Raw genomic sequence first — 57,671 nt, 5'->3', positions numbered from 1 at the left:
AGACGATTAGCCATCTGCAGAAAACCAAGGAGGCGTTGCTGTCTTCCGAGAACAACCTGCGCCTAGCCAACAAGAAGGCCGACGATCTTACCATTCGCAAGCTCACGTGGGGCAACAAGACCATGAAGGCGGCGTTTGACGAGGCGCGCGGGGCTGCGCCAGAGACAAACGATGAGCCCGCCGAAGCGGATTCGTATGAGGTCGAGGATGCCGAGTAGAGGATAGCGTATCGCGCAAAAAGCGGGGCCGCTGGCGATGTTGCCAGCGGCCCCGCTTCGTTTCGTTCCATTGCGCCCGGCTAGTCCTCGAGCAGGTCCTCGATAAAGCCGACACGGTAGTTCTTGAAGATGACCTCGCCGCCGTCTTGCGTGGCGTCCAGGTCGACATCGCCCATGATGCCAAAGTCGTGGTCGCCATCCTCGTCGGCAAAAATCTGGTGCACATGCCACACGCGCTGCGTCTTCTCGTCGCTCTCGTCGATGGAAAACATCGCGGAGCTGCGGGCATCTCCGTCGGTGAGAATTACCTCGTGTTGCTCGTGATAGGCGTCGAGCGCTTTTTGCCAGCGGATTTCGCTCATGCCCCAGTCTTCGTCGAGCTCGCCTAGGTCGCGCACGTGCCCGCGGGCGGCAAGGGTCACGCGGCGGAAGAGCGCGTTGCGCACCAGCAGCGTGCAGCCGCGGCGGTCCGCCACGACCTCGTCGATGCCCTGCGGCGGTGCGGCATCGAGGGCTGCCGGGTTGCCGGCGTTTTCCCACTCGTCCACCAGGCTCGAGTCCACCGAGCGCACCACAAAGCCCAGCCACGAGATAATGTCGCGCAGGCGCTCGTCGCGCTTCTCGATGGGCACGGTGCGGTCGAGCGAACGGTAAGCCTCTGCCAGGTAGCGCAGTAAAATGCCCTCGGAGCGGGCGATGCCGAGCTTTTGAATGTAACCCTTAAAATCGCTCGCGCTTTCCAGCATATCGCGCAGGACGCTCTTGGGAGAGAGCTGGTAGTCGTTTGCCCAGGGTACTTCCTGGCAGTACTTGTCAAAGGCGGCATCGAGCAAATCCTCGAGCGGCTTTTCGTACGTGACGTCTTGAATGCGCTCCAAGCGCTCCTCATATTCGATGCCGTCGGCCTTCATCTCGGCCATCGCGCGATCGCGTGCGGCGCGCTCCTGTGCGCGCAACACCTGCTTGGGATCCTCGAGCGTTGCCTCGACCATTGAGATTAGATCCATGGTATAGGTCTCGCTCTCGGGATCGAGCAACTCCAGCGCGGCAAGCAAAAACGGCGAGAGCGGCTGGTCGAGCGCAAAGTCCTCGGGCAGGTCGACCGTCAGCGCGTAGTCGATGTCCGGCGCGGCGTCAGCCGGTGCATCGGGTGCGGGCGGCACCTCGGTGCGCACGACGACGCCGGAGTCGATGAGCGTGGCGAAAATCTCGTCGGCACGAACCTCGAGCTTGGCCTTTTCCTCGGGGGTCTGCAGGCTTGTCTCGATGAGGTCGTGTACGCGGGCTCGGGCATCGCCGCCCTGCTCGACCACGCTAATCACCATGGAATGTGTGATGCGAAGGCGCGGCTTGAGCGTTTCGGGCTGCGTCTCGATCAGGCGCTCAAAGGTCTGCTTGTTCCAGGTGACAAAGCCCTCGGGGGCCTTTTTCTTTTTAATCTTACGGAGCTTTTTGGGGTCGTCGCCCGCTTTGGCCATAAGCTTGGCGTTTTCGATCTCGTGTTCGGGTGCCTCGGCGATGACCATGCCCTCGGTATCGAAGCCCGAGCGGCCGGCACGACCGGCAATCTGATGGAACTCGCGGGCGCGCAGACGACGCATCTTGTAGCCGTCGAACTTGGTGAGCGCGGTGAGTACCACGGTGTGGATGGGTACGTTGATGCCGACGCCGAGCGTATCGGTGCCGCAGATGACGGGCAGCAGGCCCTGCTGCGCCAGGCGCTCGACCAGTAGACGATAGCGCGGCAGCATACCGGCGTGGTGCACGCCGACGCCGCAGCCGAGCAAGCGCTTGAGGATCTTGCCGAAGGCCGTCGAGAAGCTCGTTCCCTTTGCCGCTTCTTTGATGGCTTCGCGCTGCTCCTTGCTGGCGATGCCAAAATTGGCGAGCGACTGTGCCGTCGCAAGGGCGGCATCCTGGCTAAAGTGCACGATATAGAGCGGGGCCTCGCCGCGGCGCATGGCGAGCTCGACCGTGCCCTCGAGGGAGGTCGTCACGTAGTCGTAGCTCAGCGGAACAGGACGCGGGGCGTCGACAACCAAGTCGCAAGCAGCGCCGGTGTGCTCCTCGAGTGAGGCGGCGATGGCAGTGACATCGCCGAGCGTGGCGCTCATGAGCATGAATTGCGTGTGAGGCAGGGTGAGCAGCGGCACCTGCCAGGCCCAACCGCGATCGGGGTCGGCAAAGTAGTGGAACTCGTCCATGGCGACGCAGCCAACATCGGCATCTTCGCCCTCGCGCAGCGCGTCGTTGGCAAGGATCTCTGCCGTGCAGCAGATGACGGGAGCCTTGGTGTTGATATGCGTGTCGCCGGTGATCATACCGACGTTATCGCGGCCGAGCACCTGCACAAGATCGAAAAACTTCTCACTGACCAGAGCCTTGATAGGAGCCGTGTAGTAGCAGCGCTTGCCCTGCGCCATGCCCATAAAGAGCATGCCCAGCGCGACAAGCGACTTGCCCGATCCGGTCGGTGTTCCCAAAATGACATGGTCACCGGCGGCTAGATCCATGAGGGCCTCTTCTTGGTGGTCCCACAGCTCAATGCCGCGGTCGCTCGTCCATTCAAAGAAACGTTCGAAGGCCTGATCGGGCGTGAGCCACGGTTCGGGCTCACTGCCATCCTCGGGCTCCCACCAGGTGGGGGAGAGCGTACCGAGCGAGCCGAACTCGGCTTCGGTTCCCGTGCCGCCCGAGAATGAGCTGGCGGCCCCGGCGCCGGAGACGGTGCCGGCGGCGGTATCTGTCGTGGTCTGTGCCATGTGGTTGCTTTCTCTCGCGATTGTCCGCCAACTATTATGGCGTAGCGTCGCATCGATGCGTTCGCAGGCAAGAAAATGCAGGAAATGGGCGTTCTGCCCAGCCGTTTGGTGCAGTTGCCAGCTAAGTGAGTAGACTTTTTGCAATATCGCGAGCACATGGTTTTTGCGCAAGGGCTCTATCTGCGGTTTTAGTTTTCGTTATGCGGGTTGTGCTTGGCTATTGCAAAAAAGTCTACTCACTTAGGTTTTGAGGGTCGTTCGCTGGCGCCTACTTGCGCTTGTTTGCCGACGCCGCGACCATAAGAAGCCCCTAGGACTCTTGCGGCAGACGCTTCTTGCCCTTGCGGGCGCGGTTTCTAAAGTTCTCGACGGCCTCTTCCATGCCCAGAGGTACATAGGTGAGCTCATCGAGGTTATCGGGCAGGTAGCAGGCAAGGCTTTGCTCCTGCGCTCGGCCTGCTACGAGTTGCTCTTCGGTAGGCTTCTCGCCGGGTGTGGCGCAAATGCCATAGACGGCGGCGCCCATCTCGCGCGTGCGGCACTCATACTCGGTCTCGGGATGCTCGGGATGGTCGCGGCGAACGTCGTCACTTGTCCAAAGTGTGTCGTAGCCTGCCGCGGCAAACTGCCCCAGGGCGTAGTCGCGCAATGGCTTGCTGTCGGTTCGCAGTGTGACGGTGGCGCCGGCTGCAAAGAGCGGGCGGTAGAGCATCAAATGCTCGACATGGACGAGTCGTTTTTTGGCGTACTTGGCCTTGGGCTGCGGCGTGGGAAAGTTGATGGTGATGGCATCGAGCTCGCCTGCGGCAAACAGCTGCGGCAGCGATGCAGCGCCTCGGGGCAGCACAAGCGCATTGGGCAGCTCCTGCTCGCAGATTTTCTGCGCGGCATAGGCGATGCAGATGGGCTCCTGGTCCATACCGATAAAGAGGGTGTTTGGCTCGCGGACTGCGCGCTCTACAAGGTACGTTCCCTTGCCACAGCCAAGATCCAGGTGAAGGTGCTCGAAGGGCTTGCTGCCAACTGGCGCACAAGCCTCGCGCCAATCTCCGGCATAAGCCTCGGGGTTCGTCTCGATCGCATCGGCGTAGCGCTCCAGGCGCTCCTCGAGCACAAAGTTCTTAGGCGTGCGAACGTGGACGGCTCCCATGAGGCTCCTTGGTCATAAGTATGGAACGCATAGCTACGCGTTCCGTCAATGGGTTGAAAAGGGCGGGCATAGATTGCCCGAAAGATGTGGTGCGGCTCGGCGGCGAGTCGTCGGTGCCTACAGGCGCTTGAGAATCACATAGCGGTTGAGCTCGCCGCTACGACCGTCGGCATGGAAGCGCTCAAGCTCGCGCACGGGGACCTCGCCGCTCTTGTAGAACGTACGGACGCCGCGCACCAGGTCGGTGATCTGCTGATCGTCAAAGTGATGGCAATAGCGGTAGGCGTGGCGGTCGTTTTGCCAGCCGATGAGGTGGTCGCCGGCTTCAAACTGTGCGGAATCGTAACCCTCAAACGGCGGGGTGAGCTCGGCGCGGGCTTCGGCGCGAACAGCCTTGCGCGCCATGCGCTCGTCGTTCATAAACTCCCAAAAGCTGATGGCGATGATGCCGCCCGGGCGCGTCTGGCGCACCAGGGCGTCGAGCACGCGTACACGGTACTCGCACGACGGCACATGGTGCATAAAGCCAAAGCAGACCGAGATGTCGGCGAGCGGGGCGTCGAAAAGCACGTCGGGCGTCTCGGCGGGGTTGAGCTTCATAAGGGCGTCGAGCACGTCGAGTTCCTGGAAGTGCAGGTTGGGAATGCGCAGCGCGTGGCCATGTGCATCGATGGCCAGGTCTTGGCACGAGTCGACACCATAGAACTCAAACGGGCAGCTGGCATCTGCCGAGGGGTTTGCGCCATCGACGCCCTTGGCGGCAAGTGCGCCGCCGGCGGCAAAGTTCTCGAATCGCATATTGCCACAGGCAAGATCGAAGACGCGGACGGGATGCTCGATCGTGGCGACGTCGAGCTGTTCGAGCGCGATATCCATGGTGCGTACCCAGCCGGGCCACGGGGCCTGGCGCGTATCGGAAAAGGAAGCGGAGTGCTCGCGATAGAACGTGTTGTTGAGCTGGATGAGCGATGAGGCGAAATCGCGGTTCACGGCGCGGAACTCCCTCCGTTGGCGGTGCGGAATAAACAGTACGACCATACTACCGTTAACGCCGCAACGGGGACAACCAAGCTACGGGTCATTGCTTTGTTTGGACACATTTCCGCAGCTCATATGCGCCCGCAACCGCCGGTTGTCAAAAATCTCACTAGAATAGGTGGCATGCTTTTGGCGGTGGCGGATAGATTTTTAACTGTGCAAGGCGCCTTAAGAACAAAAGCGGTCCGGCGGTACGGCTGGCATCACATAGGAGGAACCATGAATGTAGAAACTGCGCAGCGGCTCGCCGACCTTCGCCGCAGCAAAGGCTTTAGTCAAGAAGGGCTGGCACGAAAGCTGGGACTGTCGCGCCAGGCGGTCAGTAAATGGGAGCGCGCGGAGAGCTCGCCCGATACCGAGAACCTGATCTCGCTCGCCAAACTCTATGGTGTGAGCCTGGACGAGCTGCTCAATCCGAGCGACGAGATCGAGGACGATATCGAGTTTGAGAACGAGGACCGCGCTCGTCAGCGCGAGGCCGAGGCGGCAGAGCGCGCACGCACCCATGAGGCGGCGGCACGAGCTACCGAGGCGGCAACACAGGCGAGTGACGCCGCCGCCAAGGCGGCGCAAGCGGCAAGCTGGAGTGCACAGGCCGCTAATGCCGCTACGGCGCAGGCGACGAGTGGCACCGCGGTTGGCTCGACTCCGGTGAAGGGCCCGTTCCAGTCGTTCCCGTATTGGGCTGTGTGCTGGCTGCTGTTCTTTTTGCTGATGTTCCTGTTTGGTGCCGGCCCCTTTGCCGCGCTGATCTTCTTTACGATCCCCATCTATCACTGGGTGGCGCGTGCGCTCGATGGCGATTGGGCGCGCGGGGATATCCAGGTTGGTCCGGCGCCGGCGGTCGCTAGGACTAAGGGGGAGGACGTTTCCACAGCGGTTGACGCTGACACGGCTGCCGCGACCACCGCTGAGTCGAGTGCCAAAGAGGGTGATGAATGATGAAGCTCTCGCATGAGTCTAAGAGGCGCTTGGGCATTGGCATCGGAGCGTTTGTGCTCATCATCGGGCTTGTTTTTGGCATTTCGCGGACTTTGATTCATTTTGATGGCCCGTGGGATCTCGACGATGTTGTATCCGGCTTGTCTGGTATGGGCGATGCGTTCGACGAGGACGATTCCTTGAATAGCGGTAACTATTCCGCTCGGCCTCAACAGCTTTCGAGCGAAACGTTTGATGCCGACGCGTTCACATCCCTTGACTTGGATGTGACGTCGGGTACGGTTGAGGTCAAGTGCGTTTCCGACGGGCCGGTACGTGTCATCGAGAGTGGCCGCGTCGCAAAAGGAGTAGCTGCTTACGATGCGGCAACCCAAAATCTGGCCGAGGTCAAGGGCTCTACGCTCAAGCTCCGCCAGTTCGGTTGCGATGACGAGCGCGCCCATGACCGTAAGGTCACCATTGAACTGCCGCGTGAGCTTGCCGATAACATGATGGGCATTACGGCAAATGTGGGGTTGGGAGACCTGACGGTCGCGGACATTGCGTGCCACGACTTTGATTTGACGTTGGATTCGGGAGACGTCGCGTTTGCGGGCACCGTGACCGACACTCTGAATGCCGAGGTCGGTTTGGGCGATGCGACGTTCGAGCTCTACCAGGCCCCCGCGAAGTCGATGGACGTGAGCGTGGACTCGGGCGATGTGGAGATGACGGTTCCGAATTCTACGGGCTTTAAGGCGAGCCTTACTGTGGGCAGCGGCGACTTCGAGAGCGATTTCCTTCCGCTTGGCTACGATGGCGAGACCATTTTGAATCTTGAATTCGATAACGGTGATAAGTCTGCCACGTATCGTTTTAAGGTCGGTTCGGGCGACATGTCGTTTGATCCGGAGTGACATGCGGTTTTCGGAGATTGGTACATATAGGCATGCTCTTTGATGGAGGCGCCGGGGCCGTGGTCGGCTTCGGCGCCTTTGCCTTTACAATGGGGGCATGGAACAGATTATCTTGAACATACTCGAGGCTCTGCGTCGCGGCGAGACCGTGGACGACAAAGCGCTCGTCAAACTGATACATGCCGAGGCGCGCCGCGAGGGTGCCGACAAGCGCGATTTGGCCAAGCGTCGCCTGCTGCCGTTTTACCAGCGGGTGAAACGCGAGGAGCCGGCTCGTTGGACGGCATGGAATGTCGACGCCGAGCTAGAGCGTCAACTGCTGCAGGTGCTACGCATGAAGCCTCGTCGCACGGCTTCGGGCGTGGCGACCATTACCGTCATCACCAAGCCCTGGCCCTGTTCGGGCGATTGCCTGTTTTGCCCCAACGACCTGCGCATGCCCAAAAGCTATCTGCATGCTGAGCCAGCGTGCGCCCGTGCGGAGCAAAACTGCTTCGATCCGTATCTGCAGGTGAGCGCCCGTTTGACGGCGCTTTCGCAGATGGGACATGCGACCGATAAGATCGAGCTCATTGTGCTTGGCGGTACCTGGAGCGACTATCCGGAAGGCTATCAGACATGGTTTATGTCGGAGCTCTTCCGTGCGCTCAATGACGATGCCGTCGCCGGCGTGGCGGCCAACCCCATGTTGGCGCGTCCGGGCATCAGCCGTGCCGAGGCAGGGCGCCTGCTCGATGACGCTCCCGCCGATGCGCTGCCGCCGGTGGTAGCGGAGCGTCGCGAGCGCTATCGGGCCGCCGGCATTGCGACAGACGAGGCCGAGCTCGCTGCCGGCGTTGCCGACGAGCAGGGGCGTGTGGATGCTGCCGTGGGCGGCTATAACCGCGCGGTGCGTCGTCTATACGGCCCTGGCACGCCGTGGGGCGAGGTCGCCGAGTGGCAGACAGCAACGATGGAGGAGCTTGAGCGCCAGCAGCGCATCAACGAGACGGCGAAGCATCGCGTGGTGGGGCTCGTTATCGAGACGCGCCCCGATGCCGTAACGCCGCAGGCCCTCACACTTATCCGCCGCCTGGGCTGCACCAAGATCCAGATGGGCATCCAGAGCCTCGACCAGCACCTGCTCGATATCAACGAGCGCCACATTTCGGTGGCTCAGGTCGAGCGGGCGTTTTCGTTTGCGCGCCTGTTTGGCTTTAAGATCCACGCGCATTTTATGCTCAACTTGCTTGGCGCTACGCCGGAGGGGGACAAGCGCGACTACGAGCACTTTGTGACCGAGGGCGCCTTTATGCCCGACGAGGTCAAGGTCTACCCGTGCGCGCTCATCGAGGGCTCGCGCCTGGTGGGCTGCTACGAGCGCGGCGAGTGGCGCCCCTATACCGAGGAAGAACTGCTCGATGTGCTGGCCGATGACATCGTGGTGACGCCGGCGTTCTGCCGCATCAGCCGCATGATTCGCGACTTTAGTTCCGATGACATCATGGTGGGCAACAAGAAGCCCAACCTGCGTCAGCTCGTCGAGAACCGCCTGGCTGCTCGGGGTGACGGTGCGACGGTGCGTGAGATCCGCTATCGCGAGATCAGCACGGCGGGCGCCGACCTGGGCGAGTTGACCCTTGACGAGGGCGTGGCGTACGAGACGCCGGTGACGCACGAGCGCTTTTTGCAGTGGGTGACGCCGCAGGGCAAAATCGCGGGTTTTTTGCGCCTGTCGCTGCCCGATCGCGCGTTTGTTGCCGCGCATGCGGACGAGTTGCCGACGGCGCCGGACGAGGCGATGATTCGCGAGGTGCACGTGTACGGCATGGCGGCGCGCATGGGAGATCAAGGCCAGGCGGCTCAGCATCATGGACTGGGGCGGTCGCTGGTGGAGCATGCGTGCCAGATGGCGCGGGACGCGGGCTATGCGCGCATCAACGTGATCAGCGCGATCGGCACGCGTGAGTACTATCGTCATTTGGGTTTTTACGACCATGGACTCTATCTGCAAAAGGAGCTCTAGATGAACAAGCCGAGTGTTTCTGCTGGTGTCGTTGCCGGCGTTGCCCTGGGAGCCGCGGCACTTGGTGCGGCCGCCGTCGCTGTTCGCGCTGCCTGTCTGCAGGTCGCGAGGACCCGCAATGGGCTGGCGCGTGTAAAGCGCGTGCACGATGAGGGCGGCGACGAAGTTCGCGTATTGGTTCAAGGCGGCGTCTACCAAAGCGCGAGTTACGTTGGCGAGCGCTGGGCGGAGCCCGTCTTTGTGTACTATCGCGCGTTTGACGACGTGTTTGAGGCCGAGGATGCGATGCGCGACGCTTATGGTCACGGTATCAGCCGTATGCTTATGCTAGGTGGCGGCGGGTTTGCCTATCCCAAATATGCGCTGGTGTCGCACGAGGGCTTGCGTATGGACGTTATCGAGTATGACGGAGAGATAACGCGCTTGGCGCGCCGTTGGTTCTACCTGGACGAGCTGGAGCGCGCGGTGGGCGACCGCCTGCGGGTGATTACCGCCGAGGCTCGCTCGTATCTGGGTGTGACGAGCGTGGGTCATCGTCGCTACGACGTGGTCGTGAGCGATTGCTTTGGCGGTGCCGAGCCCGTTCGCGAGCTGGCGACCGTTGAGGCGCTGCGCCTGGTGCGGGGCAGCCTGAACCCCGGGGGTATCTACGTGGCCAATATCGTGAGCGCAAACGAGGGGAGCGATGTGACGTTCCTTCGCGACTGCGCTGCCACGGCGCTCGAGGTATTCGTCCACGCCTGGGTGGTCCCATGCGGCGATGCGAAGTTCGGCGGCGAGGAAAACTACCTGCTCATCGCCAGCGACGGCGACTACGCCTTTGCCGAAGCCGTGCCCTTCGACACCGACTTCCTCGGCACCGTCCTTCACGACAAGTAAGTCTCCCCGTCCCAAAAAAGACTGGTCTTAGGCGTGGTCGCGCCAGCCGAGAACGCGCTGCTTCATACCCTCGATGTCGAGCACGCCTTCGGCAAACCCCTTGCGCACGAGCTCTTCGGGAACAAACTCGTCGTAGCGGTCAAAGTAAGGCACCTCGCCAGGATAGACGAGCTCGATGGGATCGAAGTCCTTCTCGGCCTCGTCGGCGAGCACCTCAAAGAACGTCTCCTCGTCGGCCTTCATCTTAAACTGCATAAAGTACGGGCGTGACGGATCGAGCCCGCGAAGGCCCAGCTCCGCGGCACATTTAATCTTGAGCATGCGCTCGAGCGCCAAAAAGGCGTAGCTGCCCAACCAGGGGAAGAGCACCCAGGTATCGCCGCCCAGGTTGATGAGCGGTTTAGTTCCCGCGCCCGAAATCTCGGCCGTATGACGAGCCTGCGCCAAGCGGGCCCGTGCGTTACCCATAAGGTACGGATATGTCGCGTGCTCGTTGAGCGCCTTGCGCATGCGCTCGAGCACATGCGTGTTAATGTCGCCGGGGCAGTCGCCAAAGTAGGCCGGCACCCGGCCCTTGACCTGCGTGGCAAAGACAGTGTGGCGCTTCCAGTCCACTTCCTCGACAATCCAGCAGTGTCCGGCGATGGCGATGCGCTCACCGGGCGGGGGCGGATTAACGATCGTGCCCAGCTCGGCCGATTCGCTCCGGACGGTAAACTCCTCGTTTTCCTGGAACACGGCGTAGAACTTAAAGTTGTTGATGATGCGCTCGCCCGCGAGACCCACGATGAGCCCGCCACCTTCGGTGACCTGGATATGGTCGATCTTAATGAGGTGACGCAGCAATACGCGATAGTCATCGGCCGAGATGCGATGGAAATAGCTGAGTGTGAGCACGCGCTGGGCAAGCTCTGCCGGCGTGAGCTCGCCGGTGCTGGCAAGTGTCGACATAGTCTGGTGGTAGAGCAGACTGTAAGGGAGTCGATCGAGCTCGGGCGGCTCGACCCACTTTTCCTCGCGATAGAGTTGTACGAGCGCGATGCCCTGCAGGAGCTTCCACGGAATGGTCTCGGGCATCATCGTGCGCGGCTCGGGCTCTTCCTCGCGCATGACAAACCACATCTCGGGCGGAAGATCGCGGCGTCCCGTGCGGCCCATTCGCTGCAACAAAGAGCTGACGGTAAACGGCGCGTCGATCTGAAACGCACGCTCCAGACGGCCGATATCGATACCGAGCTCCAGCGTAGAGGTGGTGACGGTCGTTTGTGCCTGTTCCTCGTCGCGCATGAGCTCTTCTGCCGTCTCGCGCAGCGATGCCGAAAGATTGCCGTGGTGGATGAGAAAGCGGTCGGGCTCGTGCCGGCTCTCACAGTAGCAACGCAGCATGGAGCATACGGCCTCTGCCTCTTCGCGCGAGTTGGCAAAGACCAGGCACTTGCGGCCGCGGGTGTGTTCGAAGATGTAGCCCATGCCGGGGTCGGCGTTGTCTGGTGCTGTGTCGGTGGGGCTGAGAAGCGCCTGCTCGGTCGCTCGCGGGATGTCGACTTCGCCCTCGGGGGCCGAGGAAGTTTGGCGGTCCTTGGGAGTGGCCTTGCCCCGTGCCCGCTCACGACGTTGACGGCGCTCCTCTTGTGTGAGCTGTCCGCTGTGACGCATGTCTTGGGCGCCGGCGGGCAGTGCCGCGGATGCCGCCGCCTCGATGCGCTCGCACGCAAGCACTTCGGCCTCTTGAGGACCTGTGCCCATGAATCCCCGTTGCTGTGCCTGGGGGCCCGAGTTGTAGAAGTGCTCCATGGAGATGCGCCACACGCGGCGCGGCTCTTCAAAGCGTGGGATAACGCAGTCGCGCCCCGTTCCCTGTGAGAGAAAGGCACCCGTGCGCTCGGGGTCGCCGATGGTGGCCGAAAGGCCAATGCGTCGAGGTTGCACGCCGGCCATGCGCGAGAGTCGCTCGATAAGGCAGAGCGTCTGCCCGCCACGGTCGCCGCGCATGAGCGAGTGGACCTCATCGATGACCACATAGCGCAGGTCGCAAAACATGCGCGGGATCGCCATGTGCTTATGGATTAAGAGCGCCTCGAGTGACTCGGGCGTAATCTGCAAGATGCCGTTCGGTTTTTTGATGAGCTTAGCCTTGTGCGACTGCGAGACATCGCCATGCCAGTGCCAGACAGGGATATCGGCCTCTTCGCACAGGTCATTGAGACGGACGAACTGATCATTGATGAGTGCCTTGAGGGGGCCAATGTAGAGGGCACCAACGCTTGCGGGCGGGTTCTCCCAAAACTCGGTCAGGATGGGAAAGAAGGCCGCTTCGGTTTTGCCGGAAGCTGTGGATGCCGTTAGGAGCACATTGTCTTGTGTGTTAAAGATGGCGTCTGCCGCCGCAACCTGGATAGAGCGCAGGCTCTCCCAATCGTGGGAGTAGATGAAATCCTGGATAAACGGGGCATATCGGTCAAAAGCGTTCATGGGACCTCCTCTCATCAACGGGCTGATCAACGCAACGGGCAACGGCTCGATATCTTGCAACATCGGCGTTTGCCATGATAAAACCTGCCAAAATAAACCTGTCCCTTTTTGGCAGGTTAGATGGTGAATTCGGCGAAGTTGCGGTCGTCGTCTGCGGTGCCGGTGTCATCTGTTGCGGCTGCCGGCGCCAGCGCGTCGCCACCAACGCTTTGCAGCAGCTCGGCTACGTTGGCGTCGGGGTTCTGACACAGGATATCGAGCAGCTCGATAAAGTCGCGGATGACCTCGCGGGGCGTCAGATGCGTGTCGGCCCCCACGCGGCCAAACTCAATTTTGAGGAAGTCCACCAAGTCGTTCTCGGTAAGCGTGGGCGTCCAGCCAAAGTAGCCGGCATGAATCTGCATGAGCTTTTCGATGAGCACCAGCAGCTCCTCGTAGGTGAGCGGCTGCAGTCGGATGATGGGCGCGAGCATGTCTTTGAGATCATCACGCGCAAAACGGCCCTGAGCGAGACGGCTCCGAAGGGCCTCGTAGGAAAAGACGCCGCGGCGGCGGTCCTCGATAGAGGTCGGCGTGCCGCCCATGATCATGCCCAAGTACTGCGCCTTGCCCTGCAGCGTGTCGTTGTACATCGTTAGGATTTTCTCGTAGTTGTACTGTCGCGTGATGGCGTTGGGAATCTTGTACAGATTTACGAGCTCGTCGATGAGCACCAGCATGCCCTTGTAACCGCTGCAGACCAAAAAACGTGCGATGAGCTTAACGTAGTCGTACCAGTCGTCGTCGCTGATGATGGTCGAGGAGCCTAGTTCGGCGCGTGCCTCACTCTTGGTGCGGTACTCGCCGCGAATCCATTTGGTCACGCGGCTCATGGCGTCTTCGTCACCCTCCGAGACGGCCGTGCGGTAGCGGCGGAGCACGCGGGTGAAGTCGAAGCCGTGGACCATCTCTTCGAGTGGAGCGAGTTGGGCATTAACGGCAGACTCGTCGGCGTCGGCACACGAGGCGACCCAGCGATCCAGGATAAGGTTGAGCGCGCCGCCCTCGGGGCGCGTCTTGGTCGATATGTTGCGGATGAGCTCGCGATAGGTGGCGAGGCCCTGGCCCTGGCCGCCCTGTAGGCGGCGCTCAGGGGAAAGGTCGGCATCGGCGACCACAAAGCCCTCGCCCATGGCATGCGTTCGGATGGTCTGGAGCAAAAAGCTCTTGCCGGCGCCGTAGCGACCGACTAGGAAACGGAAGCTTGCGCCGCCATCGGCGATGAGGCTTAGGTCGGTGAGCAGGGCGCGGATTTCGACCTCTCGCCCCACGGTGATATAGGGAAGGCCAATGCGCGGGACAACGCCGCCCTTGAGCGAGTTGAGAATGACGGCGGCGACGCGCTTGGGCACACGGGGTGCTGCGGGTGCGGTATCACTCATGGTCTAAGTATCCTCTCACGTCTGCTTCGTAGTCCTCGATAATTTGCGGCCTTGCCGCGCTAAATTCAATTACGGTGTCGCCCACCAGGTCAAAGAGCGCCTCGTTGATGGTATCGACGAGCATGTCCTCGCTCTTGCCCGACTGTGCCACCGCCGATGCCGTCTGCGCTGCGTTTTGCTCAAGGAGTGCTCGAAGATAGGCGTCTGCGGCGGGATCGAGTGCGGACGCGGTGTCTGCGGGCGTGGGCGTTGGTGCGAGGAGCGGGGCTACGACGCCAAACTGCTCGGTGGAGATGATCGGCTCGCTAGCCTCGTCCTGCTGCGTGGTCGTCGCGACTGGTTCGGCAATCGTGTCGGCCATGGGCTCGGCTTCCCGTCGTTCGGCAACTGCCACCTCGACATCCACAAGCGTGCCGTCCTCGCGCTCCTCGTCGATCAAAAGCGCCTCGCGCGTTTGTGCGGCGGCGCTCCGAATGTGCCCCAGCTGGCTCAGGTCGATATCGATCTTGATGGGCTGATGTGCAGCATCCCATGAAAGCCATGCTGTGATCTCTTCATCGATAATCTTAGCCAGGTATTTGGGGACCCTCTCTTCCTTAAGGGGATGGCCGGGATCCAGTGCCAAGCGCAGACGCTGATCACAAGCGCGCATTATCTCACCGAGCTTGCTACTTTTTTGTCTGCTGCCGTGGATGCGCATACATTCCCAAAAGCCATTTTGGCAGCGGTAGATGTGAATGGGGTCCAGGCGATATTCGCAGTCCTCGTGGCGCTCGGGCGCAAAGAACACGGCCGAGGCAAACATGGTGTAGGGCATGGCCGTCTCCTCCCCAAACAAGCTCGCTACGATGCCGGTCTTTCGGTGCGTGTCATAGTAGCGCGCCATACGGACATACACGGCGCATGCCACGTGGCGCAGGTCGCGATGGTGGGAACGGTCGAGCCGTGAGTTATTCAGGTTGTACGTCGAGAGCGCGTCGATGGCAGCCATGAGCCGCTCCTCATGCGCCTCATCGGGCGGAAGGGGAAGCGTGGGCTCGGAGGTCTTGCGACGTTTGGGGGACAGGGCCGACGGCGCCGGCGCGGGTGCAAGGTCTCGCGCTGCGCGGCGCAGCTCGATGAGGGCGTTGTCGAATGCGACGGTTTTAGAGTCGCGAAGCAGCTTGGGGTCGAGCTCATGGAACACGGCGTAGTCCTGCAGCCATACGCGTGCGAACCGGTCGATGCCGGGTTCAAAGGCGCGATAGGCATCCCAAAATGCCTTGATCTTGTCATAGCCGTCGCGCGGATTGTCGACGCCAATGCCGCAGATCAATTCGTAGAGATACAGAAAAGCAAACGAGGTCGATGTCTCCTCGATATTGCCGCGGCGCACTTGGGCACGCCAGGTAAAGTAGCCGCGCAACTGTCGATCGCTCATGGCATTGTAGGTGGGAAAGTACGACTTAAAGGTGCCGTTGTAGGGACAATCGTCCTCGAAGTCGGCCATCAGCAGGCCTTGGCGGTAAAAGAGCTCCGCCTCCGATAGCCAACGCCCCGCGCCGCCTTTGGGATCATCTTGCCAGCGTGATATCTCGCGCATCTTGCGGTACTGGTCGGGGAGGAAGTTCTGCATCTGACGACCGGTCTTGAGAATCGGCTCGTCAGCATAGATTTCGTTTGAGAAGCGGGCGGACTGATGGGTCCGGGCCTCGGCCATAATGCGCTCGATGAGCATCTTGACGTCCTGGTCGGCCACCGCTTCTCCTCTCCTAACGCAGCTTCGGTGACCTCATATCATAGCACAGCATCAAACAGATGTTCGAGATACCGCTGCGTAGATAGATTTAGAACAGGAGGGCGTAGATGACCGCCACGACGACGGAGGGGAGCATGTTGGCCGTGCGGAAGGTCTGAGGTCGAATAAGGTTAACGCCAACACAGAAGATGAGCATGGAGCCCACAAGCGAAAGGCTGTCGAGGGCTGCGGTGGTCATGATGGGGGAGAGTGCACCGGCAAAAAGCGTGATCGTACCCTGGAATACGGCAACGGGCAGGGCAGAGAAGATGCAGCCGCGGCCAAGCGAGGCCGTCATGGTGCAGACGATGATGCAGTCCAGCGCGCCCTTCAGAGCAAGCGTGGACCAGTCGCCGAGCAGACCGTCCTGAATCGATCCCACGATGGCCATGGCGCCGATACACACGGTGAGCGATGCCGAGACAAAGGCGTTGGTGAACTCGTTGTCGCCTTCGCTGCCGGTTTTGCGCTTGAGCCATTCGCCGAGGTTCTCGATGGCGGCCTCCAGGTTGATGGCCTCGCCGATGAGCGAACCGAGGGCAAATGAGACGATAAGCATGGTGGTGCCGGTGGTCGCCAACGTCTCTCCATCGATAACGAGCATCTTTTGCATGGTGCCGCCAAGGCCGATAAACAGAACGCACAGCCCCGATGCTTTCATGAGCGTGTCTTGGATGCGCGGTGTAATGAAGCGGCCGCCCGCTAATCCCAAAAGACCGCCCGCAACTAAAAGCACAACGTTGATGATTGTTCCCAAGCCCGGCATGAGCCCTCCTGTATTGATGCCAACGTGGCAATCGTAGCAGAACGAAATGCGAGGCACATCGCGACTCATCTAATACGTTATATAAGTGGTGTTAGGAATGATGCGCGGCATGTAAGCCTCAGGTGGTTGTCGGGACATAGGGATAGTAGTCAAAGCGCAGTGTCATAAGCCGCTGTGGGGATTCAATAGCCGCGGCGATGATATTGGCATCGCGGGCACGATCAAACCCTTCGAGTTCGATCTGATACGAGACGTCTTGCATAATGTCCAGACGTCGCCAGGCTAGGAGTGTGTCGCCATCGAATTCCAAGGTCTTGCCTCCATCTGGAGCAACGGCGTATAGACGCAGCTTGGCGGTGGTTGCAGGGTCGACAACCGTGACCTTTTTAATTTCGTTTCGAGTATTCTTGGCGCCCAACAAGGTGAGCAGTGTTGGGGCCACGACCTCGCCCGATGGCAAAAAGACGACTTCGATGGATTCGGGAAATGCGATGATGGCCGACTTGCGGACGGGTTGATTGGCGGCGGCAACTTCGATGTCCGCAGCGTCGATGACCTCTGTGTGGTCGAGCGCGGCAAGCACGCAGCAGTTACCTTCATCGATCTCTTGAGGATCAGCAAGCCCCAGACTGTCCGCGAGCTCGGGATCGTTTGGATCGTTAGCGGGCTCATTCGGTGCTTCGAGAGAAGCTGGGATGCCGTTTGTCGGCGACGGCGTGTCGCCCGCACCTGCTTCTTTGTCCGCGCTCTCTTCTTGTATGGTTGCGTTGATGGGTTCGTCGTTTGAGGGGAGCGTCTTGGCGTCAAGCGCGGAGGGAAGAATTCCGATGGCTCCGGATCCGTTCCACTCCATTTCGAGAAGCGCCGGGTCGGCAAGAATGCGTTGCCTGCTTTGCGCGTGGGCATCGATTTCAATAGGGCCTGTCTCTATCCCTCGTGTAAGGCTGAGTGATCCGGCTGGCTTCTCGAAATGAGCGTCTGTGTCTTTGGTGCTGACGGCGTAGAACAGCAGGGACGCTTCTCCCGCCGCGATGGCATCGGTGTCGGCTTTGGTCAGTCGCAACGATGTCGTGAATGAGAGGGTGGGCTGCGTGCCGTCTGCATTCGCGGCGGCGCAGCCCAGACATATACCGCCTCCTTTCTCAAAAAACGTACCGTCGAAGGCGACCTTCGCTCCGTTCGCCGAGTCATCGACCGAAGCGATGTCGATGCGCAGCTCTAAATTGCATGGATCGCCATCCGCATCGAGCACAACCGAGCGCCACATGCAGACGGCGCACCCCGCCTGGGAGCCGTTTGCCTTGTTCGAACGCTTGATATCCACGACTATCGAGCCGTCCGTATTACGACGAAGGCATCCCGAGGTTGAGATCGCGGCCTGTGCGATCGAAAAACGCTCGCACGCAATGGCGCTCGACGGATTTGGTGCGGAACTTAGGGCTGCTGGTAAGGAGTCCGCCATGGCGGGAGTCGCCCAAGCGGCGACAGGCGTTCCGGTTGCGAGCGCGCCGCAGAGTGCGACGACGGGCAAAAGGTTCTTCGATGCCATGGGGTCTCCTTAGCTAATTTAGTGCGGCCTGTCCATGTTTTGTTTCTGGCTGCGTTTGATGTGCAGACCGAGGCCGGCGGTTCCTGCGCCTGCTGCTGTGGCGCCTGCTGCCAAGAGCCATCGTCCATCGCCTGTCTGCGCCAATGGTTCCTCGCGGTCGCCGCGGTCGAGCCCCGAGAGGTCGACCGTCACTTGCGTGGCGGCCTGCGCCTGTTCTTGCTGGGCAAAGGCCATGGCTGGGCCAAACGCTAGGATGCTGACGGCGGCGGCCAGGGCGACGGCCTTATGCCGTGTGCGCACCGGGCTCGACCGTCCAGGTGATCGTTGCAACCTGATCGCCTTCGCCGGTTACGTGGAAGATGTCGCGCGTGACGCGGGCGACGTTTCCGCTTGTCTTGAGCTTAATTTTGTCCTTGCCGCCGGCAATGCCCTGGTAGCCCATGTCGAAGGCTGCGTTCTTGGAAAGATCGAGGCCCGTCCCCTGCATTGCGGCGCTGGCGTTCTGGAGTGCGCCGTCGGGGCCGACCTTAAAGTCGATGGAGTTCTGCGCGGTTCCGGCCTTGGCGTCGGCAGCAATGGTCCAGGTGTTCATGGCGTCGATCTTCATGTTGGTGACATGGATGCCGTAGGCCGAATGATTATCGATGGTGGTCGCGTCTTCTGAGGGGCCCTGGAGCGTGCCGTCGGCCTTGGCGACGAAGGGAATAACCGTCGGAACTTTGAACTCAACGTTGTCGATCTCGGTCCTGACCATTACTTTCGTGGTTCCAATGCGCCCGGCCGCCATAGCTGGCGTCGGGGCAGCGCCCATTGCGAGCGCGAGCGCGAGCCCTGCGCCCACGACGAGCGCTCTGGCTCCGTTCATGTTCCTGGTGATGTCCATGGTCGTTCCTTTCTATTCGCCGCGGGCCGTCCCCGCGATGATTGGACGAATGCTGGTGAATTGCGTGCGGTGCCGCGTCGGCCGGAAAAGCTAGTTCTCGGCTTGCTCAACCCGCACCTTGACACGTGTCGGATTGCCGTGGCTGTCGAGGGTCTTGGCATCGAGTGCCTGGATCTCGATGTACGCCTCGCCTTCTTTGATGTCGCCGGCGGGGCACGTCTCGATTGTCTTGCCGGTCTCGACCACACCGGATTCGTACATGGTCTCGTCGTTTTGGATGACGCGGAATCGCTGGGGAAATTTATTGTCTTGGACGTTTTGCACGTTGACGCGCAGCTTGCCGTCCTCCTGCAGCTGAGCGACCGGCGCGACCGAAATCGTCATCATGTTGTCGCGGACGATAGCGTCGAGCTCATCTTGGATTTCCTGACGCGTTTTGCCCTCGGCCGTCGTAACCGAAGCGCCCGCCTCGGGTACGGGCTGCGACTGCCAAGCGTATAGTCCTACGGCGACAAGGGCACAGACGATGGCCAGGCAGGCAACGATGAGCTTCCTGCGATGCCCCAGGCCTGCAAAGTGGGGTGGCTTCTTCGCGCTCATGCGGCATCCTTGGCGGTATAGATGCGCGCAAAGGTGGACGGGTCCGCTCCAAAGAGCATGTGAAGCATCAGACGGCGCGAGTAGACGAGCTCGTCGAAGTCGGGAGGGAGCTCGACGTCGTGGATATGCGCGATGTGGTGGGCGAGCGCCGAGAACGACTCGGGGTCGCAGATCACATCGGTGGTAACGTGGTAGACCGTCGTATCGGGGAATGCCTCTTCGTCGAAAGGCAGGAGATGGGGATCGTCGTCGACTTCGATGGCGATGCCGTACTGGGGCCAGTAATATGCCATGGGAACCTCCCTGCTTCTGGGGCCAAAACTTCTATCGGTTTTGGCTGTCGACGCCGACCGTATCAGCCGCTACTTGACCAATTTCTGACCAAATGCTTGACGGATTGGCGTCTCCGCAGGTAAAAGGCGGCAAAAAATACTCCAACTTTTTTCGAGCGACAATCGCGCGGTCGGCAACGGCGGGGCCATATGTGTCAAAAGCATCGTCTGCCGAGGAAGCCTTGCCGTTCGCCGAATTGCACGAACGTAAAAATCGCCAATTATGGAGACGGTCTCGAACACGTCGACGAAACGATGCGGTAACATCTCCCTGCAAACACTGTAGTTAGCTAAAGGGGGAGTTCGCGTGTCTGCAACCATTAAACCCTTCACCGACGAGTTCGAAGAGTATGGTCGCGATGAGTCTCGCGCATCGGGCGAGGCCTCGAGCATCTCGTTTCCGACGACGGAAGACGAGGTCCGCGCCATTTTGGGAAAGCTCCATGCCGAGTGTGTCCCGGTAACGGTTCAGGGCGCCCGAACCGGCCTTGCCGCCGGTGCCGTGCCCCACGGCGGGCATATCCTCAATACTTCCCGTATGAATCGCTACTTGGGCCTTCGCCGCGATGAACAAGGTCAATTTCTGCTGCGTGTGGAGCCGGGCGTTGTGCTCTCGGAGCTGCGCAAGCAGCTGAGCAAGAAGGTGCTGCCGATCGCTGGTTGGGACCAGGCATCGCTTGAGGCCTACGAGGAGTTCCAAGAGGCCCCGGAGCAGTTTTTTCCCACCGATCCCACCGAGGCGTCTGCCTGTCTGGGCGGCATGGCGGCATGCAACGCCTCCGGCGCCCGCAGCTACGCTTATGGCCCCATGCGTCCGCATATCACTGGACTCCACGTCGCGCTGGCTGATGGCGATTTGCTTGAGCTTCAGCGCGGCGAGGCTTTTGCCCGGGGCCGCCACTTATCGCTCGTGACGGCAGCGGGCCGTACACTCGAGCTCGATCTTCCCGGCTATACCATGCCCAAGACAAAAAATGCCTCGGGCTATTTCGTTGCGGACGAAATGGACGCCATCGACCTCTTTATCGGCGCTTGTGGCACGCTCGGCGTTATCACCGAGCTCGAGATTGCCCTGCAGGCGGCACCTGCGGTCGTTTGGGGCGTGAGCTGTTTCTTTGACAGCGAAGACAAGGCCGTGTCCTTCACCGATTCCGTGCGCCCAGTCCTGTCCCATGCGGCTGCCATCGAGTACTTCGATGCTGGCGCCCTGGATATCCTGCGTCGTCAGCGTGAGCAGTCGACCGCGTTCGCCTCGCTGCCGGCGCTCGACAAAGAGGCCAAGGTCTGTGTCTACGTGGAGCTCGACTGCGACGACGAAGTTCAGGCGACTGAGGAGCTGTATCACTTGGGGTGGGTACTGGAGCTTGCGGGCGGCAGCGACGATGCGACATGGGTCGCGCGCACCGAGGTCGATCGCGAGTGCCAGCGGTTCTTCCGCCATGCGGTCCCCGAGAGCGTCAATATGCTTATCGACGAGCGTCGCCGCACGGATCCCACCATCACCAAACTGGGTTCGGACATGTCGGTGCCCAATGCACGCCTTGCCGATGTCGTGGCCCTCTATCGCCGCACACTGGCCGAAAGTGGGCTTGAATCTGCTGCCTGGGGGCACATCGGTAACAACCATCTGCATGTGAACATCCTGCCGCGCGATGCGCAGGACTACCGTCGCGGTGGCGAGCTGTTTGCCCAGTGGGCTGCGGAGGTAACGGCTATGGGCGGTGCCGTTTCTGCCGAGCACGGCGTCGGCAAGATCAAGGCGGGCTTCTTAGAGACGATGTACGGTCACGAGGCCATGGTCGAGTCGGCGCGGCTCAAGCTCCAGCTCGATCCCGACGGGCAGCTGGGTCGCGGCAACCTGTTTTCGGAGAAGCTCTTGGATGAGCTCGTCCAGAAAGGGGGCGCGTGAAGATGAGCGATTTCCATATGGTGGTGTGCGTCAAGGCCGTGCCGGGCAGCACCGAGGTCAAGATGGACCCCAAGACCAATACCATCGTGCGCGATGGCAAGCAGACGGTCATTAATCCCTTTGATGCGAGCGCTTTGGAATGCGCGCTGGCGCTGAAAGACGACTTTATCGGCTTTGGCATGGACGTGCGCGTAACGGTGGTGTCGATGGGCATCCCCGCGACCGAGTTGCTGCTGCGCGACTGCATCGCTCGAGGTGCCGACGACGCGCTGCTGCTGACCGATCGCGCCTTTGCGGGTGCCGATACCCTGGCGACCACCTATGCTCTCAAATGCGGCATCGAGGCGCTCGACGAGGACTTCGACCTGCTCATCTGCGGCAAGATGGCGGTGGATGGCGATACGGCCCAGATTGGCCCCGAGCTTGCCGGTGCCTTTGAGATTCCCTGCGTGACCGACGTGAGCTGCGTGCAAAGCGCGGGCTTTACGACGTGTGGCTCGCTGGCGCTCGTTCACGGATGCGATGCCGGCGAGGAGACGGTCTATCTTGAGATGCCGTGTGCGATGACGACTGCCAAGGAGATTGGCCAGTTGCGTATGCCGAGTATTGCCGGTATTCGCGCGGCGGAGGAGGCGGACGTGTGCGTGGTCAGTGCCGCCGACGTGAACGCCGACCCCGCGCGTTGCGGTCTTGCCGGGTCGCCGACACAGGTCGTGCGCTCGTTTGTGCCCGACCGTGACCAAACGTGCGAGGACGTTGACGGAACGGCGTCCGAGCAGGCGGCAAAACTTGCCAAGATTATCGAGGGGATGGCATAGATGAGCGGACTGATTATCGATAGCGAAGCCTGTATCGGCTGCGGTCGCTGCGTTCACGCCTGTGCCTCGGGCGGCATCGTAGTGGAAGGCGAGCGACCCAGCCGATGCGCCCGCGTAACCGACGGCTGCATCCTATGCGGTGGGTGCGTCGACGCCTGCCCTGTCAACGCTATCTCGATCGAGCGTGACGAGGCCGTTGGTGCGGTTGACCTCGATGCGTATCGAGACATTTGGGTATTCGTGCAGACCGACGAGCGCGATACGGTGACTCCCGTTGCCTATGAGCTTATGGGCAAGGGCCGCGAGCTTGCCGATGCTCGCGGCTGCCGTCTGGTGGCACTGGCCGGCATGGGCCCCGAGGGTTCTCTCGGCGACCTGGAGCATCTGGTTTGCGCGGGCGCCGACGAAGTCCTGGCCTGTCGCGACGAGCGCCTGCGCCAAAACGATGCGGAGGTCTACGCCCGCTTGATCTGCGATTTGGTAGCCGAACGCAAACCCGAGGCCATCTTATACGGCGCGACCGCTTTTGGCCGCGAACTGGCACCCGGAGTTGCCGTACGCTTGCAGACGGGCCTTACGGCTGACTGCACCGTACTTTCGATGGATACGGAGACGGGACTGCTGCAACAGACGCGTCCGGCGTTTGGCGGCAACCTGATGGCCACCATCGTCTGCCCCAATCATCGTCCCCAGATGGCAACGGTTCGTCCCGGCATCTTTAAGGCGCCCGACTTTGACTACGACCGCTCCGGCACGATCACCCAGATATCGCTTGCGGATGATGCTAAGGCCCGTGTCGAGATCTCGATTCCCGCCGAGGAGTGGGGGCAGCAGGCCTCGATCGCCGATGCCGAGCGCCTGGTCGTGGTGGGTCGCGGCATTGGCTCCAAGAAGAATCTGCCCCTGATGCGAAGGCTCGCCGAGGCTCTGGGAGCCGAGCTTGGTTGCACGCGACCTGTCGTGGAGGCCGGCTGGTTGGAGTATCGCCATCAGATTGGCCAGACCGGCGTATCGGTTTCGCCCAAGCTTCTCGTGAGTATCGGTGTTTCGGGCGCCATCCAGCATCTTGCCGGCATCGGTGGGGCGGAGTGCATTATCGCCATCAACGAGGACCCGGATGCCCCCATTTTTGGTGCTGCCCAGTACAAGGTTGTTGGGGACGCCGTCGAGGTCGTCGAGGAGCTACTGGCCCAGCTTGAGCGCTAAGCGCGCGCCAGCCAGTCGCGCATCTCGTCCTTTAGGCGGCTCCAGGTTGCCTGCGTGGCGGGGTCGGTAAAGGGCCGCGTAATGCCAAAGGGCGCGTCGAGCAGGCGGTGGATATCGCCCTGTTCGCGCGCCAGCGCGCGGCTTGCTGGATAGACGAGCTCAAACATAAAGCAGATAAGCCCCACCAAGAAGTCGGCGGGCTCATCGCGCTCATCGCGTGCGACGCAGCGGTGCTCGTCAAAGGCGGCAAGTGTCGGCGACGAGAAACGGCTGCCGAGAAACGTCTTCTCGTCCACCTTGAGGATAGTGTCGACGGTGCTGTCGGCGATGGTGCGCATAATGTCGATCTTGTCACCATCGCGCACGATATCGCAGAAGCTCCGCGTGCGCACGTCGAGCCGCGCGGGTAGGCGGAAATCGCTGTGATAGGCAATGCTCGCTCGGATGAGCTCATCTTCTGCCGGGTCATCGATAAAGTCGCGGATGCTCGTTACGGCGGGTGCATCGTCGGGATTCTCGCCAAAGAGGACCTCGATGCCCAGCGCCGCATGGCTCATGCTCTCGGCGTCCTTAAAGGTGTCCCAGCGTCGCAGCTGCTCAAAGCGGCCCATATCGTGTAGCAGGCCGCAAAGCCATGCCAGGTCAATATCTTCTGACGACCAGCCCTGCTCGCGCGCTACGGCATCGCACGCCTCGGCCACGTGGTACGTATGCTCGATTTTGAGCGCGATGCGTGGGTTGGTGGCGTCGTAGGCATCGGTGTAGCTTTTGAAGGCCGCGCGCGCCCGGTCTCGATCGATAGCTGTCATAATGACTTCCTAAAAAGTTGTGTCTTTCGATCCGGTGGCAATTGTAGGTGAACTCGGTTGCTGTCGGATGATGATTCTGCCGTGTCGCTACATGCGGCTCGGAGACCTTGTCAGGATGAGAAGCGTATGGTGCTCAAAATCGTTAGAACCGTCTGGCCAGTGATGCTTACCTATGTTGCAATAGGCGCGCCGTGCGGAATGATCATGGGGCAGACGGGAATGGAGCCCTGGATGGTCTTTGCCCTGAGCAGCACGTTTGTGACGGGCAGCGGCCAGTTTATGATCTGCAATCTTTGGCTGGCGGGCGTACCGGCACCTTCGATTATCGCGAGCGTCGCCGCCATCTCCTCGCGTTTTGCACTATATTCGGCATCGCTTGCCCCGCATCTGAAGAGTGCCTCGAAGTGTCAGACGCTGGCGGTCACCGCGACGCTTACCGAAGAAGCGTACGGCATCTCGCTAGCCAATTTGGTCGAGAAGGACGACTGGGGCCCGCGTGAGTCCTTCGTGCTCAACGTGATCCTTATCGCAACATGGGGCGTTTCGTGTACGACGGGCGGCATCGTCGGCACCGTTGTCGATGTTCCCACCGCCATTGCAGCCTTTGTCTGCACCTCGCTCTTTATCTGCCTGCTCTTTTCGCAGCGGCTGTCGCGCGGCAACGTTGTCGCGGCGGTTTCGGGCGCGGTGTCCGTCGCCGTATGCAAGTTCTTGGGCCTCACGAATATTGCCGTGCCGGCAAGCGTCGTGGTCGGCATTGCCATTGCGCTGGCGCGCGATGCTGTATTTGACGGAAGAGGTGCCCGCGATGCCCGTTAACGAGTTCTTGGTTCTGTGGCTGTCGTCGTGGGCTGCTATCGCGTTCTTTCGCATCGCGCCGGCGTTCGCCTTGCGCGGGCGGACCCTGTCGCCCCGCATTACCGAGGCCCTGGGCTATATCCCGCCCGCTGCCTTTGCCGCGCTGGTCGCCAACGACTTGGTGAGCCCCGGCGCGTTCGACGCGGGACTCTGGCCTGCCTTGGTTCCCTGGATTGCGGCCGCCGGCGTCGTGGTCGTGGCGGTCAAGACAAAATCGATGCTGTGGTGCTGCGTCTCGGGCATCGTACTCTATATCGTCTTGAGCCTTATATAGGGGTGGCGTCGCGGGCGCCGAATCTCGTTCCATCCCAACTTGTCGAATTTTTCACCGAGCTGGTCTATTTCTTCTGGTACCATGGTCAAACTTTACTGTAGCAAAGCATGACGTGGACTTTTGTTCTGCGTCAGCGGAAATGGGGGTTTCATGGCACAGGAAGCGACCGCCAACGAGCAAAAGAAATTCAAGGTACCGCGTATCCCGGGTGACATCATGATCTACCCGATGATCGTTGGCCTTTTGCTCAACACTTTCTGTCCGCAGGTCTTTGAGATCGGCGGCTTCTTTACCGCCGCCTGCCGCGGTGGTTCCAACACCATCGTCGCCGCGATCCTGCTGTTTGTGGGTGCCGGCATCAGCTTTAAGTCCACGCCGGGCGCTATCAAGACCGGCATCGTCGTGCTGATCCCCAAGCTTGTTGTTGCGGCTGCCCTTGGCTTGGGCGTGGCATATTTCTTTAACGACAACTTCCTGGGCCTGAGCTCCGTGTCTATCATCGGCGGCATCACGTTTTGCAACATGGCGCTCTATACGGGCATCATGGGCGAGTTCGGCGATGAGTCCGAGCAGGGCGCCGTCGGTATCCTGTTCTTTACGGCCGGCCCCGCCGTCACCATGATCATCCTCGGTGTCTCGGGTCTCGCCAACATCCCCGTCGGCACCATCATCGGATCCATCCTGCCGCTTGTAATCGGCATGGTTCTGGGCAACCTCTTCCCGTTCATCAAGAACCTGCTGGTCCCCGGCGCCAATCCCGCGATTGCCGTTATCGGTTTTCAGCTCGGTGCGTCCATGAGCCTGTCGAGCTTCATCACCGGCGGCATTTCGGGCATCCTGCTGGGCCTCATCACGCTCTTTATCGTCGGTCCCATTACCTTTGCGTTTGAGCGCCTGTGCGGCGGTAACGGTAAGGCGGCCGTTGCCTGCTCCACTATCGCCGGCACGGCTATGACCACGCCGGTCGCCCTCGCCGAGGTCGCTCCGCGCTATGCCGAGCTTGCGCCCACCGCGTATGCGCAGATCGCCACCGCTGTCATCATCACGGCAATCTTGGCTCCGATTCTGACCGGCTGGGTCGACAAGAAGTTCTGCCAGGGCAAGGAGGATCTGTCGCCTGCCGGTGTCGAGGCCATCGAGGAGGCCGTCGCGACCGACATCGATGGTGAATAGCAATCGCTACCAATCAATGATGCCGGCGTGCAATTCGCGCCGTTTGAGCGCCCGAACGAAAGCTGTCTTGCAGTGACGTTCGGGCGCTCTGCTATGATTCCCCTTACCCCTGCGGAGTAGGGGTGTTTATTGCCCAGACACGAATCGGGCGATTCTGACCACTTGGATATTGAAGGGATGGCGTCTAGTGGTTAAGGCACTCAAGATTGAGATATTCCTGCTATGCATGATTGTTCTTATCGGGCTTGCCGCACGAAGCCGTCGCTCCTTGTTCTCGAGTACCCAGCAGCTCTTGTTTAGCATGCTCGGCTACACCTCTGCTGCCTACATTTTCTTCGATATGATCTGGACGCTCTCGGACGGCGTGAGCACTCCTGTAGGCATCACGGCCAACTGGATTTCCAACGCGGTCTCGTTTTCGCTGTTCGCCATCGCGTGCCTCATTTGGTTTTTCTATTCCGAGACAGTGCAGGGCTCTCGCCTTTTGACCGCGCGCTATAGGGTTGCGATCGTGACGTTGCCAACCGTATTGGTGGTCGTGCTGGCATTTACCAGCTACTGGACGCACACTATGTTCTATATCGATGCGCAGGGCGTATATCGTCGCGGAGCGCTTTATATGATTCAACCTATCGTTAGCTACTGCTACATCATATATACGTCCTTGCATGCCTTTATTCAGGCTCGAAAAGTCGAAAGTCTGCAAAAGAAGGCCATTTATCGCACCCTCGCCTTTTTTGCGGTTCCCGCTCTGGTGGGTGGTACCTTCCAGGTTTTGTTTTCGGTACCGGGCCTTTGCGTCGGTATAACGCTGAGCATCCTGCTGCTCTACATCATCTACCAGGAGCAGCTGATCTCGACCGACCCGTTGACTAGCCTCAACAATCGCAACCGTTTTGAGACCTATATGCTGTCGCTCTTTTCAAATGTGGATCAGGCCGAAGATGTATATCTGCTTATGATGGACGCCGACGGCTTTAAGCAGATTAACGATCGCTATGGACATGTGGAGGGTGACCATGCCCTCCAGGTCATATCTGCTACGCTCAAAGAGGTCTGCTCGGCGTCTGGTGGCTTTATCGCGCGTTATGGTGGCGATGAGTTTGTGGTGTTCCAAAAGGCAGCGGCGGAACAGGACATCATAGACCTGTGTTCGGCGATTAACGACGAGCTCGCTCGTGCCGAGGTGCCGTATGCATTGCGGATGTCCATCGGTTACGCGCGGGTTGGCGATAGTGTTGATACCTGGCAAGACTTACTTCGCGCTGCCGATGCGGAGCTCTACCGCGTCAAGGCCGAGAAAAAGAAAGCCGGCGTCCAGATACGCTAGAAAAAAGGCGCACGACCGTTGCGATGGTCGTGCGCCCTTTTTGCGTTTGCGGGGGCCACCGGCCATAACGCCCAGGCGCGGTGCGGCAAGACGAGCGTCTGCCGCCGCGGCTCGGTACGAAATCAACGAGAGCCAGTGCATTCCATTAAGCTAAAGTGTGTGAAGGCTCTCTCTAAAAAGGTGAGCTCGCTAGGCTTTTTTGGGTTTGTTGACGATGATTATGCCGCCGCAGACCAACAGCAGGGCAACGATGACGGTAATGGGGCTCGTGCCAGCGCCCTCGCCGAGCAGCAGCGCGCTCAGCAGTACGCCAAAGACCGGGTTCATAAACCCAAAGACCGAGACGCGGCTGACGGGGTTGACGGCAAGCAGACGCGACCACAGCGAGTAGGCGACCGCGGAGATAAGCGCCATATAAATGATGAGCGCGATGGCGGGGGCAATCGCCGCGGGGGAGAGCGCACCGCCCATCAAAAATCCGATGGCGGTAAGGACCAGGCCGCCAACCAAAAACTGCCAGCCGGCGAGCAAGACGCCGTCATGCTCGCGCGAGAAGATGCCAATGAGGCAGGTCGACAGGGCGCCCGCAACAGTGGAAGCCAAGATAAATCCCTCGCCGTCGAGCGTAAAGCCAAAGGTGCCATCCGCGCCCGAAAGGTTGACGAGCGCGACGCCGGCAAAGCCCAGCACACAGCCAAGCACCTTGGCCGTATTGAGCTTCTCGGTGTGAAATGCCAAGGCGGCAAAGAGGATTGCGAGGAAGTTGGCACTGGCCTCGATGATGGAGCTCGACATGGCGCTGGCGTGCGAGAGTCCCAGATAGAAAAAGAAGTACTGCCCGATAGTCTGGAAGAGCGACAGAATGCAGATGGACTTAATGTCGCGTACCTGTGGGACGAGCGGGCGTCGCTGGGCTGCACGCATACCGGCGATAACCAGGATACCGGCAAGCGTGAAGCGCAAACCAGCAAAGAGCAGCTGCGAGGCGCTATCGTGCGCCGGGATACCAAAGAGTGCGTAACCGATCTTGATGCAGGGAAAGGCCGACCCCCAGAGTGCACAGCAAACAAGACAGCCCAGGATGAGTCCGGGCAGGGTGGCGAGATACGGCTGGCGGCTTTCCATGATGTCCTTCTCCTATACGCGCAAAGCAAAAAAGAACCCGCCACCGGGCGTGCCGGTGGCGGGTGTTGTTACCCGAGGGGATTGTACCCGATGGGAAAGGTTTAGGCGAAGTAGGCTACGCCGCTCTCAAAGATCGGCATGAACTTGTCGCCGGGGACATGCTCGGGCACGTTGCGGTACAGGTTGTCGCCACGACGCTCGGCATGGCCCATCTTGCCCAGGACGCGGCCGTCGGGGCTCGTGATGCCCTCGATGGCGAGTGCGGAGCCGTTGGGGTTGACGGAAAGATCCATGCTCGGCTTGCCGTCCTCGCCCACGTACTGCGTGGCGACCTGGCCGTTGGCGATAAGCTGGGCGAGTACCTCGTCGTTGGCGACAAAGCGGCCCTCGCCGTGGCTGATGGCGACGGTGTAGGGGTCGTCGAGGCTGCACTGCGACAGCCACGGGGACAGGTTGGACGAGATGCGGGTGCGCACCAGGCGGCTCTGGTGGCGGCCGATGGTGTTAAAGGTCAGCGTGGGTGCATCCGGCGTGGCGTCGACGATGTCGCCATAGGGCACCAGGCCGAGCTTGATCAGGGCCTGGAAGCCGTTGCAGATGCCCAGCATCAGGCCGTCGCGGGCCTTGAGCAGGTCGCGGACTGCCTCGGTGACCTCAGGAGCGCGGAAGAACGCCGTGATGAACTTGGCGGAGCCATCGGGCTCGTCACCGCCCGAGAAGCCGCCGGGGATCATGACGATCTGGCTTGCACGGATGCGGCGGGCAAGCTCGTGGGTGCTCTCCGCGACGGCCTCGGGCGTGAGGTTGTTGATCACGAAAGTGTCGGCCTCGGCACCGGCGGCACGGAAGGCGCGGGCGCTGTCGTACTCGCAGTTGTTGCCGGGGAACACGGGGATGATCACGCGCGGACGGGCGATCTTGGCGCCGCCGTACACGTGGATATCCTTGGCGCGGAAGTCGATGGTCTCGACCTTGGGGGTCTCGCCGGCGCTGCGGTAGGCGAAGACGCCCTCGATGCCGCTCTCCCAGGCCTCCTGGAGCTCGGCGAGCTCGATAACCTCGGAGCCGGTGTCGATGACATAGCCCTCGACGGTGGTACCCAGGGGCTCGACGACAACGCCGTCGGCGACCTCGGGCAGCTCGGCGTCCTCGGCGAGCTCGACGATAAAGCTGCCATAGAGCGGGGTGAAGAGGCTCTCCACGTCCACATCCTCGGCAAGCTCGATACCGATCTGGTTGCCGACGCACATCTTAAAGAGGCTCTCGGCGCCGCAGCCGTAGCCGGGCGTGGAGACGGCCAGGGCGTCGCCGGCGGCGGTGAGCGCCTCGACGGCGTCAAATGCGGCGAGAAGCTGCTGGGCATCGGGACGGTAGTCCTGGCCATAGGTGGCGGGGGCGATACGGACAACGCGGTGCGTGAGGCCCTTGAACTCGGGGGAGACGGCGCGGGCCGCCTTGCCCACGGCGACAGCGAAGCTGATCAGGGTCGGCGGAACGTTAAGCTCGCCGGCCTCGTCCTCAAACGAGCCGCTCATGGAGTCCTTGCCGCCGATGGCGCCGGCGCCCAGGTCGACCTGGGCCATAAGGGCGCCCAGGACGGCTGCCATGGGCTTGCCCCAGCGCTCGGCCTCGGTGCGCAGGCGCTCGAAGTACTCCTGGAAGGAGAGATAGGCGCGCTTGTGCTCAAAGCCGGCGGCAACGAGCTTGGCGATGGACTCGACCACGGACAGGTAGGCGCCCGCAAACTGGTCGGCCTCCATCAGGTAGGGGTTGAAGCCCCATGCCATAGCGCTCGCCGTGGTGGTCTCGCCGTCCACGGGGAACTTGGCGACCATGGCAGAGCTCGGAGTGAGCTGCGTCTTGCCGCCAAAGGGCATGAGCACGGTCGCGGCGCCGATGGTGGAGTCGAAGCGCTCGGAAAGACCCTTGTTGGAAGCGACGTTGAGGTCGGTGACGAGCGAGGTCATGCGCTCGGCAAGCGTGGTGCCGGCCCAGCTGGGCTGCCACACGCTACGGGCGCACACGTGGGCGACCTGGTGCTTGGGTGCGCCGTTGGAGTTGAGGAACTCGCGGGACAGGTCGACGATAGCGACGCCGTTCCAGGCCATGCGCATGCGCGGCTCGGCGGTAACCTCGGCGATAACGGTCGCCTCCAGGTTCTCCTCGGCGGCGTAGCCCATGAACTCCTCGACGTCACCGTCGGCGACGGCGCAGGCCATGCGCTCCTGGGACTCAGAGATAGCGAGCTCGGTGCCGTCCAGGCCGTCGTACTTCTTGGTCACGGTGTCCAGGTCGACATACAGGCCGTCGGCAAGCTCGCCCACGGCGACCGAGACGCCGCCGGCGCCAAAGTCGTTGCAGCGCTTGATCAGACGGCAGGCGTCGCCGCGGCGGAACAGACGCTGCAGCTTGCGCTCGACAGGGGCGTTGCCCTTCTGGACCTCGGCACCCGAGGTCTCGATGGACTCGGTGTTCTGGGTCTTGGAGGAGCCGGTGGCGCCACCGATGCCATCGCGGCCGGTGCGGCCGCCCAGCAGGATGATCTTGTCGGTGGGGGCGGGGCACTCGCGACGAACGTGGTTTGCCGGGGTAGCGCCCACGACGGCGCCGACCTCCATGCGCTTGGCCACGTAGCCGGGGTGATAGAGCTCGTTGACCTGACCGGTGGCAAGGCCGATCTGGTTGCCGTAGCTGGAGTAGCCGGCGGCGGCAGTAGTCACGAGCTTGCGCTGCGGCAGCTTGCCCTCGAGCGTCTCGGAAACCGGGACGGTGGGGTCGCCGGCGCCGGTGACGCGCATGGCCTGGTACACATAGCTGCGGCCCGAGAGCGGGTCACGGATAGCGCCGCCCACGCAGGTGGCGGCACCGCCGAAGGGCTCGATCTCGGTCGGGTGGTTGTGGGTCTCGTTCTTAAAGAGGAACAGCCAGTCCTGGTCCTCGCCATCGACATCGACCTTCACCTTGACGGTGCAGGCGTTGATCTCCTCGGATTCGTCGACATCGGTCATGACGCCGGTCTTCTTAAGGTACTTGGCGCCGATGGTGCCCATGTCCATGAGGCAGACGGGCTTGGCGTCGCGACCGAGCTCGTGGCGCATCTCCATGTAGCGGTCGAAGGCTTGCTGCACCACGGCGTCGTCGATCGTCACGTCGTCCAGGACGGTGCCGAAAGTGGTGTGGCGGCAGTGGTCGGACCAATAGGTGTCGATTACGCGGATCTCGGTGATGGTGGGGTCGCGGTCCTCATCGCGGAAGTACTGCTGGCAGAAGGCGATGTCTGCCTCGTCCATGGCAAGGCCGCGATCGGCGATAAAGGCGGCAAGGCCGGCCTCGTCGAGCTTGCGGAAGCCGTCGAGCACCTCGACGGGCTGGGGCTCGGGAGTCTCCATGTACAGCGTCTCGGGCAGGTCGAGCGAGGCGATGCGGGCCTCGACGGGATTCACCACGTAGTGCTTGATGGCCTCGATGGCGGCCTCGTCCAGAGCGCCCGAGATCATATAGACCTTGGCGGAGCGCACGGCGGGGCGCTCACCCTGGCTGATGAGCTGCACGCACTCGCTGGCGGAGTCGGCGCGCTGGTCAAACTGGCCAGGCAGGAACTCGACGGCAAAGACGGCGCCATCGCTTGCGGGGAGTTCGTCGTAGGTCACATCGACCTGGGGCTCGCTAAAGACGGTCGGCACGCAGGAGCGGAAAAGCTCCTCGTCGATGCCCTCGACGTCGTAGCGGTTGATGATCCTCAGGGCCTCGATGCCCTTGATGCCGAGAATCTCGGTCAGCTCGCCCTTGAGCTGTTGAGCCTCGACGTCGAACCCGGGTTTCTTCTCCACGTAGATACGAGAGACCATTGGTTCCTGCCTTCCTGATCGGTTGGGCGTACGGTACGGTATGCGGCAGCGGTCGGTTTGCGGGGCCTGCCCTGCGGTCGCCTTGAGCCACATGTTTGTAAACCTCACTATGATACGACAGCTCGCGGCGCGTTGAGGACGGCGAGGGTGCTACAGTGAAGCGCAAACAAGAGAAAGGCATCACATGGCATTCGTTTCACTCGCCATCATTGCACTCGTGGCCTTTGCAAGCCCCTTCATCGCCTCGGCGATTCCTGGAAAACCCGTTCCCGAAACGGTCTTTTTGCTCGTGTTCGGCGCGGTGCTGGGCCCGCATATGCTCGGCCTTATCCATGTGGATGCCGAGGTCTCGCTGGTGTCAGAGCTCGGCCTGGCCTTTTTGTTCCTGCTTGCCGGCTTTGAGATCGATCCTAAGAACATTACGGGTGTGGAGGGGCGCTACGGCTTGGCGACGTGGTCCGTCACGTTTGGCATCGCCTGGCTTGCCGTGCGCTTTACCCCGTGGTTCTCGGTCAGCCATTTCGACGGTATCGCCGTGACGCTCGCCTTGACCTCGACGGCGCTTGGGGCGCTCATGCCCATCTTGCGCGAGCGGTTACTTGCCGGAACGCGCGTCGGTGATTCGATTCTCGCCTATGGTACGTGGGGCGAGCTCGGCCCCGTGCTCGCCATGTCGGTACTGCTGTCTGCCCGTACGGGTATCGAGACGCTGCTAATCTTGGGCTTATTTGCCGCAGTGTGCGTGCTGCTTGCCGTGGTCCCCGGCCGTTCCAAACGCATCGGCAGCCGTTTTTTCGCCTTTATTCAGGAGCGCGCCGATACCACATCGCAGACGTTCGTGCGCCTGACGGTGCTTATTTTGGTCACGCTCGTGGCGTTTTCCGCCATTTTTAGCCTCGATATCGTATTGGGCGCTTTTGCCGCCGGCTTCGTCCTGCGCTATATCATCCCCGAGGGCAACCATACGCTCGAGCTTAAACTCGATGGCCTGGCCTATGGCTTTTTGATCCCGGTGTTCTTTACCGTGTCGGGCGCAAAGATCGATCTGACGGCCGTGGTGTCGCGCCCCGGGCTGCTCGTGGGCTTTATCGTGGCGCTGCTGATCATTCGCGCGGTGCCGATTCTTGTCTCTATGAGCATTTGTCCTGCGACGCGCGATGTGTCGGCGTATGGGCGCATTACCGTGGCCCTGTACTGTACCACGGCCCTGCCGATCATCGTTGCCGTGACAAGCGTTGCCGTCAACGCGGGCGCGCTGTCGCAAGATATTGCGTCGGTCATGGTTGCCGCCGGTGCCATCACGGTGTTCTTGATGCCATTGCTCGCACAGCTCTTCTACCACGTGGTCGACGCCGCACCGGTCGCCGCCGTGGCAGAAGTTGCCGAGCGCCCTGCCGAGGCACTCGATATCCTGCGCGCCCATCACGATTTGGCGAGCCTGCTCGCACGCGAGCACGAGCTGCTGACCTCGCATGGTCATGGTCGCGTATTCGAGGGCCTGCCTACGCTCGATACGATTGCCGAGCGTCTTTCCGCCGAGGCGGCGAGCGGCCACATCGATGCCCGCATCGTGGACGCGGCGCATCTTCTTGCCGATAAGACCTATGGTGATGAGGTCGACCCGTCCGAGCTGACCCCGCGCGAGCGTCGCCGCCTGGAGCGCGCCAAGCTCGCCGTGCGCGAATACCGCCGCCGCATGTTGGAGCTCTATGCAAGAGAAGAAGCCGAGGACGACGACGGCAAGTAGTCGATACTCTCTCGGGGAAGCCGCGTCCCGCTTTGAAGGCTCGGAACGGGATGTGGTTTCCGAAACGGGGGCCGTTGGGAAACTGTGTCCCGGAATGGGCGCTCAGAGTGGGATGCAGTTTCCGCGAGAGATCCGTTGCGGAAACGGTATCCCAGAATCGGCGTTCAAAACGGGGCGCTCTTTCCGAAACATGGCCCTGAGGGAAGCTGCGTCCCGGTCTGAGTCGGAATTCCGGGACACAGCTTCCCTTTCAAACAGAAGAAGGCGCGCTGCCTGCAGTTGATGCAGACGGCGCGCCTTCTTTGTTGGACTATGTTGAGGCTGGGAGCTGAGGCTTGTGGTCCCTTAAGAGCGGGCGGCTCCGTCGACGGGGAGCACGGCGCCCGTGACGTAGGAGGACATGTCGCTCGCCAGGAAAACAAAGGCGTTGGCGACATCCTCGGGCTCGCCCATGCGACCCAGCGGAATGGTGGCGACGATGGGCTTAATAACCTCTTCAGGCAGGTTGGCGACCATGTCGGTTTTGGTTACACCGGGTGCTACGGCATTGACGCGAATGCCCATGGGGGCGAGCTCGCGCGAGAGCGACTGGACCATGCCGTTGACGGCAAACTTGGACGTTGGATAGCCGACGCCAGAGGGCTGGCCGTACTTGGCAACCATCGAGCTCGTGGTGGTGATGGTGCCGCCGTGGCCGGCCTCGGTCATGATCTTGGCGGCAGCTTGGTGGCCATTAAAGACGGCGACGACGTTAAGGTCCATGACCTTTGCGAACTCCTCGGCCGTGTAGTCCAAGAGGGGTGAACGCTGGTAGATACCGGCATTGTTGACGACCGTGTCCAAGCCGCCCATGTCGGCTGCAGCCTGGGTAAAGGCCTCGGTCACGGCTTCGAGTGAGGTGAGGTCGCAGGAGCGGCCCCAGACCTTGGCGTCGGGATAGGCGGCTGTCAGCTTCTCAACGGCCGCATCGGCGGTCTCCTGACGCGAGCCAAAGACGGTGACGGCGGCGCCTTCCTCGATAAAACGGCAGGCGATGGCATAGCCGATACCGCGCGTGCCTCCGGTGATGATTGCTTTCTTGCCCTCGAGCAACATGGTATTTCCTCTCATCGCGGGCGGACATTCGCAGCACAGCGTAGCCGTAACTGGAATCGGCCGTGTTTGCATATCGGTGAACGGTAGCCCGCGTTACCGATGAGCGGCTCGCGCAAATGTGCTCTGCCGTTGTGCTTAGGGCAGGAGACAAAAGGGCTCCCGTCCCGCATCGGACGGGAGCCCTCAAAGCGTGTATTGCTAGGCGAGCGTTGAGCTAGTTCGCCATGACGCCTTCGGTCCAAGCCTCAACGTCCTCGATGCGCAGGACGTTGGCGACCTCGGCTACGCAGTCGACGCTGGCAAGCTCGGCGGTGGCAGCCTGGACGTCCTTCTCGAGCGCGCGGTGCGTCAGGAAGATGACCGAGCAAGTATCGCTGGCGCCCGACTTGCCGTCCTCGACCTGGTTGATGAGCGAGATCGAGATGTTGTGCTTGGCAAAGATGTCGACCGTCTCGGACAGGGCACCCACGCGGTCGGCGACCTTCAGGCGCACATAGTACTTAGTCTGGAGCTCGTCCATGGGCTTAAAGGCGAGGTTGTGACCATAGGGCTCAATCTCGGGCAGCGGAGCCACGCCGCGGCAGATCTGCTCGGAGAGCGACAGGATATCGCCCACGACGGCGCTCGCGGTGGGGAAGGAGCCTGCGCCGGCACCGTAGAACATGGTCTCGCCCACGGCGTCGCCTACCACGTAGACGGCGTTCATGGCGCCGTTGACCTTGGCGAGCATATGGTCTGCCGGGATGAGCGTGGGATGCACGCGAACGTCGACGCCGGCGTTGGTGTTGCGGGCGATGCCCAGCAGCTTGATGGTGTAGCCGAGCTCGCGGGCCTGGGCGATATCCTCGGCACCGATGGTGCGGATGCCCTGCTGGTACACATCGTCGGTGGTAACGCGGGTGCCAAAGCCGATGGAGGCGAGGATGGCTGTCTTGCTGGCGGCATCGAAGCCGTCGACGTCGGCGGACGGGTCGGCCTCGGCATAGCCCTTTGCCTGTGCGTCGGCAAGTACGTCGGCGTAATCGGCGCCCTCGGCGTCCATGCGCGACAGGATGTAGTTGGTGGTGCCGTTGAGGATGCCGGCGATGGTCAGGATCTTGTTGCCTACCAGGTCGTGCTCAAGCGTGCTCACGATGGGGATGCCGCCGCCGCAGCTGGCCTCGCACTTAATCTGCACGCCGCACGCGCGCGCCTTCTCGGCAAGCGTCTCGACGTGACGGCCCAGCAGGGCCTTGTTGGCAGAGACGACGTGCTTGCCGTGCTCAAAGGCAGTGGTGAAGATCTCGGTTGCGGGATGCTCGCCGCCGATCAGCTCGACGACGATGTCGACGGCGGGGTCGGTTGCGACATCGTGCCAGTCACTCGTAAAGGCCTCGCGCTCAATGCCTGCTGCCTCGGCCTGCTCCCAAGCAAGCGCGCAGGCGCGGGTCAGCTTAAGGTCGATGCCGTAGGCTGCCAGGTACTCATCGTGGTGGCTCTTGATCAGACGGGCCACGCCGCCGCCGACGGTTCCCAGACCGATCAGACCGACGTTCACGGTGCGCATGGGTTCGCTCATAGATAGCTCCTTCGTGCATCTTATGGATGGATTAACCGCTTAAAGGTTGAGTGCATTCTAGCGTGAAGTGCGGGCGCGTGCTTGCCTGGCAGCGGGAGCAGCACAAAACGCCACCCCCGAAACGCTGCGGAAACATTGGAAACACGCTCGCTACAAACGGAACTCCGTAACAAACTGTCAACGTTTGCACCATAAGGTTTGCTTCACCGACCCCACCATGGGCACCAGCGCCGCGAAGTTCTTGGCCGAGAAGTATACGGACGCCAAGGTCGCCCTGTTCTACAACTCCGGCGATACGTACAGCTCGGGCGTTGCCGACGCCTTTGCCGAGCAGGCCAAGGCGTCCAAGCTTGATATCGTTGATACCGAGACCTTTAAGGACGATTCTTCCACGAGCTTTACCAACCAGCTCACCAAGGCCATGCGCAAGATCAAGATCGAGGGCCTGACGGGCGAGCTGACGTGGAACGATGAGGGCCAAGTCGAAAAGCCCGCTACGGCCTATGTGATTCAGGACGGCAAGTACATCGCCGCCTAAGTGCATATAACGAGACCGGTGGGGCCGTTTTATTCAGGGCGGGGACGCCTGTAACAGAACGGAAACATTACTTTCACACAATAAAGTGGCTAAACTGCATAAACCGACAGAAATACGCATGATTATGGATAAATGAACAAATCAAAAGAAAAGTTGAAATAATCGCCACTTTCCTTAACTAAAGCGTCTAGTATTTTGCGAACGCCGAACACGGCGAAGGATGGCCTGTCGGGTAACCGAAACCCGACGAGATTTGAGAGGAGAGCCGCATGTCGAGCCTCACCGGTAAGTCATTGAACCCTGTTATGAATCGCAGGAGCGTTATCGCGAGCGCAGCAGGTCTGGGGGCGATGTCCATTCTAGCTGGCTGCTCCTCCAACGGCGGCGACAGCGGTTCCGCGTCGGGCGACGCTTCGTTTAAGATCGGCACCATCGGCCCGCTGACCGGCGCCAACGCGTCCTACGGCAAGTCCGTTACACAGGCTGTCGAGCTTGGCTGCAAGGATTTCTCGACCAAGGAGCTGCCGCTTGTCAGCAAGGCCGAGGACGACCAGGCTGACGGCGAGAAGGCCGTCAACGCCTTCAACACCCTGCTCGACTGGGGCATGCAGGCCCTCGTCGGTCCGACCACCACGGGTGCGTCGGTTGCCGTTGCCGCAGAGTGCGGTAACGACCCCAAGACGTTCATGATCACCCCGTCCGCGTCCTCCGAGGACGTTACCAAGGGCAAGGATTGCGTCTTCCAGGTTTGCTTCACCGACCCCAACCAGGGTGTCAACGCTGCCAAGTTCCTGGCGCAGAAGTATGCGGACGAGAAGTTCGTGCTCTTCTATAACTCCGGCGACGCCTATTCTTCGGGCATCGCAGATTCCTTTAAGGCCCAGGCCGCTGAGTCTAAGCTCGAGATTGTTGACGAGGAGACCTTTAAGGACGACTCCGCCACGAGCTTTACCAACCAGCTGACCAAGGCCAAGCAGGCCGGCGCCACCATGATCTTCGCGCCGATCTACTACACGCCGGCGTCCGTCCTGCTCAAGAACGCCAAGGACATGGGCTACGATGTCAAGATGATGGGCTGCGATGGCATGGACGGCATCCTGGGCGTTGAGGGCTTCGACACCTCTCTTGCCGAGGGTCTGCTGCTCATGACCCCGTTCTCAGCCGACGACGAGAAGAACGCCGACTTCGTCAACGCTTACAAAGATAAGTACGGCGATACCCCCGACCAGTTTGCCGCCGACGCCTACGACGGCGTGCATGCGGTGGTCGAGGCTCTCAAGGAGGCCGGCCTGGGTGTCGACGCCGACCCCACCGAGGTTGCCGAGAAACTTCCCGAGGCTATGCGCAACATTACTGTTGACGGTCTGACTGGCAAGCTCTCCTGGAACGACAAGGGCCAGGTCCAGAAGGAGCCCACGGCGTACGTCATCACCGACGGCAAGTACGTACAGGCCTAATTGGCCGCCTTACATAGAGCGGTTTTGATCCCAAGCAGGGGAGGTTTTGGCCTTCCCTGCTTGCTTGGTATCTAGGGACGATGTAACGTCCCTGTTTCATACATCAACTGGAAACCTATTCGAAAGGGGGATGTGGAACATGACGGTCTTTATCCAATACCTGGTCAACGGCCTGTCCATGGGCAGCGTCTACGCCATCATCGCGTTGGGCTACACCATGGTCTACGGTATCGCCAAGATGCTGAACTTCGCTCACGGCGATGTCATCATGGTCGGTGCCTATGTCTCGTTCTGCGCCACGTCGTATCTCGGCCTCCCGGGCTGGGCATCTGTAGTTCTCTCTTGCGTGGCCTGCACGGTTCTCGGTGTTCTCATTGAGGGTCTGGCCTATAAGCCGCTGCGCCAAGCAGGCCCGCTGGCCGTTCTGATCACGGCTATCGGCGTGTCTTACTTCCTGCAGAACGCCGCGCAGCTTCTGTGGGGCGCCACGCCCAAGAACTTCACTTCGCTCGTCACCTTCCAGGTGCCGGAGTTCTTGGCCAAGTTCAACGTAAGCGCCGTCTCGCTCGTCACCATCGTCGCCTGCCTGGTTATCATGGCCGGCCTGATGTTCTTTACAGGAAAGACCAAGATGGGCAAAGCCATGCGCGCCGTGTCCGAGGACAAGGCCGCCGCTCAGCTCATGGGCATCAACGTCAACCGCACCATCTCGATGACGTTTGCCATCGGCTCTGCCCTTGCCGCCATCGCCGGCGTGCTGCTGTGCTCCTACTCGCCGGTGCTGCAACCCACGACGGGTGCCATGCCTGGCATCAAGGCCTTCGACGCCGCAGTCTTCGGTGGCATCGGCTCCATCCCCGGCGCTTTTGTCGGTGGCATTCTCATCGGTATCATCGAGGCGATGGCGCAGGCTTACATTTCCACGAGCCTTGCCAACTCCATCGTCTTTGGTGTTCTGATCATCGTCCTGCTCGTCAAGCCTGCCGGCCTCTTGGGCAAGTACGTCCCCGAGAAGGTGTAGGTGAGCGTTATGAAGTTTCTTAAAGACAAGCAGACGCGTCACGACTTTGTCACGTACGCCATGTGCCTTGTGGCGTTCGCCATCGTGTTCTTTATGCAGTCTAACCACATGATTCCGCGCATGATCGCCGGTCAGCTGGTTCCCATCACGGCCTATATCGTCATGGCCATTTCCCTTAACCTCGTCGTCGGCATCGCGGGCGACCTGTCGCTGGGCCACGCGGGCTTTATGAGCGTCGGCGCCTATACGGGAATCGTCATCGCCGTCGCGCTGGAGAGCGCCGTTCCGTCCGACCCGATGCGCCTGATCATCAGCATTGTGGTCGGCGCTATCGCCGCAGCCATCTTGGGCTTCTTGATTGGTATCCCGGTCTTGCGCCTGAGCGGCGACTATCTGGCCATCGTGACCCTGGCTTTTGGCGAGATCATCAAAGAAATCGTCACCTGCCTTATCGTGGGCGTCGACTCCCGCGGCCTGCACGTGATCTTTAACATCACGGGCAACTCTACGATCGACGACCTGCATCTGCTCGAGGACGGCACCGCCATCATCAAGGGCGCGCAGGGCGCATCGGGTGTGTCGACGTACTCGACCTTCCTCGCCGGTGCCATCCTGGTCATGGTCGCACTCGTGATCGTGCTCAACCTGGTTCGCAGCCGTACCGGTCGTGCCATTATGGCCGTGCGCGACAACAAGATTGCAGCCGAGTCCGTGGGCATCTCCGTCACCCAGTACCGCATGATCGCCTTCGTGGTTTCCGCTGCCCTCGCCGGTGCTGCCGGAGCCCTCTTCGGCGGTAACTTCTCGCAGCTCTCCGCCACTAAGTTCGACTTCAACACGTCGATTCTCATTCTGGTGTTCGTGGTCTTGGGTGGCCTGGGCAACATGCGCGGTTCCGTCATCGCGGCGGCACTGCTCACGGTGCTTCCCGAGCTGCTCCGCCAGTTCTCGGACTACCGTATGCTCATCTACGCCATTGTACTGATTCTGGTCATGGTCTTTACCAACAACCCGCAGCTTAAAGCGTTCTTCGGCCGCATTAAGGACCGCTTTACTTCTAAGAAGGAGGTGGCAGCCGATGCCCAGTAAGTTTGAATTCAACAAGGGCAAGATGGTCCCGTATCCTTCTGGCGCCATCGTTCCCGATCGCGACCTGGGCGAGCGCCCGGCGCTCGAGTGCATCCACCTGGGCATTGAATTCGGCGGCCTTAAGGCAGTCGACGATTTTAGCCTGACCATCGGTAAGACCGAGATCGCCGGTCTCATCGGCCCCAACGGCGCCGGCAAGACTACGGTCTTCAACCTGCTCACCAAGGTGTACCAGCCCACGCACGGCACCATCCTGCTCGACGGTGAGGACACTTCGGGCAAGTCGGTCTACCAGGTCAACCGCATGGGTATTGCCCGTACGTTCCAGAACATCCGCCTGTTCAACACCATGACGGTGGAGGACAACGTTAAGGTCGGCCTGCACAACCAGGAGCGCTACTCCGGCTTTGAGGGCGTGCTGCGCCTGCCGACGTACTGGAAGCACGAGAAGGCCGCCCATGAACGCGCCATGGAGTTGCTGTCCATCTTTGATATGGAGCACCTGGCAAACGAGCAGGCCGGCTCGCTGCCTTACGGCGCTCAGCGTCGTCTGGAGATCGTTCGCGCTCTTGCCACCAACCCCAAGTTGCTGCTGCTCGACGAGCCTGCCGCCGGCATGAACCCGTCCGAGACCGCAGAGCTCATGGAGAACATCGTTAAGATTCGCGACACTTTTGGTATCGCCATCATGCTTATCGAGCACGATATGTCGCTCGTCATGAACATTTGCGAGGGCATCTGCGTGCTTAACTTTGGTAAGGTCATCGCCAAGGGCACGGCCGAGGAAATCCAGAACAACGATGCCGTTATCGAGGCGTATCTGGGCAAGCAGGATAAGGGGGAGAACTAAATGGCAGAGTCGATGCTTTCCGTCTACAACATCAACGTCTGGTACGGCGCTATCCACGCCATCAAGGACATCTCCTTTAACGTCAACGAGGGCGAGATCGTGGCTCTGATCGGTGCCAACGGCGCCGGCAAGTCCACGACGCTTAAAACCGTCTCGGGCCTGCTACGTTCCAAGACCGGCTCCATCAAGTTTATGGGCGAGGACATTACCCATACGCCTGCCGATAAACTGGTGGGCAAGGGCCTGGCTCAGGTTCCCGAGGGTCGTCGTGCCTTTTTGCAGATGACGGTCGAGGAGAACCTGGAAATGGGTGCCTATACGCAGCCCAAGTCAACGGTGGCTCCGGGTCTCGAGCGCGTCTACGAGCAGTTCCCGCGCCTTAAGGAGCGCCGTCGCCAAGTCGCCGGCACCCTTTCGGGCGGCGAGCAGCAGATGCTCGTTATGGGCCGCGCTCTTATGAGCAACCCTAAGCTGCTCATGCTCGATGAGCCCTCCATGGGTCTGGCGCCGATTCTGATTGAGCAGATCTTCCAGATCGTCGAGGACCTGCACAAGGCCGGCACCACGGTGCTTTTGGTCGAGCAGAACGCGCAGATGGCACTTTCCATCGCTACACGCGGCTATGTACTCGAGACCGGCAAGATCACCATGACCGGCACCGGTCAAGAGCTGCTGCACGACGATAACGTCCGCAAGGCCTATCTGGGCGGTTAATCCATTCAACAAAGGGGGCGCTGACCAACCCGGTCAGCGCCCCCTTTTAAGTTGCGGTGAAATAGGGACTAAATGGGGGCGCTAGACGCCAAAACAGTCCCTATTCCACCGCAACTTCATGGGGATGTGTGACAATGCCCGTCGGAAAACATCTGCTGTCTTTGGGGGTCTATCTATGCTGTACGAGTTTTGTGCCGAGAACTTTGAGCGGGTGCCGGCGGCTATCGAGGCCGGTGCGGGGCGCATTGAGCTGTGTGACAACCTCGCCGTCGGTGGCACCACGCCTTCCGCCGGCGTTATTAGCGCTACAGTCAGCTACGCTCACGAGCATGACGCGCGAGTGATGTGCATGATCCGTCCGCGTGGTGGCGACTTTCATTACAACCAGGACGAGCTGCGCATGATGGAGATGGACCTGGGCCTTGCTGTGAGCGCCGGCGTTGACGGCCTGGTCTTTGGCTGCTGCAAGCCCTTTGCCGGCGGATGGGCGCTCGACGAGCTTACGCTTGGCGCCCTCGTGATGGCTGCGGGCTGCGCGACCGAGGAATGTAAGCGTGAGCCCATCGACATCACCTTCCACATGGCATTTGACCAGCTCTCGCCCGAGGCTCAGCTCGATGCGATTGATACACTTGCCGACTGCGGCGTTACGCGCATCCTCACGCATGGCGGCGCTGCCGGTACGTCGATCGAGGATAATTTCGATCACCTGACTCGTTTAATCGAGTATGCGGGCGATCGTTTGACCATCCTTCCCGGCGGCGGCATCACTACGGCAAATCGCGACGCGGTCGCGGCGGCGCTAGGCGTCTCCGAGCTCCATGGCACCAAGATCGTGCCGCTAGAGGTATAACCCGTGGCGCTGGTATTTGACGTTCAGCAGGCGAGCGGTAAGCCCGACGATAATCGTCGCCCTGGCACCGCGTGCCCCTTTTGCGACACGGAGGGGCTTGCCAACATCATCCAGCGCGATGGTGACTGCATCTGGCTCGAGAATAAGTTCAAGACATTGCGGGCCACACGTCAGACCGTATTGATCGAGTCTGCCAATCACGACGCCGACCTGGTGACCTATGAACCGGATGAGCTGCATCATGTGATGCGGTTTGCCCTGGGCTGTTGGCAGCAGATGATCGATTCCCAACAGTACTGCAGTGTGCTCATGTACAAGAACAAAGGCCCGCTTTCGGGCGGCAGCCTCGTCCATCCGCACATGCAGATTGTGGGTTTGGAGCAGGAAGACGGCTATGCTTCGCTGACTTCTGCCAATTTCGAAGGCATCAATGTCTGGCGACAGGGGAGAATCGCGGTCAACATCTCAACCGAACCGATCATGGGGTTCTTTGAGATCAACGTTTCAGCCCCGCAGGGAATCGCCGCCAGCGATGACACGAGAGACCAAGCCGAGGCGGATCTCTTCGCCGACGCAATCCAGGTAGCTCTGCGCTATATCTTGCACGAGCACCATGGCGGTCGTGCAGAGTCGTACAACCTGTTCTTCTATCACATGAGCGGCCGGACCATTGCCAAGGCGCTTCCACGTTGGGTGGTTTCACCCTACTTTGTCGGGTATCGGCTGGCTCAGGTCAATGCTGAGACCACGCTCGATGTCGATGCGGAGCGACTCCGCGCACATCTGGAGGCGCTCACATCGTAAAGTGAGCGCCCGCACACTGCGGACGGTTTAGCGCGCCATTGCATCGCGGCCGGCCTCGACCCGCTTGCGCTGGGCGGCGCGCTCCTCGCCGGTCAGACGTTCAAAGAGATGTCCGATAAGCGAGGCGAGCACCTGCTGAAACAACGTTCCACACATGACGGGAAACGCAACTTCGCCCGGAAAGTATTGCGTGGCGATGACGGCGCCCGAAGAGATATTGCGCATGCCGCAGGTAAAGCACATGGTGGTCGTCTCGCTATACGGCAGGTGCAACGCGCGGGCGACCAGAATGCCCACGACAAAACCGCTGATGGCGAACGCCAGAATAAAGAGGGCGACTTCCAGGCGCACCGCGTTCATGTGTAGCACGTACTCGCTCATGGCGGTGGAGTTGGAGGCAATAACGCCCATCATCATGAACTTGCAGGCGGGCGAGAGCGCGGGGGAGAGTTTCTCGTGTCCCCAGCCGTGCGTGAGCTCGTTGATCACGATGCCGAGCACGGCGGGGATGGCAATCATAAAGGCCATGTTCTGCATCATGCTCGGAACATCGATTGCGACGGTGGCGCCCAACAGGAGCTTGAGCGTGAGCGGAATCGTTACGGGCGATATAACCGAGGACGTCAGGATGATGGTGAGCGCGAGCGGGCCGTTGCCGCCGAACATGCTGATCCACATAAAAGCGGTGACTGCCACGGGCACACTGTATTCGAGCACGATGCCGCAGACAAGGTTGGGGTTGGAACCAAAGAACAACGATCCCATGGCATAGGCCGCGATGGGAATAAGCGCCGCCGAGACCAACAATGCCACAATCAGGTGCAGCGGACGGTGGAACACCTCGGCTACCTGGTGAAAGGTGTTGCTGAGCGCACCTTGGAACGTCATAAAGGCAAACAAGGTGGGAACGATGGGCTTGAGAACGCCGATCTGTTGAGGAAAGAGCACGCCGAGCGCCACGCAAATCGGAACGATGATTTGCATGTGCCCCGCGAGAAACTTGCCCAGTCCAACCCATTGCTTCATATGCTCTTGTGACTCCCTTTGCTCGTGAATCCGTTTTGACTGGATATGCTAGACGCTCACATGTGTCCGTGCGTCAGAAACGCTCGATTATTTCGAGGGTATTACCGGCATCGTTTACCGAAACCGCGGCGTGCTGCGGCGATTTGCGTCCGCGCCGCACGGTATAATAAATCCGTTCAACAGATCTGCCTGCCGAAGCGGGCATACACAGAGGACTCATCGCTATGAACCGTGAGAGGTATTGCGGCGACCTGCCCCTATCGGGGGTGGGCGCCTATGTCATCGCTTAAGACGACGCATCGCTGGGCGGTCGCTCAGCAAAATCCCGAGCTCGAAAAGGAGCTTTCGGCTGGTCTGGGCATACCCGGGCTGGTGGCGCGCATTATGGTTGCGCACGGCATTACATCCATCGAGGAAGGCCAGCTATTTTTGACGCCTTCGCTCGACCGTGATTGGGCCGATCCACTCATTATCCCGGGCATGTCGGTCGTTGCCGACCGCGTCGAGCGTGCTATTCGCAACCGCGAACGCATCGCCGTCTTTGGTGATTTCGACGTCGACGGTATTACATCGACCTGTCTGTTGACCGAGGCACTGCGCACGTTTGGCGCCGATGTTACGCCGTTTATTCCACATCGCTTTGACGAGGGCTACGGTCTTTCGCGCGCGGCGCTCGACCGCGTTAACGAGCTCGCTCGTCCCCAGCTGATCGTGACCGTCGATAACGGCATTGCCGCCAAAGAAGAGGTTTCCTATCTGGAGAGCCTGGGGATCGATTTGGTGGTCACGGACCATCACGAGCCCTCCGATCAGGTGCCGCAGGGCGTGCCCCTGACCGACCCTAAACTCGAGGATAAGGGCCCCTCGCGTGAACTTGCCGGTGCCGGTGTGGCGCTCAAGCTGGTGCAGGTTTTGGGCGAGCGTCTGGGCAAGCCGTCGTATTGGCGTTCGCTGATTGAGGTCGCGGCACTGGGCACCGTGTCCGACATGATGCCGCTCACGCCCGAGAATCGCGCACTGGTCGCCGAGGGCATCCAGCAGATGCGCGTGACGGCTCGTCCCGGTTACATCGCGCTTGCAGCGCTCGCCAAGGCCGATCTGGCTACCATTACGGCGGACGGTCTATCGTTCTCGCTCATTCCCCGCTTAAACGCCGCCGGCCGCATGGCCGATCCCAAGCTGGCGCTCGACCTGCTGCTTGCCCGCGATCCTATCGAGGCAAGTGCACTGGCGGCCGAGCTCGAGGAGATCAACCGTCAGCGTCGCGAGATTGAGGCGGAGCTCACGCGTGATGCCATGGCAAAGGTCGAGGAGACCTATGATGGCGGTCGCGCAATCGTCGTGGGTGGCGAGGGCTGGCACGAGGGCGTTAAAGGCATCGTGGCGAGCCGCCTTACCAACCGATATCACGTGCCGGCGTTGCTCTTCTCTATCGAGGACGGTATAGCACGTGGCTCGGGCCGCTCGGTGGGCAAGGTCAACCTGTTCGAAGCCGTCGAGCGCTGTTCCGACCTGCTGATTCGCCGCGGCGGGCATGCCGGTGCGGTGGGCGTGACCATCGAGGCGTCCAAGCTCGACGAGTTCCGTCGTCGCCTTTCCGCTGTGCTGTCCGAGCTTCCCGCCGAGGACTTTGAGGACACCGATGAGGTTGCCGCCACGGTCGACCTTTCCGAATTGAATATCGAGACCATCGAGCAGATTTCCCGCCTTGAGCCGTTTGGCCAGGGTAATAAGGTGCCGCTGCTGGCTGCCGAGGGCGTGACGATGTGTGATCGTGCCGTGGTGGGTAAGACCGGCGAGCATATGCGCTTCGTGGCGACGGATGGAGCCGCGAGTGTGCCTGCCATTATGTTCCGCGTACCGCAGATCGATAGGCTTATCAATTGCGACAGCGCCGTCGACTTGGTATTCGAGGCCGTTGCCGAGCATTGGCAGGGACGTGTGAAGCCCAAGCTCATGATCAAAGATGTCTTGGTCCGCGATACCACGGCACCCAGCGTTGACGACCCGGCATGTGAGCTTCGCCGCGGCGTACAACCGGCGGATTCTGGACTGCGCCTGGAGTCGCGTAAACGCGAGACGCTTGCCCAGCTTTCCTATACCGAGCTCACGCGCTCGCTCATTCACAGCTTTATCGGATCGAACCAGCCGCACCGCGCGCAGGTCGAGGCGCTCGATGCCCTGGCCGATCACCAAAGTGTTCTGGCCGTTATGGGAACGGGGCGCGGCAAGTCTCTTATCTTCCATGTGCATGCCGCGCGCGAGGCGGTTCTTCGCGGGCGTGCGAGTATCTTTGTCTATCCGCTGCGCGCGCTCGTTGCCGACCAGGCCTATCACCTTTCCTCGACGATGGCCGCGCTCGGCATTGGCGTAGGCGTGCTGACCGGCGAGACCGTGGAAGCGGCGCGCGATGACGTGTTTGCCGGCTTGGCTTCGGGCCGCACCGGCATCGTGCTCACGACGCCCGAGTTTCTGTCCATTCACCGCGATCGCTTTGCGCGTTCGGGGCGCATCGGTTTTGTCGTTATCGATGAGGCGCATCATGCCGGTCTTGCCAAGGGCGGCGACCGCAGCGCCTATCTCGACATGCCCGATATCCTCAAGGCCCTGGGCGACCCCGTTGTCATGGCGGCAACGGCTACCGCGACGGCTCCGGTTGTGGCGGAGCTTGCTCGTGTATTACCGATTACCAGGACGGTGGTCGACGAGACCGTTCGCGAGAACCTGCAGCTCGAGGACGACCGTGACCTTGCGAGCCGCGAAAATCGCCTGGTGTCGATCGTGGCGACGGGGGAGAAGACCGTCATTTACGTGAACTCGCGCGACCAGTCCGTGGCGCTTGCCAAGACGTTGCGCAAACGCGTGCCTGACTGTGCGACCCATATCGCGTTCTATAACGCCGGGCTTGCGCGCTCCGATCGCCGCCGTGTTGAAGAAGCCTTTAGAGACGGAAGTCTCAGCTGCATCGTTTCAACCTCGGCTTTTGGTGAGGGCGTCAACCTGCCCGATATCCGCCATGTCGTGCTCTACCACATGCCGTTTGGTACGATTGAGTTTAACCAGATGAGTGGCCGTGCCGGCCGCGATGGCCAGCCCGCCGTGATTCACCTGCTCTATTCGTCGCGCGACGCCCGAATTAACGAGCGCCTGCTCGATTGTTACGCGCCCGAGCGCGATGAGCTTGTCACGCTCTATCGAGCGCTGCAGACCATGTGGCGCTCCAACCGCGGCAAGACGGGGGACGATTCATTCTGCGCGAGCGATATCGACATCGCTCAGATGTGTCTTGCCATCGATGCTCGCACGCCGGTCGACGAGCGCTCGGTGGAAAGCGGCCTGGGAATCTTCGAAGAGCTTGGTTTCTGTCGCGTTTCGGGGTTTGACGATACGCGTCGCATCGCGATGGCCGAAAATCCCGGTCGCGTGCAATTAAGCAGGTCAATTCGCTATTTGGAGGGCTTGCGCTCGCGCATGGAGTTCTCGGCTTTCCGGAGCTGGGCGCTCGATTCGTGCGCTTCTGATATGCTAGCCAAAGTTAACCGCCCGATCGTACCGCGGGCCTAGGGGAAGGGGACCTCGATGGATGCCGCAGCCCGTACCGCCCATGATTCCACCCTCCAGCCGTTCTCGGAGATGGAGCACTATAAGCATGCTGATGAGCTGCCGCCCGAGATTATGGCGGACAGCTACGACAAGCTGGAGCGCCTGTGCCTCAAATATATGAATGAGGATGACTTCTCCAAGGTGGAGCAGGCCTACTGCTTTGCTGCCGAGAAGCACTGCAACCAAAAGCGGCGCTCGGGCGAGATGTACATTAACCATCCCGTCGAGGTTGCCATCATTTTGGCCGATCTTAAGATGGACTGCGATGTGGTGTGCGCCGCGCTGCTGCACGATACCGTCGAGGATACCGAGACCTCGCTTACCGATGTTTCGGGTCTGTTTGGTGATACGGTGGCCGAGCTCGTCGATGGCGTGACCAAGCTCACCAACATCGAAGTCGACAGCATGGACGAGAAGCAGGCCCTCACGCTGCGCAAGATGTTCCTCGCCATGTCCAAGGACATTCGCGTCATCATCGTCAAGCTCGCCGACCGCCTGCATAACATGCGCACGCTTGCCGCCCTGCGCGAGGACCGCCGTCTGTTTAAGGCGCGCGAGACCATGGACGTATACGCGCCTCTGGCCGACCGCCTGGGCATGAGCTCAATCAAGTGGGAGCTCGAGGACCTGTCCTTCTTCTACTTGGAGCCCGATGCCTACCAGCGCATCGCGCGCATGGTAGCCGAATCGCGCGAGGTTCGCGAGCGCTATCTTGCCGAGACCATCAAGACGCTCACCGATGAGCTCAATCGCATTGGTCTTGAGGGCTTTCAGATCAACGGTCGTTCCAAGCACTATTGGTCCATCTATCAAAAGATGAAGCGCAAGGGCAAGGAGTTCTCCGAGATTTACGACCTGGTGGCGCTGCGCGTCATCACTCATTCGGTGCGCGATTGCTATTCCACGCTTGGTGCCGTGCATACCTTGTGGCATCCCATGCCCGGTCGCTTTAAAGACTATATCGCCATGCCCAAGGTCAATAACTACCAGTCACTCCATACGACGGTTATCGGCCCCACGGCCCGCCCGCTTGAGATTCAGATTCGAACCTATGAGATGCACGAGCAGGCAGAGTACGGCATCGCCGCCCACTGGCTGTACAAGAAGTCGGGCGGATCGTCTGCCTCTAAGACCAACGATGCGCAGCGTCTGGACGACCAGATCAACTGGCTTAAGCACTCACTCGACTGGGCGGCGTCTGACGAGATCACCGATGCCAAGGAATACCTGCACTCACTGAAGGTCGACTTGTTCGACCAGGAAATTTTTGTCTTTACGCCCAAAGGCGAGGTCATGGCGCTTCGTGCCGGCTCTACACCGCTCGACTTTGCCTACGCCGTTCATACCGAGGTCGGTAACCACTGCGTCGGCGCCAAGATCAACGGTGCGGTGGCGCCGCTCACGCACGAAATCAAGACGGGTGACCGTGTCGAGATTCTGACTAACAAGAGCTCTAAGCCGTCGCGCGATTGGCTTAAGATCGTCAAGACACCTTCGGCCAAATCAAAGATTCGCCGTTACTTCGCCGCCGCGACCAAAGACGATGACGCTGCTGCCGGCCGCGATATACTGGCCAAGGACCTGCGCAAGCGCGGGTATGGCATCTCTACGCCGCGATCAACGCGTGCGCTCAACGCCGTAGCGGAGCAGTTTAACTTCAAGCAGCTCGAGGACCTGTTTGCCGCCGTCGGCGCCGGCAAGGTTGCCCCGCGCGCTGTGGGCAATAAGGTCGAGCAAATCTTGGACCCCAAGCCCGAGGAACAGCTCACCAAGGCCGAGGCTATCGCCGAGGTCGTGAAACAGCCTGCTCGCGGCTCCAACCGCAAGCCGCAAAAGCGCGGCAAGAGCGCAAGTAACGGCATTATCGTCAAGGGCGAGAGCAACAGCGGCCTGCTGGTCCGTCTGGCTCATTGCTGCAACCCCGTGACGGGCGACGACATCGTCGGCTTCATCACGCGTGGCCGAGGTGTCTCAGTGCATCGCGCCAACTGCCCCAACGTCAAGGGCCTCATGGAGCACCCCGAGCGCATGATTGACGTAGAGTGGGATGGTGCTGCCGACACCCTCTTCCAGGTCGAGATCGTGGTCGAGTGCCTGGACCGCATGGGCCTGCTCAAGGACGTCACCATTGCCATTGGCGATGCGGGCGGCAATATCCTTTCTGCCGCCACGTCGACCAACCGCGAGGGTATTGCAACCCTGCGCTTTATGGTCGAGATTTCGGATGCGAGCGGCCTGGATCCGCTGCTGGCTTCCATCAGCAGTGTCGATTCGGTCTACGACGCTCGCCGTCTTATGCCCGGCGAGGGCGGAGCGCAACTCAAGCGCCGTGTGTAGGTGCGAGAGCCTCTCAGCATCATAGATATTGGTTACGCTCGAGGCATCGTTTGGTGCCTCGAGCGTATTTTAGAAGGAGGGTATGCGCATGGACGATATGACTTTGGACCTGACACCCCGAGGCACGGCTTCGATTGAGGCGCTCGTCAACGGCCCGATTCAGACCAACAGCTACGCCGTGATTTCGAATGACGAGTGCTTAATCGTCGATCCGGCGTGGGAGGGCGAGCGTCTTGTGGAGCATATCCGCACCGCGCATCCCGAGGTGCGCGTACTCGGCTCTGTCTGCACGCACGGTCATGCCGACCATGTTGGCGGGGTTGCCGGGGTTCGAGCTGTCGTTGGCGACAGTGCGCTATATGAGTTGTGCGCTAAGGACGTGACGGTACCTCGCGCAAATATCGAGGAGCAGCGTGTCATGTGGGGTATCGAGACGCCCGATCCGGGTGAGCCGACGCGCTTGCTTGCCGAGGGCGATACAATCGAGGTGGGCGACGTCTGCCTGCAGGTGATCGAGACGCCGGGGCATACGCCGGGCGGCATCGTCCTGTTCGCCGCGACCGAGCAGGGAAACATCGCCTTTGTGGGCGACACGCTTTTCCCGGGCAGCCACGGTCGTACCGATCTTTCCGGCGGTGACGAGGCGGCGATTATGCGCTCGCTCTCCAAACTTGCCAAGATGCTTCCGCCCGATACCGTTTGCTTGACGGGCCATGGCGATTCGACCACGATGGCGCGCGAACTTATGCAGAACCCGTTTATGCAGATGTAGGCTCGAAGCCGTCTTCCGAACCACGAAGACCGCTCAATCGTCAAGCTATTTTCCCCAGTGGGTCGATTCTGTGGGGCAAACGGTCAAAATTTGTCCAATCGGATGGTATTCGTGAACAAACGAACGTTTATGCTCGGGTATGTCGTGGTAAAATCTCAGGCGTTATCGGAGCAACCTTACAGGAGGTTTCTTTTATGCTCGTCAACGCAGCAGACATGCTCAAGAAGGCCGAGGCCGGCAAGTACGGTCTCGGTGCCTTCAACACCAACAACCTCGAGTGGACCCTGGCTATTCTCCAGGCCGCCGAGGAGGCCAAGTCCCCGCTGATCCTTCAGTGCACCGCTGGTGCCGCTAAGTGGATGGGCGGTTTCAAGGTCTGCGCCGACATGGTTAAGGCTGCCGTCGAGGCCACGGGCGTTACCGTTCCCGTCGCCCTTCACCTCGATCACGGTTCTTACGAGGACTGCTTCAAGTGCATCGAGGCCGGCTTCACGTCCATCATGTATGACGGCTCTCACGAGGAGACCTTCCAGCTTAACCTCGACCGCACCAAGGAGCTCGTTGAGCTTGCCCACTCCAAGGGCATGTCCATCGAGGCCGAGGTCGGCGGCATCGGCGGCACCGAGGACGGCGTGACCTCCAGCGGCGAGCTCGCTGATCCTGCTGAGTGCAAGCAGATTGCTGACCTGGGCGTCGACTTCCTCGCCTGCGGTATCGGCAACATCCACGGCGTGTACCCTGCCGACTGGGCTGGCCTTTCCTTCGAGCGCCTGGGCGAGATCAAGGCTCAGACCGGCGACCTGCCCCTCGTCCTGCACGGTGGCACCGGCATCCCCGAGGATCAGATCAAGAAGGCCATCTCCCTGGGTATCTCCAAGATCAACGTCAACACCGATCTGCAGCTCGTCTTCGCCAAGGGTGTTCGCGAGTACATCGAGGCCGGCAAGGATCAGCAGGGCAAGGGCTTTGACCCCCGCAAGCTCCTCAAGCCTGGTCGTGACAACATCGTTGCCCGCACCAAGGAGCTCATGGAGGAGTTTGGCTCCGTCAACAAGGCGTAAGTAGCGGTTTAACTTTCCCGTCGGAGGCCCCGTTCACCCTACGCTTTTCCCTTGCACTCACCTGGCTTTGCCAGAAGTCGCGCAATGGGAAAAGCTTCGGGTGAACGGGGCCTCCTTCGTTAACTCGCTACAGGGTTACTGGGCTGAATTCATTTTTTTGACTACCGTTCGGTGGTGTTGATGGCTCCCTTGTTGGGGCTTTCTTTTTTATCTCGCTACAATGGACTTCAAGCGTTCTAGTGACTTGGAGTTTTAGTATGGCTGTTGTTAATGTGTTGCCTTCGGATGGGAAGGTTATTGACGAGGGTCCTGTTGGTTGCTCTGTTGATGTTTGCTGTAATGACTTTCGTCATCTCGATATTGGACTACCGCCCGAGATTCTTCGACTCAAGGATGCCGGATATTTGACGCAGACTGTTGCGGCTTGTGATCGTCTTTTGGGGCAGAATCCCGATCCCTCGCTTGCTGCCTGCGTTCGTGCCGAGCGGTATCGCATGCTTGAGACGCCGCTTCATTTTTCGGTGTCGCGCGATCGAGCTATTGCGATGATTCGCGAGGAGTGGCCTGAGTTTACCGAGGAGCAGTTTAACGATCTGATTGACCGTAAGCGTATTGACTGGCGCTTTATCGATGGTGAGCTGTTCGTTCTCGACAACTTCCTCGATTCGCTTCGCGTATATCCCAAAGAGGTCCCCGGCATGCGTCCCGATTCTACGGACGGAATAGCACTGCGCAACGAGATGCTCAAGGAGATGGAGTCGCAAAACGGATTGACTCGCGTTATTACGCTTAAGGCGTCCTTGTCTGTCCCCGGCGCTCTAGAGGGGGAGACCGTTCGCGCTTGGCTACCCGTTGCCGCCGCCTGTCGTCAACAGTCTCATATCGAGGTTCTCAATATGACGCCGGAGGGTGCTGTTGCTCCCGCGAACGCTTCGGCGCGTACCGCCTCGTGGTCTTCTTCGAGTGATCGCTCATTCTCGGTGACCTATCGCTATCAAATCAATGCCGCTTATCGCGATATTTATGGGGGTGCGCTTCCGTCGCATCCGTGTATGGACGCGCCGTTGCCCGAAGATATTTCTGAGGACCGTCCGCACATTGCATTCACGCCGTATCTGCAGCAGCTGACGGCCGGTGTTGTTGACGGACTCGAGGATCCGCTCGATCGCGCCCGTGCTATCTATGATTATCTGACGCAGCATATCGACTATCGCTATCAGCCGCCGTACTTGCTTTTGGGATCTATTGCCGATGACTGCGCGCATTCGCTCCGCGGCGATTGCGGCGTTATGGCGCTCACGTTTATCACCATGTGCCGTATCGCGGGCGTGCCTGCCCGTTGGCAGAGCGGCCTGTACGTTGCGCCCGATTCGGTGGGGTCGCACGACTGGGCAGAGTTCTATACGCCGCAGACCGGTTGGCTCAACGCCGACGTGTCATTTGGATCTTCTGCTCGCAGGATGGGGGAGGAGTGGCGCCGCCGTCACTACTTTGGCAATCTCGACCCGTGGCGTATGGTGGCCAACAATCGATTCCAGGCAGGGTTTGACCCCTCTTTCGACGGCATGCGCGAGGACCCTTACGATAACCAGATGGGCGAGGCTTCGGTCGACGGTCGCGGATGCCGTCAGCGCGAGATGCTCCGCACGGTCGAACTCATCGAAATGCTCGAAGTTCCATTTTCGAACTAATCGGTAGAAAGCTGTGATAAACTAACTCACGCATTACGTGCCCGAGTGGCGGAATTGGCAGACGCAGTGGACTCAAAATCCACCGTTGGCAACAACGTGCGAGTTCGAGTCTCGCCTCGGGCACCATACATGCAAGTGAGCGTTCAAGGGGGTTGCGGCCCCCTTTTTCGTGCCGAACTCGCGTGAGCGCGCGAAGCGTTAAGCAAACAGGCCTGCGGCCTGTTTGTAGCGGAGCGTGGCGAGGGCGCCGCGCGTCCGAAGCCCGGGGCTTCGCGAAGCGAAGGCCCTTCGAGTCTCGCCTCGGGCACCATACATGCAAGCGAGCGTTCAAGGGGGTCAAGGCCCCTTTTTCGTGTACGTAATGTGATAACGCGCTGTACGTGTTATTATTCGCAAGGCGTTGTTCCCGCAATGCCCTAAAGAGGAACCCGAGGGTTCCCACCTTTTGGCGCCAATGAGCAGCTGACTGGTCATACAACTTAGATTCCCTTCCTCAAATCGAGGAAGTCTATGTGTACGACCTGGTTGCTGAGAAGCGCCGGGTTATTTTTTTATGAATGGAGGTAGGGAAAATAGCTAAGTCTGATGACACCCGCATCAACGACGAGATTACTGCATCTTCGTGCCGTTTGATTGGCGTCGATGGCTCTCAGCTCGGCCTGTTCGCCATCCGCGATGCCCAGCGCGTCGCCGACGATCAGGGTCTCGACCTGGTCGAGATCGCTCCCAACGCGGAGCCGCCGGTCTGCAAGGTCATGGACTACGGTAAGTTCAAGTACCAGCAGGCCATGAAGGCCAAGGCTGCTCGTAAGAACCAGTCCAAGGTCGAGGTCAAGGAAATGAAGTTCCGACCCAAGATCGACGTTGGCGACTACGAGACCAAGAAGGGCCACGTTCTGCGTTTCCTCAAGAAGGGCGCACGCGTTAAGATCACCATCATGTTCCGCGGCCGTGAGATGGCTCACCCGGAGCAGGGCCTTAACGTTCTCGAGCGTCTCGCCGAGGATCTCAAGCCTTACGCTACGGTCGAGTCCAAGCCTAAGATGGAAGGCCGTAACATGCTTATGCTGCTCGCCCCGATTAAGGGCGCCTTCGATGAGGATAAAGCGGCAAGCGATACTAAGTAACTAGTGTTCTGTAACCGATTAAGGAGTATTTCATGCCTAAGATGAAGTCCCACAGCGGCACCAAGAAGCGTTTCCGCAAGACTGGTACCGGCAAGCTTATGCGCGCCAAGGCTTTCAAGAGCCACATCCTGAGCAAGAAGTCCACCAAGCGTAAGCGTGGCTTCCGTCAGGAGACCGAGATTGCCGCTGCCGACCGCAAGGTCATCAAGTCGCGTCTCGCCTAAGTTCGCGTTCCCGTTTTTCGTTTTACCGTCTAGGAGTTGATAGAACATGGCACGTATTAAGCGCGCTGTTGCCGCCAAGAAGAAGCGCCGTACCGTTATGCACCGTGCGAAGGGTTACTACGGTGCCGCTTCGCGTACTTACAAGCATGCTAAAGAGCAGGTCCAGCACTCCCTGCAGTATCAGTATCGTGATCGCCGCAACAAGAAGCGCGAGATCCGTTCTCTTTGGATCACTCGTATCAACGCTGCTGCTCGCCTGAACGACATCTCTTACTCTCAGTTCATGCACGGCCTGAAGGTTGCCGGCATCGAGCTCGACCGCAAGGTCCTGGCTCAGATGGCTTACGAGGACATCGAGTCCTTCAACGAGCTGGCTACCATCGCCAAGAAGGCTCTCGAGGCCTAATAGATTCTCTTGAATCGCTAGGGGAGTGTCGCGTTGTGCGCGGCGCTCCCTCTTTTTATCTGAAGCGCGGTTTACATTGCTAAAAGCGCGGGTAGATAATCACCTACAGGTGACCGATCTCCATATATTCCTGAACCAAAGGGTCATCATCTGATACGTGCGGAAGATCCGCACCAGTCTTTCTATTACCTATAGAAAGCAATATGTTGTGTAGGACTTGTGAAGAGTGGAATTGACGTCCCACAGAGCTTCGCGGTCTGGCAATATATCTCCTTGCCGCGCGGCCCGGTCGGACCGGATGAGCCGCGGGGCGTGCACCTTGAGAACCGGATACTGCGAGGATGGACACACAAGCTGTGTCGCATCCGGGCAGACATCGAACCATTTGAAATGGTCTAACTTGGATTTGTTTTTCGCAAGGCCGCCGAGAGGCGGCCCCGAGAAATTCCTTTTCCTATACTAGAACCATATGAATCGAACGGAACCGATCAGCGAATGACTGAGAGGACCGGACGGGCTCGAAGCCCATACATTTTGGACGGAGAGTTCGATCCTGGCTCAGGATGAACGCTGGCGGCGCGCCTAACACATGCAAGTCGAACGGCACCCCTCTCCGGAGGGAAGCGAGTGGCGAACGGCTGAGTAACACGTGGAGAAC

Annotated in this window: 47 protein-coding genes, 1 tRNA gene and 1 rRNA gene (1 of these 49 running past the window's edge); 32 read left to right on the top strand and 17 right to left on the bottom strand. The window is 60.5% G+C overall.

Annotated features, from left to right (window positions below):
* Positions 1 to 218, top strand: the final stretch of a protein-coding gene (locus AAAX32_RS01840; RefSeq protein ID WP_349099762.1) for a DUF2130 domain-containing protein. 1,540 nt of this gene lie to the left of the window's left edge; the window shows 218 of its 1,758 coding nt (coding positions 1,541-1,758); its start codon lies beyond the left edge, outside the window; the stop codon is at positions 216 to 218.
* 80 nt (positions 219 to 298) lie between these two features.
* Here AAAX32_RS01840 and AAAX32_RS01835 read toward each other — a convergent pair whose 3' ends face one another.
* The 3 genes from AAAX32_RS01835 to AAAX32_RS01825 form a co-directional block, all read right to left on the bottom strand.
* Positions 299 to 2,980 (bottom strand): DUF3516 domain-containing protein, encoded by a 2,682-nt coding sequence (locus tag AAAX32_RS01835; protein ID WP_349099761.1) that lies wholly within the window; start codon positions 2,978 to 2,980, stop codon positions 299 to 301.
* 310 nt (positions 2,981 to 3,290) lie between these two features.
* Positions 3,291 to 4,130: a methyltransferase gene (locus tag AAAX32_RS01830; RefSeq protein ID WP_349099760.1), complete on the bottom strand. Its 840-nt coding sequence runs from the start codon at positions 4,128 to 4,130 to the stop codon at positions 3,291 to 3,293.
* Between the two features lie 117 nt (positions 4,131 to 4,247).
* On the bottom strand, positions 4,248 to 5,120 hold the full coding sequence (locus AAAX32_RS01825; RefSeq protein WP_022094355.1) for a hypothetical protein: 873 nt from the start codon (positions 5,118 to 5,120) through the stop codon (positions 4,248 to 4,250).
* Between the two features lie 267 nt (positions 5,121 to 5,387).
* On the opposite strand from AAAX32_RS01825, the gene AAAX32_RS01820 reads away from it, so the two are divergent.
* The 4 genes from AAAX32_RS01820 (at position 5,388) to AAAX32_RS01805 (ending at position 9,890) form a co-directional block, all read left to right on the top strand.
* Positions 5,388 to 6,110: a helix-turn-helix transcriptional regulator gene (locus AAAX32_RS01820; RefSeq protein WP_349099759.1), complete on the top strand. Its 723-nt coding sequence runs from the start codon at positions 5,388 to 5,390 to the stop codon at positions 6,108 to 6,110.
* A complete protein-coding gene (locus tag AAAX32_RS01815) occupies positions 6,107 to 7,006 on the top strand; it encodes a DUF4097 family beta strand repeat-containing protein (protein ID WP_349099758.1) in 900 nt (299 codons plus the stop codon). Before AAAX32_RS01820 ends, AAAX32_RS01815 begins: the two co-directional genes overlap by 4 nt.
* Positions 7,007 to 7,103: 97 nt before the next feature.
* A complete protein-coding gene (locus AAAX32_RS01810) occupies positions 7,104 to 9,011 on the top strand; it encodes a tRNA uridine(34) 5-carboxymethylaminomethyl modification radical SAM/GNAT enzyme Elp3 (protein ID WP_349099757.1) in 1,908 nt (635 codons plus the stop codon).
* Positions 9,012 to 9,890: a fused MFS/spermidine synthase gene (locus tag AAAX32_RS01805; RefSeq protein WP_349099756.1), complete on the top strand. Its 879-nt coding sequence runs from the start codon at positions 9,012 to 9,014 to the stop codon at positions 9,888 to 9,890.
* Between the two features lie 27 nt (positions 9,891 to 9,917).
* Here AAAX32_RS01805 and AAAX32_RS01800 read toward each other — a convergent pair whose 3' ends face one another.
* From AAAX32_RS01800 to AAAX32_RS01780, 5 genes are all read right to left on the bottom strand, one after another.
* The gene (locus AAAX32_RS01800) at positions 9,918 to 12,362 is read right to left on the bottom strand and encodes a DEAD/DEAH box helicase (RefSeq protein WP_349099755.1); all 2,445 of its coding nucleotides are present in this window, start codon (positions 12,360 to 12,362) and stop codon (positions 9,918 to 9,920) included.
* Between the two features lie 116 nt (positions 12,363 to 12,478).
* Positions 12,479 to 13,783, bottom strand: coding sequence for an ATP-binding protein (locus tag AAAX32_RS01795; RefSeq protein WP_349099754.1), 1,305 nt, complete (start codon positions 13,781 to 13,783; stop codon positions 12,479 to 12,481).
* Positions 13,776 to 15,521 (bottom strand): TerB N-terminal domain-containing protein, encoded by a 1,746-nt coding sequence (locus tag AAAX32_RS01790; protein ID WP_349099753.1) that lies wholly within the window; start codon positions 15,519 to 15,521, stop codon positions 13,776 to 13,778. The genes AAAX32_RS01795 and AAAX32_RS01790 overlap by 8 nt, the downstream gene beginning before the upstream one ends.
* Before the next feature lie 88 nt (positions 15,522 to 15,609).
* Positions 15,610 to 16,326, bottom strand: a complete 717-nt coding sequence (locus AAAX32_RS01785) for a DUF554 domain-containing protein (RefSeq protein ID WP_349099752.1) — start codon at positions 16,324 to 16,326, stop codon at positions 15,610 to 15,612.
* Between the two features lie 118 nt (positions 16,327 to 16,444).
* A complete protein-coding gene (locus AAAX32_RS01780; protein ID WP_349099751.1) occupies positions 16,445 to 17,875 on the bottom strand; it encodes a hypothetical protein in 1,431 nt (476 codons plus the stop codon).
* A 39-nt stretch (positions 17,876 to 17,914) separates the two neighbouring features.
* On the opposite strand from AAAX32_RS01780, the gene AAAX32_RS01775 reads away from it, so the two are divergent.
* A complete protein-coding gene (locus AAAX32_RS01775) occupies positions 17,915 to 18,127 on the top strand; it encodes a hypothetical protein (protein ID WP_349099750.1) in 213 nt (70 codons plus the stop codon).
* 31 nt (positions 18,128 to 18,158) lie between these two features.
* Here the strand turns inward: AAAX32_RS01775 and AAAX32_RS01770 are convergent, their stop codons facing one another.
* The 3 genes from AAAX32_RS01770 to AAAX32_RS01760 form a co-directional block, all read right to left on the bottom strand.
* Entirely contained in the window at positions 18,159 to 18,758 is a 600-nt protein-coding gene (locus AAAX32_RS01770) for a hypothetical protein (protein ID WP_349099749.1), read from the bottom strand.
* 90 nt (positions 18,759 to 18,848) lie between these two features.
* Entirely contained in the window at positions 18,849 to 19,358 is a 510-nt protein-coding gene (locus AAAX32_RS01765) for a hypothetical protein (protein WP_349099748.1), read from the bottom strand.
* Positions 19,355 to 19,651, bottom strand: coding sequence for a hypothetical protein (locus tag AAAX32_RS01760; protein WP_349099747.1), 297 nt, complete (start codon positions 19,649 to 19,651; stop codon positions 19,355 to 19,357). The genes AAAX32_RS01765 and AAAX32_RS01760 overlap by 4 nt, the downstream gene beginning before the upstream one ends.
* A 346-nt stretch (positions 19,652 to 19,997) precedes the next feature.
* Between AAAX32_RS01760 and AAAX32_RS01755 the strand changes: the two genes are divergently transcribed.
* From AAAX32_RS01755 to AAAX32_RS01745, 3 genes are read left to right on the top strand one after another with little or no spacing between them, the layout of a single operon-like run.
* Positions 19,998 to 21,599, top strand: a complete 1,602-nt coding sequence (locus tag AAAX32_RS01755) for an FAD-binding oxidoreductase (RefSeq protein WP_349099746.1) — start codon at positions 19,998 to 20,000, stop codon at positions 21,597 to 21,599.
* A gap of 2 nt (positions 21,600 to 21,601) precedes the next feature.
* The gene (locus AAAX32_RS01750; protein ID WP_349099745.1) at positions 21,602 to 22,417 is read left to right on the top strand and encodes an electron transfer flavoprotein subunit beta/FixA family protein; all 816 of its coding nucleotides are present in this window, start codon (positions 21,602 to 21,604) and stop codon (positions 22,415 to 22,417) included.
* Positions 22,418 to 23,623 carry an electron transfer flavoprotein subunit alpha gene (locus AAAX32_RS01745; protein ID WP_349099744.1) on the top strand — a complete coding sequence of 402 codons (1,206 nt, stop codon included), beginning with the start codon at positions 22,418 to 22,420 and terminating at the stop codon, positions 23,621 to 23,623. It begins immediately after the preceding gene.
* Here AAAX32_RS01745 and AAAX32_RS01740 read toward each other — a convergent pair.
* Positions 23,620 to 24,432 (bottom strand): HD domain-containing protein, encoded by an 813-nt coding sequence (locus AAAX32_RS01740; RefSeq protein ID WP_349099743.1) that lies wholly within the window; start codon positions 24,430 to 24,432, stop codon positions 23,620 to 23,622. The two genes, AAAX32_RS01745 and AAAX32_RS01740, sit on opposite strands and share 4 nt — an antisense overlap.
* A gap of 126 nt (positions 24,433 to 24,558) precedes the next feature.
* On the opposite strand from AAAX32_RS01740, the gene AAAX32_RS01735 reads away from it, so the two are divergent.
* The 4 genes from AAAX32_RS01735 (at position 24,559) to AAAX32_RS01720 (ending at position 28,067) form a co-directional block, all read left to right on the top strand.
* Positions 24,559 to 25,251, top strand: coding sequence for an AzlC family ABC transporter permease (locus AAAX32_RS01735; protein ID WP_349099742.1), 693 nt, complete (start codon positions 24,559 to 24,561; stop codon positions 25,249 to 25,251).
* Positions 25,241 to 25,564, top strand: a complete 324-nt coding sequence (locus AAAX32_RS01730) for an AzlD domain-containing protein (protein WP_035137063.1) — start codon at positions 25,241 to 25,243, stop codon at positions 25,562 to 25,564. Before AAAX32_RS01735 ends, AAAX32_RS01730 begins: the two co-directional genes overlap by 11 nt.
* A gap of 150 nt (positions 25,565 to 25,714) precedes the next feature.
* On the top strand, positions 25,715 to 26,737 hold the full coding sequence (locus AAAX32_RS01725; protein ID WP_349099741.1) for a 2-keto-3-deoxygluconate permease: 1,023 nt from the start codon (positions 25,715 to 25,717) through the stop codon (positions 26,735 to 26,737).
* A gap of 187 nt (positions 26,738 to 26,924) precedes the next feature.
* Complete coding sequence (locus AAAX32_RS01720; protein ID WP_349099740.1) at positions 26,925 to 28,067, top strand: GGDEF domain-containing protein; 1,143 nt, start codon at positions 26,925 to 26,927, stop codon at positions 28,065 to 28,067.
* Between the two features lie 189 nt (positions 28,068 to 28,256).
* On the opposite strand, the gene AAAX32_RS01715 is transcribed toward AAAX32_RS01720, so the two are convergent.
* Positions 28,257 to 29,192: a DMT family transporter gene (locus tag AAAX32_RS01715; RefSeq protein WP_349099739.1), complete on the bottom strand. Its 936-nt coding sequence runs from the start codon at positions 29,190 to 29,192 to the stop codon at positions 28,257 to 28,259.
* A 101-nt stretch (positions 29,193 to 29,293) separates the two neighbouring features.
* The gene (locus tag AAAX32_RS01710) at positions 29,294 to 33,040 is read right to left on the bottom strand and encodes a phosphoribosylformylglycinamidine synthase (RefSeq protein ID WP_349099738.1); all 3,747 of its coding nucleotides are present in this window, start codon (positions 33,038 to 33,040) and stop codon (positions 29,294 to 29,296) included.
* A 184-nt stretch (positions 33,041 to 33,224) separates the two neighbouring features.
* Here AAAX32_RS01710 and AAAX32_RS01705 point away from each other — a divergent pair, with 184 nt between their 5' ends.
* Complete coding sequence (locus AAAX32_RS01705; protein WP_349099737.1) at positions 33,225 to 34,787, top strand: cation:proton antiporter; 1,563 nt, start codon at positions 33,225 to 33,227, stop codon at positions 34,785 to 34,787.
* 345 nt (positions 34,788 to 35,132) lie between these two features.
* On the opposite strand, the gene AAAX32_RS01700 is transcribed toward AAAX32_RS01705, so the two are convergent.
* Positions 35,133 to 35,882 (bottom strand): SDR family NAD(P)-dependent oxidoreductase, encoded by a 750-nt coding sequence (locus AAAX32_RS01700; protein WP_349099736.1) that lies wholly within the window; start codon positions 35,880 to 35,882, stop codon positions 35,133 to 35,135.
* Positions 35,883 to 36,096: 214 nt separating this feature from the next.
* Positions 36,097 to 37,440 (bottom strand): homoserine dehydrogenase, encoded by a 1,344-nt coding sequence (locus AAAX32_RS01695; RefSeq protein WP_349099735.1) that lies wholly within the window; start codon positions 37,438 to 37,440, stop codon positions 36,097 to 36,099.
* 184 nt (positions 37,441 to 37,624) lie between these two features.
* Here AAAX32_RS01695 and AAAX32_RS01690 point away from each other — a divergent pair, with 184 nt between their 5' ends.
* The 8 genes from AAAX32_RS01690 to AAAX32_RS01655 all read left to right on the top strand — a co-directional run bounded on the left by AAAX32_RS01690 (position 37,625) and on the right by AAAX32_RS01655 (position 44,766).
* Positions 37,625 to 37,978, top strand: a complete 354-nt coding sequence (locus tag AAAX32_RS01690; protein WP_226790394.1) for a hypothetical protein — start codon at positions 37,625 to 37,627, stop codon at positions 37,976 to 37,978.
* Between the two features lie 269 nt (positions 37,979 to 38,247).
* The gene (locus AAAX32_RS01685; protein WP_161155122.1) at positions 38,248 to 39,435 is read left to right on the top strand and encodes an ABC transporter substrate-binding protein; all 1,188 of its coding nucleotides are present in this window, start codon (positions 38,248 to 38,250) and stop codon (positions 39,433 to 39,435) included.
* A 139-nt stretch (positions 39,436 to 39,574) separates the two neighbouring features.
* Complete coding sequence (locus AAAX32_RS01680) at positions 39,575 to 40,456, top strand: branched-chain amino acid ABC transporter permease (RefSeq protein ID WP_022095035.1); 882 nt, start codon at positions 39,575 to 39,577, stop codon at positions 40,454 to 40,456.
* 9 nt (positions 40,457 to 40,465) lie between these two features.
* A complete protein-coding gene (locus tag AAAX32_RS01675; protein WP_217107705.1) occupies positions 40,466 to 41,545 on the top strand; it encodes a branched-chain amino acid ABC transporter permease in 1,080 nt (359 codons plus the stop codon).
* Positions 41,535 to 42,395, top strand: coding sequence for an ABC transporter ATP-binding protein (locus AAAX32_RS01670; protein WP_055287178.1), 861 nt, complete (start codon positions 41,535 to 41,537; stop codon positions 42,393 to 42,395). The genes AAAX32_RS01675 and AAAX32_RS01670 overlap by 11 nt, the downstream gene beginning before the upstream one ends.
* 12 nt (positions 42,396 to 42,407) lie before the next feature.
* Positions 42,408 to 43,109 carry an ABC transporter ATP-binding protein gene (locus AAAX32_RS01665; RefSeq protein ID WP_035137222.1) on the top strand — a complete coding sequence of 234 codons (702 nt, stop codon included), beginning with the start codon at positions 42,408 to 42,410 and terminating at the stop codon, positions 43,107 to 43,109.
* A gap of 175 nt (positions 43,110 to 43,284) precedes the next feature.
* Positions 43,285 to 43,962 carry a copper homeostasis protein CutC gene (locus tag AAAX32_RS01660; RefSeq protein WP_217107706.1) on the top strand — a complete coding sequence of 226 codons (678 nt, stop codon included), beginning with the start codon at positions 43,285 to 43,287 and terminating at the stop codon, positions 43,960 to 43,962.
* 3 nt (positions 43,963 to 43,965) lie between these two features.
* Positions 43,966 to 44,766 carry a DUF4931 domain-containing protein gene (locus AAAX32_RS01655; protein WP_343001331.1) on the top strand — a complete coding sequence of 267 codons (801 nt, stop codon included), beginning with the start codon at positions 43,966 to 43,968 and terminating at the stop codon, positions 44,764 to 44,766.
* 27 nt (positions 44,767 to 44,793) lie between these two features.
* Here AAAX32_RS01655 and AAAX32_RS01650 read toward each other — a convergent pair whose 3' ends face one another.
* Positions 44,794 to 45,792 (bottom strand): bile acid:sodium symporter family protein, encoded by a 999-nt coding sequence (locus AAAX32_RS01650; RefSeq protein WP_349099734.1) that lies wholly within the window; start codon positions 45,790 to 45,792, stop codon positions 44,794 to 44,796.
* Between the two features lie 276 nt (positions 45,793 to 46,068).
* Between AAAX32_RS01650 and recJ the strand changes: the two genes are divergently transcribed.
* The 10 genes from recJ to AAAX32_RS01600 form a co-directional block, all read left to right on the top strand.
* Positions 46,069 to 49,356 (top strand): single-stranded-DNA-specific exonuclease RecJ, encoded by a 3,288-nt coding sequence (gene recJ, locus AAAX32_RS01645; RefSeq protein ID WP_343001332.1) that lies wholly within the window; start codon positions 46,069 to 46,071, stop codon positions 49,354 to 49,356.
* 15 nt (positions 49,357 to 49,371) lie between these two features.
* Complete coding sequence (locus AAAX32_RS01640; protein WP_217107710.1) at positions 49,372 to 51,732, top strand: bifunctional (p)ppGpp synthetase/guanosine-3',5'-bis(diphosphate) 3'-pyrophosphohydrolase; 2,361 nt, start codon at positions 49,372 to 49,374, stop codon at positions 51,730 to 51,732.
* 88 nt (positions 51,733 to 51,820) lie between these two features.
* Entirely contained in the window at positions 51,821 to 52,504 is a 684-nt protein-coding gene (locus AAAX32_RS01635) for an MBL fold metallo-hydrolase (protein ID WP_148332600.1), read from the top strand.
* A 194-nt stretch (positions 52,505 to 52,698) separates the two neighbouring features.
* The gene (gene fba, locus AAAX32_RS01630) at positions 52,699 to 53,565 is read left to right on the top strand and encodes a class II fructose-1,6-bisphosphate aldolase (RefSeq protein WP_035137086.1); all 867 of its coding nucleotides are present in this window, start codon (positions 52,699 to 52,701) and stop codon (positions 53,563 to 53,565) included.
* Between the two features lie 257 nt (positions 53,566 to 53,822).
* Complete coding sequence (locus tag AAAX32_RS01625) at positions 53,823 to 55,256, top strand: transglutaminase-like domain-containing protein (protein ID WP_349099733.1); 1,434 nt, start codon at positions 53,823 to 53,825, stop codon at positions 55,254 to 55,256.
* A 39-nt stretch (positions 55,257 to 55,295) separates the two neighbouring features.
* Positions 55,296 to 55,382, top strand: a tRNA-Leu gene (locus AAAX32_RS01620).
* A gap of 431 nt (positions 55,383 to 55,813) precedes the next feature.
* Positions 55,814 to 56,383 carry a translation initiation factor IF-3 gene (infC, locus tag AAAX32_RS01615; protein ID WP_006234423.1) on the top strand — a complete coding sequence of 190 codons (570 nt, stop codon included), beginning with the start codon at positions 55,814 to 55,816 and terminating at the stop codon, positions 56,381 to 56,383.
* 32 nt (positions 56,384 to 56,415) lie between these two features.
* Positions 56,416 to 56,607 (top strand): 50S ribosomal protein L35, encoded by a 192-nt coding sequence (gene rpmI / locus AAAX32_RS01610; RefSeq protein ID WP_006234422.1) that lies wholly within the window; start codon positions 56,416 to 56,418, stop codon positions 56,605 to 56,607.
* Positions 56,608 to 56,653: 46 nt separating this feature from the next.
* Entirely contained in the window at positions 56,654 to 57,013 is a 360-nt protein-coding gene (gene rplT, locus AAAX32_RS01605; protein ID WP_006234421.1) for a 50S ribosomal protein L20, read from the top strand.
* A gap of 535 nt (positions 57,014 to 57,548) precedes the next feature.
* Positions 57,549 to 57,671: ribosomal RNA gene (locus AAAX32_RS01600) — 16S ribosomal RNA — on the top strand; the annotation flags it as partial.

The sequence above is a fragment of the Collinsella sp. CLA-ER-H3 genome (assembly GCF_040092425.1).
Classification (GTDB): Bacteria; Actinomycetota; Coriobacteriia; order Coriobacteriales; family Coriobacteriaceae; genus Collinsella.
Note: the sequence above shows the minus strand (reverse complement) of the source record. Positions and strands in the feature narration are given on the sequence as shown.

Excerpts from the sequence above, each read along its gene's own strand:
- AAAX32_RS01670 (WP_055287178.1), top strand. The coding sequence starts at position 41,535 with ATGCCCAGTAAGTTTGAATTCAACAAGGGCAAGATGGTCCCGTATCCT.
- AAAX32_RS01705 (WP_349099737.1), top strand. The coding sequence starts at position 33,225 with ATGGCATTCGTTTCACTCGCCATCATTGCACTCGTGGCCTTTGCAAGC.
- AAAX32_RS01750 (WP_349099745.1), top strand. The coding sequence starts at position 21,602 with ATGAGCGATTTCCATATGGTGGTGTGCGTCAAGGCCGTGCCGGGCAGC.
- AAAX32_RS01665 (WP_035137222.1), top strand. The coding sequence starts at position 42,408 with ATGCTTTCCGTCTACAACATCAACGTCTGGTACGGCGCTATCCACGCC.
- AAAX32_RS01735 (WP_349099742.1), top strand. The coding sequence starts at position 24,559 with ATGGTGCTCAAAATCGTTAGAACCGTCTGGCCAGTGATGCTTACCTAT.
- AAAX32_RS01815 (WP_349099758.1), top strand. The coding sequence starts at position 6,107 with ATGATGAAGCTCTCGCATGAGTCTAAGAGGCGCTTGGGCATTGGCATC.
- AAAX32_RS01745 (WP_349099744.1), top strand. The coding sequence starts at position 22,418 with ATGAGCGGACTGATTATCGATAGCGAAGCCTGTATCGGCTGCGGTCGC.
- AAAX32_RS01625 (WP_349099733.1), top strand. The coding sequence starts at position 53,823 with ATGGCTGTTGTTAATGTGTTGCCTTCGGATGGGAAGGTTATTGACGAG.
- AAAX32_RS01770 (WP_349099749.1), bottom strand. The coding sequence starts at position 18,758 with ATGGACATCACCAGGAACATGAACGGAGCCAGAGCGCTCGTCGTGGGC.
- AAAX32_RS01660 (WP_217107706.1), top strand. The coding sequence starts at position 43,285 with ATGCTGTACGAGTTTTGTGCCGAGAACTTTGAGCGGGTGCCGGCGGCT.
- AAAX32_RS01800 (WP_349099755.1), bottom strand. The coding sequence starts at position 12,362 with ATGAACGCTTTTGACCGATATGCCCCGTTTATCCAGGATTTCATCTAC.
- AAAX32_RS01780 (WP_349099751.1), bottom strand. The coding sequence starts at position 17,875 with ATGGCATCGAAGAACCTTTTGCCCGTCGTCGCACTCTGCGGCGCGCTC.
- AAAX32_RS01635 (WP_148332600.1), top strand. The coding sequence starts at position 51,821 with ATGGACGATATGACTTTGGACCTGACACCCCGAGGCACGGCTTCGATT.
- AAAX32_RS01830 (WP_349099760.1), bottom strand. The coding sequence starts at position 4,130 with ATGGGAGCCGTCCACGTTCGCACGCCTAAGAACTTTGTGCTCGAGGAG.
- AAAX32_RS01785 (WP_349099752.1), bottom strand. The coding sequence starts at position 16,326 with ATGCCGGGCTTGGGAACAATCATCAACGTTGTGCTTTTAGTTGCGGGC.
- AAAX32_RS01700 (WP_349099736.1), bottom strand. The coding sequence starts at position 35,882 with ATGTTGCTCGAGGGCAAGAAAGCAATCATCACCGGAGGCACGCGCGGT.
- AAAX32_RS01640 (WP_217107710.1), top strand. The coding sequence starts at position 49,372 with ATGGATGCCGCAGCCCGTACCGCCCATGATTCCACCCTCCAGCCGTTC.
- fba (WP_035137086.1), top strand. The coding sequence starts at position 52,699 with ATGCTCGTCAACGCAGCAGACATGCTCAAGAAGGCCGAGGCCGGCAAG.
- AAAX32_RS01805 (WP_349099756.1), top strand. The coding sequence starts at position 9,012 with ATGAACAAGCCGAGTGTTTCTGCTGGTGTCGTTGCCGGCGTTGCCCTG.
- AAAX32_RS01740 (WP_349099743.1), bottom strand. The coding sequence starts at position 24,432 with ATGACAGCTATCGATCGAGACCGGGCGCGCGCGGCCTTCAAAAGCTAC.
- recJ (WP_343001332.1), top strand. The coding sequence starts at position 46,069 with ATGTCATCGCTTAAGACGACGCATCGCTGGGCGGTCGCTCAGCAAAAT.
- AAAX32_RS01715 (WP_349099739.1), bottom strand. The coding sequence starts at position 29,192 with ATGGAAAGCCGCCAGCCGTATCTCGCCACCCTGCCCGGACTCATCCTG.
- AAAX32_RS01695 (WP_349099735.1), bottom strand. The coding sequence starts at position 37,440 with ATGAGCGAACCCATGCGCACCGTGAACGTCGGTCTGATCGGTCTGGGA.
- AAAX32_RS01810 (WP_349099757.1), top strand. The coding sequence starts at position 7,104 with ATGGAACAGATTATCTTGAACATACTCGAGGCTCTGCGTCGCGGCGAG.
- AAAX32_RS01680 (WP_022095035.1), top strand. The coding sequence starts at position 39,575 with ATGACGGTCTTTATCCAATACCTGGTCAACGGCCTGTCCATGGGCAGC.
- infC (WP_006234423.1), top strand. The coding sequence starts at position 55,814 with ATGGAGGTAGGGAAAATAGCTAAGTCTGATGACACCCGCATCAACGAC.
- AAAX32_RS01710 (WP_349099738.1), bottom strand. The coding sequence starts at position 33,040 with ATGGTCTCTCGTATCTACGTGGAGAAGAAACCCGGGTTCGACGTCGAG.
- AAAX32_RS01675 (WP_217107705.1), top strand. The coding sequence starts at position 40,466 with ATGAAGTTTCTTAAAGACAAGCAGACGCGTCACGACTTTGTCACGTAC.
- AAAX32_RS01835 (WP_349099761.1), bottom strand. The coding sequence starts at position 2,980 with ATGGCACAGACCACGACAGATACCGCCGCCGGCACCGTCTCCGGCGCC.
- AAAX32_RS01795 (WP_349099754.1), bottom strand. The coding sequence starts at position 13,783 with ATGAGTGATACCGCACCCGCAGCACCCCGTGTGCCCAAGCGCGTCGCC.
- AAAX32_RS01650 (WP_349099734.1), bottom strand. The coding sequence starts at position 45,792 with ATGAAGCAATGGGTTGGACTGGGCAAGTTTCTCGCGGGGCACATGCAA.
- AAAX32_RS01685 (WP_161155122.1), top strand. The coding sequence starts at position 38,248 with ATGTCGAGCCTCACCGGTAAGTCATTGAACCCTGTTATGAATCGCAGG.
- AAAX32_RS01820 (WP_349099759.1), top strand. The coding sequence starts at position 5,388 with ATGAATGTAGAAACTGCGCAGCGGCTCGCCGACCTTCGCCGCAGCAAA.
- rplT (WP_006234421.1), top strand. The coding sequence starts at position 56,654 with ATGGCACGTATTAAGCGCGCTGTTGCCGCCAAGAAGAAGCGCCGTACC.
- AAAX32_RS01725 (WP_349099741.1), top strand. The coding sequence starts at position 25,715 with ATGGCACAGGAAGCGACCGCCAACGAGCAAAAGAAATTCAAGGTACCG.
- AAAX32_RS01760 (WP_349099747.1), bottom strand. The coding sequence starts at position 19,651 with ATGGCATATTACTGGCCCCAGTACGGCATCGCCATCGAAGTCGACGAC.
- AAAX32_RS01730 (WP_035137063.1), top strand. The coding sequence starts at position 25,241 with ATGCCCGTTAACGAGTTCTTGGTTCTGTGGCTGTCGTCGTGGGCTGCT.
- AAAX32_RS01765 (WP_349099748.1), bottom strand. The coding sequence starts at position 19,358 with ATGAGCGCGAAGAAGCCACCCCACTTTGCAGGCCTGGGGCATCGCAGG.
- rpmI (WP_006234422.1), top strand. The coding sequence starts at position 56,416 with ATGCCTAAGATGAAGTCCCACAGCGGCACCAAGAAGCGTTTCCGCAAG.